The sequence below is a fragment of the Micromonospora narathiwatensis genome (genome assembly GCF_900089605.1).
Classification (GTDB): Bacteria; Actinomycetota; Actinomycetes; order Mycobacteriales; family Micromonosporaceae; genus Micromonospora; species Micromonospora narathiwatensis.
The window spans coordinates 2227233-2284903 of the sequence record NZ_LT594324.1; the positions used below are offsets into that span (position 1 = coordinate 2227233).

General features: G+C 72.1%; 43 protein-coding genes (2 of these 43 cut by a window edge). 21 read left to right on the forward strand and 22 right to left on the reverse strand.

The window, feature by feature from the left end:
- Positions 1-3836: the 3' portion of a discoidin domain-containing protein gene (locus GA0070621_RS09670; protein WP_091193616.1), read on the forward strand. Its footprint begins 448 nt before the window's first position; only the last 3836 of its 4284 coding nucleotides appear in the window; its start codon lies beyond the left edge, outside the window; its stop codon occupies positions 3834-3836.
- Between the two features lie 63 nt (positions 3837-3899).
- On the opposite strand, the gene GA0070621_RS09675 is transcribed toward GA0070621_RS09670, so the two are convergent.
- From GA0070621_RS09675 to GA0070621_RS09695, 5 genes are all read right to left on the reverse strand, one after another.
- Positions 3900-4994 (reverse strand): cellulose binding domain-containing protein, encoded by a 1095-nt coding sequence (locus GA0070621_RS09675; RefSeq protein ID WP_091193618.1) that lies wholly within the window; start codon positions 4992-4994, stop codon positions 3900-3902.
- A gap of 57 nt (positions 4995-5051) precedes the next feature.
- On the reverse strand, positions 5052-6383 hold the full coding sequence (locus tag GA0070621_RS09680) for a low temperature requirement protein A (RefSeq protein WP_091193623.1): 1332 nt from the start codon (positions 6381-6383) through the stop codon (positions 5052-5054).
- 68 nt (positions 6384-6451) lie between these two features.
- Positions 6452-7099 (reverse strand): GNAT family N-acetyltransferase, encoded by a 648-nt coding sequence (locus tag GA0070621_RS09685; protein WP_091193626.1) that lies wholly within the window; start codon positions 7097-7099, stop codon positions 6452-6454.
- Positions 7100-7152: 53 nt separating this feature from the next.
- Positions 7153-7494, reverse strand: a complete 342-nt coding sequence (locus GA0070621_RS09690; protein ID WP_091202237.1) for an MmcQ/YjbR family DNA-binding protein — start codon at positions 7492-7494, stop codon at positions 7153-7155.
- A 34-nt stretch (positions 7495-7528) separates the two neighbouring features.
- On the reverse strand, positions 7529-8146 hold the full coding sequence (locus GA0070621_RS09695; RefSeq protein WP_091193630.1) for a TetR/AcrR family transcriptional regulator: 618 nt from the start codon (positions 8144-8146) through the stop codon (positions 7529-7531).
- Positions 8147-8256: 110 nt separating this feature from the next.
- Between GA0070621_RS09695 and GA0070621_RS09700 the strand changes: the two genes are divergently transcribed.
- Positions 8257-8724: a MarR family winged helix-turn-helix transcriptional regulator gene (locus GA0070621_RS09700; RefSeq protein WP_167666752.1), complete on the forward strand. Its 468-nt coding sequence runs from the start codon at positions 8257-8259 to the stop codon at positions 8722-8724.
- Positions 8721-10361, forward strand: a complete 1641-nt coding sequence (locus GA0070621_RS09705) for an MDR family MFS transporter (RefSeq protein WP_091193632.1) — start codon at positions 8721-8723, stop codon at positions 10359-10361. Before GA0070621_RS09700 ends, GA0070621_RS09705 begins: the two co-directional genes overlap by 4 nt.
- Positions 10362-10440: 79 nt before the next feature.
- Here the strand turns inward: GA0070621_RS09705 and GA0070621_RS09710 are convergent, their stop codons facing one another.
- On the reverse strand, positions 10441-11616 hold the full coding sequence (locus GA0070621_RS09710) for a zinc-dependent alcohol dehydrogenase (protein WP_091193635.1): 1176 nt from the start codon (positions 11614-11616) through the stop codon (positions 10441-10443).
- A complete protein-coding gene (locus GA0070621_RS09715; RefSeq protein WP_231920995.1) occupies positions 11613-12611 on the reverse strand; it encodes an SRPBCC family protein in 999 nt (332 codons plus the stop codon). The genes GA0070621_RS09710 and GA0070621_RS09715 overlap by 4 nt, the downstream gene beginning before the upstream one ends.
- 312 nt (positions 12612-12923) lie before the next feature.
- Here GA0070621_RS09715 and GA0070621_RS09720 point away from each other — a divergent pair, with 312 nt between their 5' ends.
- From GA0070621_RS09720 to GA0070621_RS09745, 6 genes are all read left to right on the forward strand, one after another.
- Positions 12924-13505, forward strand: coding sequence for a type 1 glutamine amidotransferase domain-containing protein (locus GA0070621_RS09720; RefSeq protein WP_091193641.1), 582 nt, complete (start codon positions 12924-12926; stop codon positions 13503-13505).
- 130 nt (positions 13506-13635) lie between these two features.
- Positions 13636-14331 carry an SDR family NAD(P)-dependent oxidoreductase gene (locus GA0070621_RS09725; RefSeq protein ID WP_091193643.1) on the forward strand — a complete coding sequence of 232 codons (696 nt, stop codon included), beginning with the start codon at positions 13636-13638 and terminating at the stop codon, positions 14329-14331.
- Between the two features lie 127 nt (positions 14332-14458).
- Positions 14459-15199, forward strand: a complete 741-nt coding sequence (locus GA0070621_RS09730) for a lytic polysaccharide monooxygenase (RefSeq protein ID WP_091193645.1) — start codon at positions 14459-14461, stop codon at positions 15197-15199.
- Positions 15184-15852: a DUF305 domain-containing protein gene (locus tag GA0070621_RS09735; RefSeq protein WP_167666754.1), complete on the forward strand. Its 669-nt coding sequence runs from the start codon at positions 15184-15186 to the stop codon at positions 15850-15852. The genes GA0070621_RS09730 and GA0070621_RS09735 overlap by 16 nt, the downstream gene beginning before the upstream one ends.
- Before the next feature lie 153 nt (positions 15853-16005).
- Positions 16006-17328 carry a hypothetical protein gene (locus GA0070621_RS09740; RefSeq protein WP_157739917.1) on the forward strand — a complete coding sequence of 441 codons (1323 nt, stop codon included), beginning with the start codon at positions 16006-16008 and terminating at the stop codon, positions 17326-17328.
- A gap of 311 nt (positions 17329-17639) precedes the next feature.
- The gene (locus tag GA0070621_RS09745) at positions 17640-19217 is read left to right on the forward strand and encodes a DHA2 family efflux MFS transporter permease subunit (protein WP_091193651.1); all 1578 of its coding nucleotides are present in this window, start codon (positions 17640-17642) and stop codon (positions 19215-19217) included.
- A 109-nt stretch (positions 19218-19326) separates the two neighbouring features.
- Here GA0070621_RS09745 and GA0070621_RS09750 read toward each other — a convergent pair whose 3' ends face one another.
- Positions 19327-20499, reverse strand: coding sequence for an erythromycin esterase family protein (locus tag GA0070621_RS09750; RefSeq protein WP_231920996.1), 1173 nt, complete (start codon positions 20497-20499; stop codon positions 19327-19329).
- A 376-nt stretch (positions 20500-20875) separates the two neighbouring features.
- Here GA0070621_RS09750 and GA0070621_RS09755 point away from each other — a divergent pair, with 376 nt between their 5' ends.
- Entirely contained in the window at positions 20876-21907 is a 1032-nt protein-coding gene (locus GA0070621_RS09755) for a DUF6236 family protein (protein WP_091193656.1), read from the forward strand.
- Positions 21908-21969: 62 nt separating this feature from the next.
- Here the strand turns inward: GA0070621_RS09755 and GA0070621_RS09760 are convergent, their stop codons facing one another.
- On the reverse strand, positions 21970-23070 hold the full coding sequence (locus GA0070621_RS09760; protein ID WP_157739918.1) for an amidoligase family protein: 1101 nt from the start codon (positions 23068-23070) through the stop codon (positions 21970-21972).
- A gap of 186 nt (positions 23071-23256) precedes the next feature.
- Between GA0070621_RS09760 and GA0070621_RS09765 the strand changes: the two genes are divergently transcribed.
- The 3 genes from GA0070621_RS09765 (at position 23257) to GA0070621_RS09780 (ending at position 25202) form a co-directional block, all read left to right on the forward strand.
- A complete protein-coding gene (locus tag GA0070621_RS09765) occupies positions 23257-24468 on the forward strand; it encodes a helix-turn-helix domain-containing protein (protein WP_091202240.1) in 1212 nt (403 codons plus the stop codon).
- Positions 24469-24636: 168 nt separating this feature from the next.
- Complete coding sequence (locus GA0070621_RS31180; RefSeq protein WP_197674011.1) at positions 24637-24984, forward strand: hypothetical protein; 348 nt, start codon at positions 24637-24639, stop codon at positions 24982-24984.
- The gene (locus GA0070621_RS09780; RefSeq protein ID WP_091193667.1) at positions 24981-25202 is read left to right on the forward strand and encodes a hypothetical protein; all 222 of its coding nucleotides are present in this window, start codon (positions 24981-24983) and stop codon (positions 25200-25202) included. Before GA0070621_RS31180 ends, GA0070621_RS09780 begins: the two co-directional genes overlap by 4 nt.
- Before the next feature lie 62 nt (positions 25203-25264).
- Here GA0070621_RS09780 and GA0070621_RS09785 read toward each other — a convergent pair whose 3' ends face one another.
- Positions 25265-27691, reverse strand: coding sequence for a M14 family metallopeptidase (locus GA0070621_RS09785; protein WP_091193669.1), 2427 nt, complete (start codon positions 27689-27691; stop codon positions 25265-25267).
- Positions 27692-28167: 476 nt separating this feature from the next.
- Between GA0070621_RS09785 and GA0070621_RS09790 the strand changes: the two genes are divergently transcribed.
- Positions 28168-30084, forward strand: a complete 1917-nt coding sequence (locus GA0070621_RS09790; RefSeq protein WP_091193672.1) for a Xaa-Pro dipeptidyl-peptidase — start codon at positions 28168-28170, stop codon at positions 30082-30084.
- 62 nt (positions 30085-30146) lie between these two features.
- Here the strand turns inward: GA0070621_RS09790 and GA0070621_RS09795 are convergent, their stop codons facing one another.
- Positions 30147-31379, reverse strand: a complete 1233-nt coding sequence (locus tag GA0070621_RS09795) for a PucR family transcriptional regulator (RefSeq protein ID WP_157739919.1) — start codon at positions 31377-31379, stop codon at positions 30147-30149.
- Positions 31380-31668: 289 nt separating this feature from the next.
- On the opposite strand from GA0070621_RS09795, the gene GA0070621_RS09800 reads away from it, so the two are divergent.
- The 4 genes from GA0070621_RS09800 (at position 31669) to GA0070621_RS09815 (ending at position 35907) form a co-directional block, all read left to right on the forward strand.
- Positions 31669-32556 (forward strand): dihydrodipicolinate synthase family protein, encoded by an 888-nt coding sequence (locus GA0070621_RS09800; protein ID WP_091193679.1) that lies wholly within the window; start codon positions 31669-31671, stop codon positions 32554-32556.
- Between the two features lie 195 nt (positions 32557-32751).
- Positions 32752-34806: a M6 family metalloprotease domain-containing protein gene (locus GA0070621_RS09805; protein ID WP_091193681.1), complete on the forward strand. Its 2055-nt coding sequence runs from the start codon at positions 32752-32754 to the stop codon at positions 34804-34806.
- 79 nt (positions 34807-34885) lie between these two features.
- On the forward strand, positions 34886-35317 hold the full coding sequence (locus GA0070621_RS09810) for a hypothetical protein (RefSeq protein ID WP_091193684.1): 432 nt from the start codon (positions 34886-34888) through the stop codon (positions 35315-35317).
- Entirely contained in the window at positions 35314-35907 is a 594-nt protein-coding gene (locus tag GA0070621_RS09815) for a TlpA family protein disulfide reductase (protein WP_091193688.1), read from the forward strand. Before GA0070621_RS09810 ends, GA0070621_RS09815 begins: the two co-directional genes overlap by 4 nt.
- Before the next feature lie 21 nt (positions 35908-35928).
- On the opposite strand, the gene GA0070621_RS09820 is transcribed toward GA0070621_RS09815, so the two are convergent.
- The 5 genes from GA0070621_RS09820 to GA0070621_RS09840 form a co-directional block, all read right to left on the reverse strand.
- Positions 35929-36594 (reverse strand): HAD family hydrolase, encoded by a 666-nt coding sequence (locus GA0070621_RS09820; RefSeq protein ID WP_091193691.1) that lies wholly within the window; start codon positions 36592-36594, stop codon positions 35929-35931.
- A gap of 27 nt (positions 36595-36621) precedes the next feature.
- Entirely contained in the window at positions 36622-37251 is a 630-nt protein-coding gene (locus GA0070621_RS09825; protein ID WP_231920997.1) for a YdeI/OmpD-associated family protein, read from the reverse strand.
- Positions 37248-39584: a transglycosylase domain-containing protein gene (locus GA0070621_RS09830; protein WP_167666756.1), complete on the reverse strand. Its 2337-nt coding sequence runs from the start codon at positions 39582-39584 to the stop codon at positions 37248-37250. Before GA0070621_RS09830 ends, GA0070621_RS09825 begins: the two co-directional genes overlap by 4 nt.
- A gap of 278 nt (positions 39585-39862) precedes the next feature.
- The gene (locus GA0070621_RS09835; RefSeq protein ID WP_167666757.1) at positions 39863-40543 is read right to left on the reverse strand and encodes a hypothetical protein; all 681 of its coding nucleotides are present in this window, start codon (positions 40541-40543) and stop codon (positions 39863-39865) included.
- 150 nt (positions 40544-40693) lie between these two features.
- The gene (locus GA0070621_RS09840; RefSeq protein WP_157739920.1) at positions 40694-42016 is read right to left on the reverse strand and encodes a hypothetical protein; all 1323 of its coding nucleotides are present in this window, start codon (positions 42014-42016) and stop codon (positions 40694-40696) included.
- A gap of 159 nt (positions 42017-42175) precedes the next feature.
- Here GA0070621_RS09840 and GA0070621_RS09845 point away from each other — a divergent pair, with 159 nt between their 5' ends.
- The 3 genes from GA0070621_RS09845 to GA0070621_RS09855 are packed head-to-tail and all read left to right on the forward strand — an operon-like array spanning position 42176 to position 45089.
- Entirely contained in the window at positions 42176-43108 is a 933-nt protein-coding gene (locus GA0070621_RS09845; protein ID WP_231921036.1) for a diacylglycerol/lipid kinase family protein, read from the forward strand.
- Positions 43109-43156: 48 nt separating this feature from the next.
- Positions 43157-43930 (forward strand): nucleotidyltransferase, encoded by a 774-nt coding sequence (locus GA0070621_RS09850; RefSeq protein WP_091193699.1) that lies wholly within the window; start codon positions 43157-43159, stop codon positions 43928-43930.
- Positions 43931-43985: 55 nt separating this feature from the next.
- The gene (locus GA0070621_RS09855; RefSeq protein ID WP_167666758.1) at positions 43986-45089 is read left to right on the forward strand and encodes a glycoside hydrolase family 18 protein; all 1104 of its coding nucleotides are present in this window, start codon (positions 43986-43988) and stop codon (positions 45087-45089) included.
- A gap of 49 nt (positions 45090-45138) precedes the next feature.
- On the opposite strand, the gene GA0070621_RS09860 is transcribed toward GA0070621_RS09855, so the two are convergent.
- The 6 genes from GA0070621_RS09860 to GA0070621_RS09885 form a co-directional block, all read right to left on the reverse strand.
- Positions 45139-45996 (reverse strand): peptidoglycan-binding domain-containing protein, encoded by an 858-nt coding sequence (locus GA0070621_RS09860; protein ID WP_091193701.1) that lies wholly within the window; start codon positions 45994-45996, stop codon positions 45139-45141.
- Positions 45997-46476: 480 nt separating this feature from the next.
- Positions 46477-47658: a hypothetical protein gene (locus tag GA0070621_RS09865; RefSeq protein WP_157739921.1), complete on the reverse strand. Its 1182-nt coding sequence runs from the start codon at positions 47656-47658 to the stop codon at positions 46477-46479.
- A complete protein-coding gene (locus GA0070621_RS09870) occupies positions 47655-49454 on the reverse strand; it encodes a hypothetical protein (protein ID WP_091193707.1) in 1800 nt (599 codons plus the stop codon). Before GA0070621_RS09870 ends, GA0070621_RS09865 begins: the two co-directional genes overlap by 4 nt.
- A gap of 38 nt (positions 49455-49492) precedes the next feature.
- Positions 49493-51328 carry a hypothetical protein gene (locus GA0070621_RS09875; protein ID WP_091193709.1) on the reverse strand — a complete coding sequence of 612 codons (1836 nt, stop codon included), beginning with the start codon at positions 51326-51328 and terminating at the stop codon, positions 49493-49495.
- A gap of 56 nt (positions 51329-51384) precedes the next feature.
- Positions 51385-55896, reverse strand: a complete 4512-nt coding sequence (locus tag GA0070621_RS09880; protein ID WP_091193712.1) for a hypothetical protein — start codon at positions 55894-55896, stop codon at positions 51385-51387.
- On the reverse strand, positions 55893-57671 hold the end of the coding sequence (locus GA0070621_RS09885) for an FG-GAP-like repeat-containing protein (RefSeq protein WP_091193713.1). Its footprint extends 3030 nt past the window's final position; 1779 of the gene's 4809 nt are visible here — the last part of the coding sequence; the start codon falls outside the window, past its right edge; it ends in the stop codon at positions 55893-55895. Before GA0070621_RS09885 ends, GA0070621_RS09880 begins: the two co-directional genes overlap by 4 nt.

The window sequence follows — 57671 nt, forward strand, 5'->3', positions numbered from 1 at the left end:
CCGCCAACACCGGCTGGCCCGCCGCGCAGCTCGCCGAGCTGGAGGTGTACGGCGTCACCAGCTCCACCACCAACCTCGCTCTCGGCCGGCCGATGGCCGAGAGCAGCCACTCCGACGTGTACGGCGCGGGCAACGCCAACGACGGCAACCCGGCCACCTACTGGGAGAGCGCCAACAACGCCTTCCCGCAGTGGATCCGCGCCGACCTCGGCGGCACCGTGGGCGTCAACAAGCTGGTGCTCAAGCTCCCCACGAGCTGGCCGGCGCGCACCCAGACGCTCACCGTGCAGGGCAGCACCGACGGCACCAACTTCAGCACCCTCGTCGCCTCCGCCGGGTACGCGTTCAACCCGAGCGGCGGCAACACCGTCACCATCAACTTCGCCACCGCGAACACCCGCTACGTCCGGCTGCAGTTCACCGCGAACACCGGCTGGCCGGCCGGGCAGCTCGCCGAGCTGGAGATCTACGGCCCGGCCACCGGGGACACCCAGCCGCCGACCGCCCCCGGCAACCTCGCCTTCACCGAACCGGCCCCCGACCAGATCCGGTTGACCTGGACGGCGTCGACCGACAACGTCGGCGTCACCGGCTACGACGTCTACGCCAACGGGACGCTGCGCACCAGCGTCGGCGCGTCGACCCTGACCTGGACCGACACCCAGCCGGCCGGCGCCACCGTCTCCTACTACGTCCGGGCCCGGGACGCCGCCGGCAACCAGTCCGCCAACAGCAACACCGTCACCCGCACCGGCAACACCGGAGACACCCAGCCGCCCACCGCGCCCGGCAACCTGGCGTACACCCAGCCCGGGTCCGGGCAGATCCGGTTGACCTGGACGGCGTCGACCGACAACGTCGGCGTCACCGCCTACGACATCTACGCCAACAACGCGCTGCGCGCCACCGTCAACGGCACCACTCTGACGTACACCGACAGCCAGCCGGACAGCGCGACCGTCTCCTACTACGTCCGGGCCCGGGACGCCGCCGGGAACGTCTCGGCGACCTCCAACACCGTCACCCGGACCGGCAGCACGCCGACCGGTCGTAACCTGGCCGTCGGCAAGCCGATCACCGCCTCCTCGGTGGTGCACATCTTCAACGCCGTCAACGCCAACGACGACGACGTGACGACCTACTGGGAGGGTGCGCCCGGGGCGTACCCGAGCACGCTCACCGTCGCGCTCGGCGCCAACGCCAGCGTCACCGCCATCGTGGTCAAGCTGAACCCCGACCCGATCTGGGGTCCGCGTACGCAGACCTTCCAGGTGCTCGGGCGGGAGCAGTCCGCGTCGACGTTCAGCACCCTGGTCGGCTCGGCGACGTACTCGTTCAACCCGGCCAGCAGCAACACCGTCACCATCCCGGTGACCGCCACCGCCGCCGACGTGCGGCTGCAGTTCACCGCCAACTCCGGCTCGTCCAACGGCCAGGTGGCCGAGTTCCAGGTGATCGGCACGCCCGCGCCGAACCCGGACCTGACCGTCACCAGCCTGTCGTCCGCGCCGGCAGCGCCGGTGGAGACCGATCCGATCACCCTCTCCGCCACGGTCCGCAACATCGGCACCGCCGCGTCCACCGCCACCGCGGTCACCTTCTACCTGGGTACGACCAAGGTCGGCACCGCCGCCGTCGGCGCCCTGGCCGCCGGGGCCTCGGCGACCGTCTCGGCCGACATCGGCGTACGCAACGCCGGCAGCTACGAGGTCACCGCCACGGTCGACGAGGCGAACACGGTCATCGAGCAGGACGAGTCGAACAACAGCCGGACCGGCTCGCTGACCGTCAGCCCGGTGGCCAGCTCCGACCTGGTCGCCGGGGCGGTCACCTGGTCGCCGGGCACGCCGAGCGCCGGCATCGCGGTGAGCTTCGCGGTGTCGATCCGTAACCAGGGCACCATCGCCTCGGCCGGCGGGGCGCACGGCATCACCCTCACCCTGCTCTCCGACACCGGCGCGGTGGTCCGCACCTTCACCGGCTCCTACACCGGTGTCCTCGCGGCCGGGGCGACCAGCCCGCCGGTCGACCTGGGCAGTTGGACGGCGGCCAACGGCAAGTACACCGTACGGGTGGCGCTCGCCGTCGACGCCAACGAGCTGCCGGTCAAGCAGCAGAACAACACCAGCGACCGGCCGTTCTTCGTCGGTCGGGGCGCGAACCTGCCCTACGACATGTACGAGGCCGAGGACGGCCGGATCGGCGGCGGGGCGCAGGTGATCGGGCCGAACCGCGACATCGGCACCCTGGCCGGTGAGGCGTCCGGCCGGCGCGCGGTGACCCTGAACAGCACCGGCGCGTACGTGGAGTGGACCACCCGGGCGGCGACCAACACCCTGGTCACCCGCTTCTCCATCCCGGACTCCGCCGGCGGCGGCGGGATCGACTCGACGTTGAACATCTACGTCAACGGCGTCCTGCACAAGCCGATCAACCTGACCTCGAAGCACATCTGGCTCTACGGCGCCGAGGCGAGCCCGAGCGACTCGCCGAGCGCGGGCCCGCCACGGCACCTGTACGACGAGGCCAACGTGATGCTGAACTCGACCGTCCCGGCCGGCAGCACCATCCGCCTGCAGAAGGACCCGGCCAACAGCACCACGTACGCGATCGACTTCATCAACACCGAACTGGTGTCGGCCCGGCCCAACCCCGACCCGGCCCGCTACAAGGTGCCGAACGGCTTCAGCCACGCCGACGTGCAGAACGCCCTCGACGCCGTCCGGATGGACACCACCGGCACCCTGGTCGGGGTCTACCTGCCGGCCGGCACCTACGACACCGCCCAGAAGTTCCAGGTGTACGGCAAGGCGGTCAAGGTGGTCGGCGCGGGCATGTGGTACACCCGCTTCCAGACGCCGCCGTCGCAGCAGAACACCGACGCCGGCTTCCGGGTGGAGCCCTCGGCCAGCGGGTCAACCTTCTCCCACCTGTCCTTCTTCGGCAACTACACCAACCGCATCGACGGACCGGGCAAGGTGTGGGGCGAGCTGAAGGACGTCAACAACCTCACCCTGGACAACGTCTGGGTGGAGCACACCGTCTGCGCGTACTGGGGGGTCCACGTCAGTGGCCTGACCATCCGGGACAGCCGGTTCCGCGACACCTTCGCCGACGGGGTGAACATGACCAACGGCAGCACCGGCAACCTGGTCACCAACAGCGAGGGCCGGTCCAACGGGGACGACGCGTTCGCGTTGTTCTCGGCGACCGACCAGGGCGCGTCGACCGGTAATCACGGCAACGTGTTCGAGAACCTGACCGCCACGCTGACCTGGCGGGCAGCCGGGCTGGCCGTGTACGGCGGCTACGACAACATCTTCCGTAACCTCCACATCGCCGACATGCTGACGTACTCGGGCATCACCATCAGCTCGCTGGACTTCGGCTACCCGTTCATCGGGTTCGGGGCCAGCCCGCCGACCCAGTTCCAGAACATCTCGCTGGTCCGGGCGGGCGGCCACTTCTGGGGCGCGCAGACCTTCCCGGCGATCTGGGTGTTCTCCGCCTCGAAGGAGTTCCGCGGCATCCGGGTGTCCGACGTCGACATCGTCGATCCCACGTATTCGGGGATCATGTTCCAGACGAAGTACACCGGCAACCAGCCGGAGAATCCGGTGACCGACACGGTGTTCACCAACGTGTCGATCTCCGGGGCGAAGCGCAGCGGTGACGCCTTCGACGCCAAGTCCGGCTTCGGGATCTGGGTCAACGAGATGCCGGAGGCCGGGCAGGGCCCGGCCGTCGGCTCTGCCACCTTCGTCAACCTCCGGCTGTCCGACAACTACCAGGACATCCGGAACACGACCAGCACCTTCACCATCAACCGGAGCTGACCCGCTCCGGGTCGGCCGGCGCCGCCGGGGGGACGAGTTCCTCCCGGCGGCGTCCGTTTCCGATCACTGGACTTCGCAGGGGGAGCCGTCGACCGTGCACCCCTCGGGCGCCTTGGTGAACGTGTCCCGCACGTCGAACCGGAACGTCGTCGACCCCTGGGCCGGCACGGCCTTTCCGGTGAAGGTGACGACCTGCCCGTCCTGCCGCCACTCGGCCCCGTTCACGTTGTTGATCGTGGCCCCCGCGGCCAGCGTCACGGCCACCACCCAGTCCCGCTTCTCCGCGTCGCCCGCGTTGCTCATCTTCACCTCGCCCCGGTAGCCGAACAGCCGGTCGGAGACGGTCTGGTAACGGGCGGTCAGCAGGGCGACGGGTGTGGGGCTCGTGCTGGGCGACTGGGTCGGGGCTGTGGTGCTCAGGGTCGGCGACGGTGACGGCGACGGTGACGGTGAGGCGGTGGCACTGCTCCGGGCCGCGGTCGGCGCGGTCCGCGACGGGGCGCCCAGGGGGGCGGAGCTGGTGCTGCTCGGCTGCAGCAGCGGCGTCGACTGCGGCGTGGCCTCGGGGATCCGCGGTGCCGGTCGGGTGAGCCACACCGCCGCCCCGCCGGCCAGGACGAGGAACGCCAGCCCGCCACCGATCACCCCGGCCCGGCGGCGGCCGGCCCGGGTACGGACGTCGCCGATCAGGCGTACCACGGGCAGTTCGGCGGTCAACCCGCCCTCGGCGCGGCGCAGGTCGACGCGCTGGAACGCCAGCCAGTCGAGGATCGCCGGCAGCCGCACGGTCACCGCCTGCTGGTGATGCTCCGACCGGCGGGCGTGCCGTTCGGCGTCCCACTCGCCGTCGACCAGCACCTCCTGCACGGACAGTCGGCAGCCGTGGCCGGCGGGGACGATCTGGCAGGTCAGCCGGGTACGTTGGGCGCCCTCCCGGCAGTCCAGCACGTACCGCTGCGGCGCCTGCCGCTCGACCACCGTCGCCTCGACGTCCGCGTCGAACCCGGGCAGCCCCGCCGTACGCAGCAGCAGCCGTTCCGGCTGCTCCGGCGGGGTGCTCTCGGCGAACCACTTGGCCAGCAGGGCGGGCTCCGTCAACGCCCGCCACACCGTCTCGGACGGGTGGAACAGGTCGACTTCGATGCCGATCTCGATCACGCGCAGACTCTACGGGTCGGGGTGCGTCGCCGTTCCGGACGGGATCCCACCGTCGCGCTACCCTGCCGGCCGCTCCGGATCGCCGTCGTGCCACCGGGCGCGCCAGGCGGCCTCGCTCGACTCGTGCCTGGTCCTCTCCTCGTACACCGCCCGGCGCAGGGCGTCGCGGGAGTCCGCGAACAGCACCACCTCGACCACGGCGAGTGCGACGCAGATGGCGGTCAGCAGGCTGAGCGCCGCGAGCGCCGGCAGTTGCCGACCGCCGAGAAGCCCGGCCGCGAGTACGAGGAGCACGCCCACCCGGGTCCACGTCACGGTCCGTAACGTGCGCAGTTGGAACGCCAGGTCGGCGGCCAGGTAGGTCATCACCCCGCCGAACAGCAGCGGTACTCCGGCCTCGCCGGCCGGCTCAGCCACCCCGCCCTCGGGCTCGGTGATCTCCCGCACCAGTTCCTCCGCGCCGATCGCGAACAGGATCACGCCGGCGATCATCGGCAGGTAGAGGTAGGCGTACGCGTCGCGGGCCATCGCCAGCCGTGGCACGCCCTGGGTGGCGTGCAGCGCGATCCGGGCGGCCGGGCCGATCATGTCGAAGTGTGCCCACCACAGCGCCGCCGTGAAGAGGATGCCCAGCATCGCCGCCACGATGGCCGGCCACGTCACCGGCTTGCCGAGCAGGTTGCCGCCGACGCCGATGGAGATGACCGACTCGCCCAGCGCGATGATGAGGATCAGGTCGTAGCGTTCGGTCCAGTGCTCGGCGGAGGTGACCTCCCAGCCCCGGGTGCCGGCCAGGAACCCGCTGGCGTACTGGACGACGACGACGGCGATCCAGAGCCCGTCCCGGAGCCACATCGCGTGCTCCGGAGCGGCGATCCGCGTCGGCAGCACCTCCGCGATCAGCAGCAGGAGGGCCGTGATGACCACCTCGGGAAGCAGATGGAACAGCTGGCGGCGGGCGTGTGGCCGGTTCCGGGTGGCGTGCGAGTAGAGCACCAGATGGACGGCGCGGAACACCACGTAACTGGCCGTGACCAGGATCGGCAGGCCGGTGCCCCGCTGGCCGTCGCCGAAGGTCTGCGGCAGGGCCAGCGCGAAGGTGAACAGCGCGATCATGCCGATCACCATCAGCACCGGGACGAAGCCCTCGCCGAGCCGGAGCCGGGAGGCGACCATGCTGTGCACCACCCAGCACCACCAGAGCACGGCGAGCACCAGCAGGGCGTGCAGCAGTTGCCGACCGCCCACGTTGGCGGCGGTGGCCCGGGTGATGATGAAGAACGACACGACGAAGACGAGGTCGAAGAAGACCTCGAACTTGTCCACCCGGGCGGCCGGCGCGATCGGGATGGCCGGCCCCAGCCCCCCGCGTATCCGGTCGCCGCCCACCGGACGAGTCTCCCAGCGCCGGGGCGGTCGCGGGCCGGAATCGGCGCACGCCCACCGGGGGCCGGACCTCACCCCTCCCGGTGGTCGGTCGGCCGGCCCAGGTAGGTGACGGGGCCCGGGTCGGGCACCGGGATCATCTGGAAGCCGAGCCGGTCGTAGAAGCCGCGCGCCCGCACGTTGGCGGTGACCATGCCGACGTGCAGGGCGGGCGCGCCGGCCGCGTGGGCCGCGGTCAGGAACGTCTCCAACAGCCGCCGGCCGTGGCCTTGGCCCTGGTGGCTGGGCAGCAGGTCGATGTGCAGGTGGGCGGGGTACGCCGCCAGCTCCGGCAGGAGCATCCGCTCCGGGTGGTGGTGCAGCGCGATCATCTCGTCGTCCGGGGTCCGCGGCGGGCCGGACGGAGCCGGGTAGCGGTCAGCCAGCAGGGGGATCCACTCGCGACGGTAGGCGCGGACGAAGGCGAGCGTGTCCGCCGTTCCGAGCACGTATCCGACCACCCGGCCGGCGTCCGCCAACACGAACGCCAGCTCCGGCTCGAGGTGCAGGTAGGGGCCGGCGAACAGGTCGGGCATCAGGTCGTCGCCGGCGTACTTCCCGCGGGCGTCGCCGCCCGCGTCGGCGGTACGGACGCAGATGTCGTAGACCGCGTCGTGATCGGCCGGCCGGTAGCGTCGCACGACCGCCGTGGGCGGGCGCGGGTTCGTCGTGCTGGTCATTCCCGGACCGTACGGTGTGGAATCGTTCTCACCACAGCCCCGGCCACCGGGGATTACCCGCCCAGTCGCTGGCGGGCGAGGAACTTGGGCACGACCATCCGCCACGACTCGGACACCAGCTCGGTCATCCGGTCGTGGTCGAGCCGGTGCAGGTGGCAGCACACCCAGTTGAACCGCAGGTCGGACGGGCGGGGGAGGAAGAACAGGTCCGGCTCGGCGGCGATCAGCGCGTCCCGTTCCTCCTTCGGGTAGCCGAAGCCCATCGTCCGCTCGTCCTGGCTGAACGCGACGTAGACGATGGCGCCCACCCGGAACTTGACCCGGTCGCGGATCAGGTGCTCGCTGGTGCGGGGGAGGGTCCGGGCCAGGGCCCGGACGTCGTCGACGGTGACCACGGCCCGACCGTAGCGCCGCCGGGTGACATTCGGGTCACCGGGCCGCGCCGCCACCGCGCTCCGTGGCCGGCGTCGCGTGGGCGAGCGCGGTCCGGAGCGTGTCGACCATCGAGGCGTCGGGGTGCTCGATCCCGTGCTGGGTGGCGACCCGCAGGGTGGCCAGGAAGGTCGCCGCCATGATCCGGGCGCGCAGCGCCTGGTCGGGGCCGGTGAGCCGGTGGGCGAGTTCGCCGGCCAGTTCACGTTCGCTCGCGGCGTATGCGGCGGCCTGGTGCGCGAGCAGACCCGGGTGCCCGTGCAGCCGGCGGCGGCGGTTCAGCCAGGACATGCCGGTGCCGTCGTCGCTGTAGACCTCGGCAGCCAGGCGCACGGACGCCCGGCTCAGCGCGGCCCACGGCGGCTCGCCGGCGGGTTGCGCGCGCAGCAGGTCCAGCAGCCGGCGTAGCCACCTGGTGTCGCCGTGGAAGAGGGCCTCCTCCTTGCTGGAGAAGTAGTTGGAGAACGTCCGGCGGGAGACGTTGGCCGCGTCGGCGATCGCCTCGACGGTGACCCGGTCCGGCCCGTGTTCGGCGGCGAGGCGCAGTGCCGCCTCGTGCAGGGCCAGGCGGGTCGCCGCCTTCTTGCGTTCCCGCAGCCCAGCCGCCTCATCCATGGGCCCAGAGTACGCGAGAAGTGATCCATTTCTCAACGCGCAAACTTGCCTGATGTGCAAGTTTCCCTGATGCTTGCTTGAGGCAACCAACGTTGGTCCGGAGGACAAGAGTGGATACCGCCGCCCGTGAACTCGGTACGCGGCTGCACGACCTGTTGACCGGCGTGCGGCTGCTCAAGCAGCGTCGCGTCGACGAGCGGTCGGCGGTGCCGCCCGGGCTGCTGGGCCCGCTCATGCTCATCGAACGCAGCGCCGGCGGCTGCCACGCCCGGGAACTGGCCGAGCGCGGCCGACTCGACCCGTCGACCGTCAGCCGCGCCGTCGCGGCCCTCGTCGCGCACGGGCTGGTCGAACGACGGACCGATCCGACCGATCGACGGGCCAGCCAACTGACCATCACCCCGGCCGGCCGGGCCGCCCTGGCCGAGACGAGGAACTGGTACGGGCAGGTGCTCGCCCAGGCGCTCGCCGGCTGGACACCCGACGAGGTGGCGGCGCTGTCCACCGCGCTCGGCCGTTTCACCCGCGACCTCGGGGTCGCCTTCGCACACCACGACAACCAGGAGGACGCGCGATGAGCGCACCCACCGCAACGGCCGAAGCCGCACCGATGAGCAGACGACAGACGCTCGAAGCACTCAGCGGCCTGCTGCTGGTGCTCTTCGTCGCGATGCTCAGCAGCACGGTCGTCTCGATCGCGCTGCCGAAGATCATCGGCGCGTTGAACGGCTCCCAGACGCAGTACACCTGGGTCGTCACCGCGACCCTGCTCACCGCCACCGCAAGCACCCCGATCTGGGGCAAACTGGCCGATCTGTTCAACAAGAAGCTGCTGATCCAGATCGCCATCGTCGTGTTCCTGCTCGGCTCGGTCGTCGCCGGCTTCGCGCAGACCGCCGGCCAGCTCATCGCCGCCCGCGCCTTCCAGGGCATCGGCGTCGGCGGACTCCAGGCCCTGGTCCAGGTCGCCATCGCGGCGATGATCCCGCCCCGCGAGCGGGGCCGCTACAACGGCTACCTGGGCGGCGTGATGGCCCTCGCGACGGTGGGTGGCCCGCTGCTCGGCGGTCTCATCGTCGACACGTCCTGGCTCGGCTGGCGCTGGTGCTTCTTCGTGGGCGTGCCGGTCGCCGTCATCGCGCTGATGCTGCTCCAGGCCACCCTGCACCTGCCCACCACGCGCCGGGAGAACGTCAAGATCGACTACCTCGGCGCGAGCCTGATCGCCGCCGGCGTCAGCCTGCTGCTGATCTGGATCTCGTTCGTCGACGGCTCCTTCGCCTGGCTCTCCTGGCAGACCGCCGCGATGGTCGGTGGCGCGCTGCTCCTGCTCGCCCTGGCGACCTGGGTCGAGTCGCGGGCCGCCGAGCCGGTCGTCCCCCTGAAGATCGTCCGCGAACGCACCACCGCGCTGGCCATCCTCGGCAGTCTCGCGGTCGGCATGGCCATGTTCGGCGGCTCCGTCTTCCTCGGCCAGTACTTCCAGATCGGCCGCGGCTACAGCCCCACGGAGGCCGGCCTGCTCACCATCCCGATGATGGCCGGCGTGCTGCTGTCGTCGATCGTCGCCGGGCGGCTGATCACCGCCAGCGGGCGGGTCAAGCCCTACATCGTCGCCGGCTCGATCGTCCTCGTCGCCGGGTTCGCCCTGCTCGGCACCATCGACCACGAGACCCCGCTCCTCCTGCTCGGCGCCGCCATGTTCATCGTCGGCGTCGGCGTCGGCATGACCATGCAGAACCTCGTGCTCGCCGTGCAGAACACCGTCCCGCTCAAGGACATCGGCGCGGCCAGTTCCAGCGTCGCGTTCTTCCGCTCCCTCGGCGGCACCATCGGCGTCTCGGTGCTCGGCGCCATCCTCGCCCGCCGGGTCACCGAGCGGATCACCCACGACCTCGCCGCCGCCGGCATCCCGACCTCCGGCGGCGGCGGTGGCAGCACGCTCAACCTCGGGGCGCTGCCGGCCCCGGTGCAGCACATCGTCCGCGCCGCGTACGGCGACGCCACCGGGCACATCTTCTTCATCTCGGCGGCCATCGCCGTCGTCGGTATCATCGCCGCGCTGCTGCTCAGGCCGGTCACCCTGCGGTCCAGCCTCGACCTGCCCGACGCCGCGCGGTCGGCCGCCGTCGCGGCGGACGCGGTCGACGGCGCGCCCGCCTTCGACCAGGTGACCGTCGACGCGCCGGGCCGGGAGGAACGCTCCCGCCGCTGACGCCCGTACCCCTGGACGCGGGGCCGTCGCCGTCACCGGCGGCGGCCCCGCGTCGCGTCCACCGGGCAACGCCGCCCGGTCACGGCCTGAGCATCACCTTGACGCATTCGTCCTGCTTGTGCTTGAAGACGTCGTAGCCCTGGGGCGTGTCCTCGAGCCGCATCGTGTGTGTGATGACGAAGCTCGGGTCGATCTCGCCCTTGCGGATCCGCTCCAGCAGTGGCCGCATGTAGCGCTGCACGTGCGCCTGCCCCGAGCGCATGGTCAACGAGCGGTTCATGAACGAGCCCATCGGGAACTTGTCGATGAACCCGCCGTACGCCCCGATCGCCGAGATGGTGCCGCCGTTGCGACAACTGAGGATCGCCTCGCGCAGCGCGTGCGGCCGGTCCGTCTCCGCCTTGACCGCCTGCTTCGCCCGGTCGTACGCGTGCAGCGCCGCCGACGCGTGGTGGCCCTCCATGCCGACCGCGTCGATGCACGCGTCCGGACCCCGCCCGGCGGTCATCTCGCGCAGCGTGTCCAGGACGTCGGTTTCCTCGTAGTTGATCGTCTCCGCGCCGACCTTGTCCCGGGCCATCCGGAGCCGGTACGGGAACCGGTCGATGACGATCACGCTGCCGGCGCCGAGCAGGTACGCGCTGGCGGCCGCGAACTGCCCCACCGGCCCGGCGCCCCACACCGCGACGGTGTCGCCGGGCTTGATGTCGCACAGCTCCGCGGCCATGTAGCCGGTGGGCAGCACGTCGGAGAGGAACAGCACCTTCTCGTCGGGCAGATCGTCCTCGATCTTGAGGGCCCCGACGTCGGCGTACGGCACCCGCACGTACTCGGCCTGGCCACCGGCGTACCCGCCCATCATGTGCGAGTAGCCGAAGATGCCGGCGGGGGCGTGGCCCATGGCCAGCTCGGCCATCGCCGCGTTGGGGTTGGAGTTCTCGCAGACGGAGTAGAGGCCACGCTGGCAGGAGGCGCAGTCGCCGCACGCGATGGGGAAACCGACCACGACCCGGTCACCGACCCGCAGCCCGTCCCGCACGCCCTCGCCGAGCTCCACGATCTCGCCCATGAACTCGTGCCCGAGGACGTCACCCCGCTTCATCGTCGGAACGAAGCCGTCCAGCAGGTGCAGGTCGGATCCGCAGATCGCCGACGAGGTCACCCGGACGACGGCGTCGCGGGGGTTGAGGATCCGCGGATCCGGGACGTCCTCGACCGCGACCCGGTTCGGGGCGATCCAGCAGTTTGCCTTCATGGTGCCTCTCCCTCACGCGCCGCGCTCGTCGCCAGCGGCCGGGCCGGACGTTGCTTCATCTGGCTGTGGATGCTCGTGCCGTCGGGCGTGCCGTCCGAGCGAGCGATCTCGCCGGTCTCGATGACCTGCTTGAACCGCCGCAGGTCGTCGGCGATCTGTTGCCGCGGGTGCTCCCCGAACGCTCTGGCCACCAGCGCGCCCAGCACGCGCCCCGGCGGGGCGTACTCCAGCTCCACCCGTACCTCGGTGCCCGTGCCGCCGGCGATCGGCGCGAAGCGTACGGCCCCGGAGTTCGGCACCCGTGTGCCGTCGACGGAACGCCACCGGATCAACTGGTTCGGCCGCTCCTCGACGATCTCGGCCTCCCACCGCACGCTCCGGCCGGCGGGGGCCTTTGCGATCCACTGAGACCGGCGGCCGTCCGTCGTCCGCACCGACTGCACGTGGTACATGAACCGCGGCAGGTTCTCGAAGTCGCGCCAGAAGCGGTACGCCTCCTGCGGGGTGCGGTTGACCGTCACCGAGCCGTACGCCCGGCCGGAGCCCGTCATGCCCCGGCGCCCCCGCGTCGCGCGCGCCGAGACGTACAGGTCGACCGCGGTGATCCCGGCGAGGGCGGCCATGAGGTACGTCAGGCGGCGGCGGCGCGCGCCGTGACGGTGACGCAACGCCTGGCCGGTGGCGGCGAGGTCCATCACGTCGCCGGCCACTCGGGTCCACGCGCCGAGGCCGGGCCGGCGGGGAACCAGCAGCGTCGCGGCGTGGCCCAACTCGCGGGCGCCGGCGGCACGCAGCACCGCCCGGGCGGCGGGCGAGTCGTCGATGCCGGCCAGCCGGCCGATCTGGGCCCCGGCGGCGAGGGCGGTCACGCCCAGGCCGAGGCTGAACCAGCCGAGCAGGCGGGACAGCCCCTCCGAGACGCGGTCCTCGGTCGCCCGCTCGATCCCCAGGGCGTCGGTTGCCGAGCGGACCCCCATGGTCGTCCTTGCAGTCATGCCATCTCACCCCGTGTTCGAGTCGTTCCCGGCCGCGGCCCAGCGCGGCGCCGCGTCCCCACCGGTCGAGCGGCCGGCTTGCCCTTCCCGCTGATCGCCACTTCACACCTGGTGGTCGCACCGGAATCGGAGGCCGCCGCCGACCGCGGCCCGTGCCGGCCGCTACGCGGCGGGCCGGGGGCACCCACCCGGGCCGGCCGGATTGTCCCCTCGGCGGGGCCTCCCGGGGCCGGTTTGCCCGCGCCGGCCCCGGGAACGTGAAGGGGGACGAGTGCGCCGCCGACGGGTGGCGCCGCGAAGGGAGTCTGCGTCATGGCCAACGCCCAGCAGCCAATGCGCGGCCAGCGGGTCGCCTTCCTCGCCACGGACGGGGTGGAGGACATCGAGTACGCGCGGTCCCGGGCCGCCGCGGAGCAGGCGGGTGCCGAGGCACAGTTGATCTCCATCAGGTCCGGCGAGATCCAGTCGATGGACCACGACATCACCCCGGCCAACCGCTATCCGGTGGACCGTACGGTGGACCAGGCGAATCCCGCCGACTATGACGCCCTGGTGCTGCCCGGCGGGACGGTCAACCCCGACCGGCTCCGGATGAACCCGGCGGCGATGGACTTCGTCCGGGCGTTCTTTCGGCAGGCCAAGCCGGTGGCGGCGATCTGCCACGGCCCGTGGTCGCTGGTCGAGACCGGCCTCGTCGAGGGGCGGACGGTCACCTCGTACCCGAGCCTGCGCACCGACATCGTCAATGCCGGCGGGAACTGGGTGGACCAGCAGGTCCAGGTCGACAACGGACTGGTCACCAGCCGCAGACCCGGCGACCTGCCGGCCTTCTGCGAGCGGATGGTCGAGGAGTTCGCCGAGCGTGGGCGCGCGCGCCAGAAGGTAACCGCCTGATCCGGCGGCGACGCCGGACCGGGACCCGAGCCCGGTCCGGCGTCCGCCTCGCGCGTGGCCGGTGTGGGATCGGCGCCAGCGGGAACCCGGCCTTACCGCACCGCTCGCGCGCCACGACGTCGGGAGAGGCATGGGCGCGAGAACTTTCATGGTGGTCGGCGGGACCAGCGGCCTCGGCCTGGCGGTCGCCCGCCTGCTCGTCGAGGAGCACCGGGTGGCCGTGCTCGGCGACGTGCCCGACGAGGTCGCCGCGGTGAGCGACGACCTGGAATGCGCCGGGATCGTCTGCGACGTCGCCTCCTACGACCAGGTGCGGGCGGCGTTCGCCGAGGTGGTCGACCGGTACGGCACCGTCGACGGCGTCGCCGCGTGCGCGTCGATGTGGGCGGGCGGTGACCTGGCGGACCTTTCCCCGCAACACATCCGCCGAGCCGTCGAGATCAACGCGCTCGGCACCACCTACGTGTTCAAGGAGGCGTTGCACCACCTGCGCCGGCAGGGCTTCGGCAACGTGGTGTACGTCGGCGCGATGGCGGTGACGAAGGCCCGCCCGGGCATCCCGGTCTACCGGGCCACCAAGAGCTATGGCACCAGCCTGGTGGAGTCGCTGGCGGAGGCGCAGCACAGCAACCGGATCAAGGTCATGCAGTTGCACCCGGGACCGATGCCCACCCGCCTGCAGGAGCGGGTGGGCGACGAGTTCCTTGACGAGATATCCGCCGGGCCCGAGCAGGTCGCCGTCGAGGTCGTACGGCTGCTCCAGCTTGCCCCCGACGACCTGTACGTCTCCGGGGAACGGGTGTTGCGGGCGGACGGGCGGTGGTGACGGAGGCGGGCGTTCCCGCCCTCGCGGCCCGGTCGGACCAGGATTTATAGACAGGAGTCTTTACTGTTAACAAGGTTTAATTTATGTTCATGGCAGCTCCACGCGTCGTCCCAAGGGAGTTGCCGTCATGCGTCGAAGAATCATCACCGTCCCGCTCCTCACCACCGGCGTCGTCGCCGCCACCCTGGCCGTCGCCACGCCGGCCCAGGCCCACGGTTACGTCTCCTCGCCCCCCAGCCGTCAGGCGCTCTGCGCGCAGAACAAGGTCCCGGACTGCGGGCAGATCAAGTACGAGCCACAGAGCGTCGAGGGCCCGAAGGGCCTGCGCAGCTGCCACGCCGGGCTCGCCCAGTTCGCCGTCCTGAACGACGACGGTCGCAACTGGCCCGCCACCTCGGTCGGCAGCACGGTCACCTTCACCTGGATCAACACCGCCCGCCACGCCACCAGCAACTGGGAGTACTGGATCGGGAACACCCGGGTAGCCGTGGTCGACGGCGGTGGCCGCCAGCCCGACGCCACCGTGTCGCACACCGTCAACCTCGGCGGCTTCTCCGGCCGGCAGAAGCTGCTCGCGGTGTGGAACATCGCCGACACCGCGAACGCCTTCTACTCCTGTGTCGACCTGCAGATCGGCGGGGGCGGAGGCAACCCGACGCCCAGCCCGACCCCGACCACCCCGGCACCGAGCCCGACCGTGAGCCCGACCAGCTCACCCGCACCGGGCGGCACCTGGACCGCCGGGCGGGCCTACCAGGTCGGGGACCAGGTCACGTACAACGGCCTGACCTACCGCTGCCGCCAGGCGCACACCGCGCTCCCCGGTTGGGAACCGCCGAACGTGCCGGCGCTGTGGCTGCAGATCTGACCGTACGGGTGCGGCCACGCCCCGCGTGCGCCGCACCCGTCCCCACGCCCGGCGGCCGGGGTGGCCGTACCGGTCACCGGCTGGCCGCCGCCCTGCTGGTGGTCCTGCTGACCGCCACCGGTTGCGCGGGCCCGCCGGAGTCCCCCACAGCCCCGACGCCCCCGTCCGGGGCGGCCGCCGAGACCTCGGCCAGCGGGATCGACGTGCTGTTCCTCTCGATGATGGTGGCGCACACCGAGCAGACCCTGCAGATCGTCCGGCTCGGGCTCGACCGCACCGCCGACCCGGAGATCCGGACGCTGATCGCGGCCATCGAGGTCACCGAGGCCGACGAACTGTCCACCATGCGTGGCTGGTTGCGCGACGCCGGACCCTCGGCCATGGCCGCCGCCGCCCGGCACGACCACTCCGGGCACAGCGACGCCCTCGCCGGGCTGGCCCGGCTGCGCGCGGCCCCGGCCGGCGAGGTGAACCGGGTGCTGCTCGACGTGCTCAGCGCACACCAGCGGACGGCGGCGAAACTCGCCGACGCGCAGCTGAGCGCCGGCACCAGCGCCCGGGTACGGGAACTGGCCCGGCGCGTCGAACAGTCGCGGACCGCGGAGGTCGCGCTGATGGCGAAGCTCGCCACCGCGCCGCCGTCCGGGCCGTGACCGCACCGCCCACGGTGGGCGCCCCGCCGCAGGTCGAGGCTTCCCGGCCCTGCGGGGATCGGTACGTGCCCCCTTTCCGCGTGTCCCGTCCGGGGCGTCGGCGGTTGGTCCCGAAAAGGGAGACACCGCGAAACCGCAGGGGGCAGCATGGTCGTGACCACACCAGCCACAGCGACCGGCAAGCCGCCGTCATATCCGCCGGCCCATCGGGTGTGGGCGTGGCGGGGCAGGCCACGGACGGTCGCCTTGGTCTACCTGGCCGGCACGTTCGTGGCGTTCCTGCTCATCGGCAGGGTCAGCGAGGTGCCGAACCCGCCTCTGCTCGTGGGGTTCGTCGTCGCCACCCTGGTCGCGTTCGCGGCCGGCTACACACTGCGACTCCGGGCGGCACAGCCGCCGCTGGTGCCGTTGGACCGCGTCCGGCCGCCGACGTTCCTGATCGTGGCAAGCGCCCTGTATCTCCTCGCCCTCGGCGTCGCCTACATGCGCAACGCCGGGGTCACGGGGCCGGGTGACGTCCTCAACGCGGCCACGAACCCGGGCGCCGCGTACTTCAACCGCCTCCACAGCGAGTCGACGGCGGTGTCCGTGACGGTGCAGGTGCTCACCCTCACCGCCGCGCTGTACCCGCTGCTGATCCCGCTGGCCGTGTTCCACTGGCGGCGGCTCGGCACCGCCGCCCGTGTCCTGACCATCGCCGGGGTTGTCGCCTACGTCGCTCACTACGTGGCGATCGGCACCATGAAGGGCATCGGCGACATGGTGATCTTCTTCGCGGTGAGCCTGGCGGCGAAACGCGCCATTGACCGGCTCGAACACGGACAGCGCCCGGCCACGCGGCCACGGCGGCTGCGGATGGTCGCGGTCGCCGTGATCGGGATGTTCCTCGGCTACATGACCGTGGCGCAGAGCGACCGGCTGGCCGTCGCCGACTCGGAGCTGTTCCCACCCAACCCGGCCGTCGCCGCTGTGGTCGGTGAGGACGCGGCGCGCGGCCTGGCCGCCACCGTCACCTATCCCGTCCACGGCTACCTCGGGCTGGCGTACAACCTGGAGACCCCGTTCGTGTGGACACACGGCCTCGGCGGCTCACCGGCGGCCGGCAGCTATTGGGCTCAGTACACCGGCAGGGACAGCCGGGTGTCGGACCGGTACACGGCCCGCACCGAAGCGCGGACCGGCTGGCCGGACGGCATGTACTGGTCGACGATCTATCCCTGGCTGGCGTCAGATCTGACCTACCCGGGGGCGTTGCTGTTCATGGCCGTGGTCGGCTGGTTCCTCGCCAAGTTCTGGCAGGAGGCCGTCCGGCAGAAACGGCTGCTGTCACTGTCGCTGCTGTGCCAGCTCGCCGTGCTCATCGCGTACGTGCCGGCGAACAACCAGATCGGGCAGATGCGGCCGTCGTTGATCGCGTTCGTGACGACCGCCGTCCTGTCCGTGCTGGATCGGCTCCGCCGCTCGCGGCCGACCTGACCCGCGGCACCGAGCTGACCGTCACAACCGCGGCCCGTCGGGTCGGCTGCGGCAGTCCGTTCGCGTTCGGCGCGGCGTCCAAGCGGGTCCACGGGGTCGGCCCGCGCGCGCGTCGCCACCGGGGCCGGGGCGCCGGCCGCGACGGAGATCACACCGACCGGTGCGGCTGGTCGGCGGTAATCCGGGGGCAGGGTGTCGGCGGCGGTCGGTAGGCTGCCCTGCGGAGTCGCCCCCTGCCGCACGCGACATCCCACGCGGACCCGCGTGGTGCCCCCGCCGCCCCGCAGCCAACCGGATTCAGGAGACTTTTTGTGACCCAGCAACCTGTCGCGACTTCGAACAAACTCGACGCCGCGGTGCTCAAGGTGGCGGGAGTCGTGGTGCTCGGCGCGATCATGTCGATCCTCGACGTGACGGTCGTCAGCGTCGCGATACCGACGTTCATGCGGGAGTTCGACGCGTCCTACGCCCGCGTCGCATGGACCATGACCGCATACACGCTGGCGCTGGCCACGGTGATCCCGCTCAGCGGGTGGGCCGCGGACCGGTTCGGCACCAAGCGCCTCTACATGACCGCCCTGGCGCTGTTCACCATCGGCTCCGGGCTGTGCGCCACCGCCGACACGATCGGCGAGCTGATCGCCTACCGCGTCCTGCAGGGGCTCGGCGGCGGCATGCTCATGCCGCTGGGCATGACGATCATGACCCGGGCGGCCGGCCCGCACCGGATCGGCCGGCTGATGGCCGTCCTCGGCATCCCGATGCTGCTCGGACCGATCGGCGGCCCGATCCTCGGCGGCTGGCTGATCGACGCCGCGAGCTGGCACTGGATCTTCCTGATCAACCTGCCGATCGGCGCCGTCGCGCTCGTCTACGCGCAGCTGGCGCTGCCGAAGGACAACCCCGAGCCGTCGGAGTCGTTCGACTTCCTCGGCATGCTGATGCTCTCGCCCGGGCTGGCCCTGTTCCTCTACGGCGTCTCGTCGCTGCCCGAGGCCGGCACGATCTCCGAGACCAAGGTGTGGCTGCCGATGCTGGTCGGCGCCGTGCTCGTGGTGAGCTTCGTCCTCTACTCGTTCCGGCCCCGGCACCCGCTGGTCGACCTGCGGCTGTTCGCCAACCGCAACCTGACCATCGCGACGGTCACCCTGGTCGTGTTCATCATCGCCTTCATGGGCGCCGGCCTGCTGTTCCCGAGCTACTTCCTGCAGATCCGAGGCGAGTCGACGCTGACCGCGGGCCTGCTGATGGCCCCGCAGGGCATCGGCGCGATGCTCACCATGCCGATCGCCGGGATGCTCGCCGACCGGGTCCCGGTCGGCCGCACGGTGCCGTTCGCGCTGCTGCTCATCGCCGCCGGCTTCTTCACCTTCACCCAGCTCGACGCGGACACCTCGTACTGGCTGCTCTGCGGCTCGCTGTTCGTGATGGGCCTGGGCATGGGCGCGACGATGATGCCGATCATGACCTCGGCGCTGAAGACCCTGCACGCCCAGGAGGTGGCCCGCGGCTCCACGCTGGTCAACATCCTCCAGCAGATCGGCGGTTCGGTCGGCGCCGCGGTGATGTCGGTGCTCCTGACCAGCGAGCTGAACGGCTCCCGGCCGATCCCCGGCATGACGGACCCGAGCGGCAAGCCGGTCACCGAGGCGGGGCTGGCCATCGCCGCGCAGCAGCAACCGGAGCTCCTCCAGCAGTTCCCGGTGCCGCCGGGGCTCATCGAGCGTGGCCTCGACTTCGCGGCCAGCTCCTTCTCCTCGGTGTTCTGGGTGGCGTTCCTGCTCGTACTGCTCACCTTCATCCCGGCCGCGTTCCTGCCCCGCCGGCGCCGGCCGGTGCTCGACGGCCAGCAGCCGGAGCAGCCGCCGACCCCCGTCGGCATCCACTGAGTCACCGGCCGGGCCGTCGGGCATTGCCCCGGCGGCCCGGCCCGGGCATCGTCGACGAGCAGCCGACGGTGCCCGGTCGCCATCCAAATCGTTGATGGTCTGTCGATGATCACGCCACCGGCCACCACGCTTGCCCCGCCGGGGCGTCCTTGACGAACACGATCGCGTCATTGCTCGCCAGGTGGGCCGGGTCCAGCGGGGAGTAGCCGAACCAGGGGGACACGCGGGGAACGGGCGTCACGTCGCCGACGATGGCGGCCAGCCGGCGGGCGTCGACGACGTATCGGTCCTCCGGGAGCGCGTACAGGAGCCCCTCGACGGTGTCCGGGGGCGGGGTCCGCACACCGTGGTGGCGGATCGTGCCGAGGGCTGTGGCCATGACGGCGTACCCCTCGCCGAGTTGGGCGCTGACGATCGCCCCCGCGCTCCACCATTCCACCGGCCGGCCGCCCATCCGCATCGTGCTCTTGTCCCGCTGGAGATGCCCGTTGTGGGCGTGCACCAGCGCCGGGCCCCGCTCGGCGATGGCGAGCAGGTTGGCGGCCATCATCGAATCCCGCAACGCGCACAGCCGTGTGATGCGGCTCGGTGACGTGTCGGCCATCCAGAAGTGGTATCGCAGCAGCCCGGTGGCGGTACGGCCGTACATGCGTGCCCGGTCCCAAGCGTCCGGCGAGGACGCCGCGATCAGGTGTGGCGTCTGCGTGTCAAGCAGGGCCACCAGGTCGTCGGCGAGCAGCCGCAGTTGTTTGGCCTGGGGCGTCTGCCCCACGGACTGGGACGGGTCCATCATCGCGGCGGAGTTGGTCCAGCGGTCGCCGACGCCGAGCAGGCGGTCGAGCGTTTCCGTCGTGCAGGGAAGCAGGTCGGCGTCGACCCAGGCGGTGAGGTAGGCGTGTAGTGCGGTGAGGGCCTGCCGGGGACTCGCGGCGCCGGTGATCTCCAGCGGGCCGTCGAAACCGGCGAAGCGCAGCCGCTCCGACACGGGCCGGCCGTCGTTGTACGCGCGCATCCAGCGCACGAGTTCGCGGTTGGCCGCGGACGCGCCGAACCCGTGGCTGAGGCCGCGCTCCATGACCTCGTCGAGGGTGCCCGCGCCCGAGGTGACGTAGTCGTCCACGAGCAGGCCCATCAGGCAGTCGCTCTCGAGCGCGATCGTCCGGTAGCCCTCCCGCTCGACGAGTTGCCGGAAGAGATCGTTGCGTACGTCGAGCAGAACGTCCTCGCCGTGGGTGGGCTCACCCAGGGCGAGCAGCCGCGGCCGGGTCGGGAGCAACCCCATGACGCTAGCAGCGTCGACGACATGGGCGGCGTCTGTGATAGCAGCAGTCATACCCCTGAACGCTATCGTTGAACCGCCGGTTGAAACCTCTCCGCGATTTTGGCAGGAGAGTGAGGGAAAACCCTAAAAGCGGTGGACAGCTCAGGTCGGTTGACCTGGCGCGAGCGCAGGGCCTGCCTTCGTAGACGATCAGGAACTACGAGGCGGCCGGCATCCTTCCGGGCGCCGAACGCACTGCGCATGGCTCCCGCGCCTACACGCCGCTGCGTGCGTTCCTCGCCCTTCGGTCTTGTCGATGGTTGGTACCCTCGGGAGTCACGTTTACGATTCATGACGCATTTCGCCCTTCTGTAATGGAGGTATTACTGTGGCAGGGATGCTGTATTATCCGTTCTCCAACGCGCCATTGCCTGTTCTCTATCAAGCGGTCCTGTATTGGGACGACCTCGCTACGGTCGTTGCGTCTGGCTGGCAGAACCGGGTCAACGATCGGATGCGTGAGGTCCACGATGCCGGGCTATATCGGCCGATCGAGCCATACGAAGATTTCGAGCCTATCGAAATCGGGGCAATCGAGGCTGAGCTAAACCATGCACTGGACAGCATGCCACTCGATGATCTTATGCCGCCGAGTAGCAACATTGACGAGCGCACGAACATCCTTCATTTAGAGAAGATTCATGGATCGGTCGCGGATGAGTTGCGGCGACACCGGTTGGTCCGTGAGGTCCCTGGTGCGCCGTGGCGCCTCATCGGTTCGCCTGCATTGGTCCACGTTGTCGTTAGTGTCGTCGCGGAGCAGATCGCCAGGCAGGCAAATGAACGGGTCGGGTTCACCTCGGAGATCGGTCTACGTCCGCACACGGATATGAGCATCGCGCACCGGCTCGGCCTAGAGCCGATATCCGGCCAGATGGCAACTCCAGGTTGGCGCGTTGATATTGGCCAGCTGTTGCCGGTACCAGCAGGCGATGTCATGCTGAGCGACCTCTTGCGCTTCCGCAAGGACTACGACCACGAGCGACGGCGGATGATGCGAGCCATCGACGACCTGCTGATGCAGCTATCCCATGGGCAACATCCCGCGGATGTTTTTCGGTCCGTCAAGCAGGAGCTTGCTGAGGCAACAGAGGAGCTGCATGCCGCAGCCGGGGCAAGATGGAAAGTTTGGAGTAGGCGCGCGATCGGGGTAACGGTGGCGACGGGAGGCGCGTATGTGGGAGGTGCGGCGTCAGGTACTAGCGGTGCGATTACGGCCGGCTTGGCTGTCCTTAGTGGAGTGATGATCAACGTCGCAACGGACACTATTCGTGGCACCCAGGCTGGCGACAGTGGGTGGCAGCGGTACCGGTACCTGCACCGCGTACAGCGAAAATTGGGGGCAATCGCAGGCGGCAGGTTACGGTGAGCCGACCACTCGTTGCGGCAAGCTGCGTTGGCGGCCCCTGTGTGCGGGTCTGGTGCCGCTTGCTATGCGCCTCGCGTTGTTAGAAGGCCCAAGCCTTCACGTTCCATCATCGACAAGATGGCGCGCGCGTACCCATCATGATCAGAAACCGTCAGTACCTCATGTGCGAGCCACGGCTTCAGCAAAAGTGACTTGCTCCGTTTGCGAAGCTTGGTCAGGAACGCCTGCACGTTAGGGTCGTCGAGAAACCTCCCATCAACCACCTGATCCAACAGTTCGCGGTGTGAGTCGCCTTCGAAAAACATTCCCTGTCCCTCGAAGCAGTAAACGACGCTCGAGCCATCATCCTTAGGCCTGTAATGCTTCTCTATGCCAGCCAAAAGGTGGTCGCGAACTCGCCGGAACTCGGGCCCGCCGATCGAGAGCAGGCTAAAGAGCGCTACAGCTCGTTCAGCCGCCGTCGACTTGTCGGCGATCGGTTCGATATGCAGCGGATATACGCCGTCATATCTCCTAGCAAAAGATGTCAGCGCTAGCACCAACACCAGTATCGTTCGAAGCTTGCCGGCATGGTTCGTCGAGTTGAAGGCCCGAAACTCGATTGTCTGCCGGTAAAACAGGCTGTTCAGGTTGATCTCGGTATACCGGGACGAGTTGTAGCGATCCGGATGTTCGTCCGAGGCCTCGGCTACGACATACCAGAGTGAGCGCAACTCCTCCCATGTGGCGGGGGAATTCAATGCATTTAATCGGCGAGCGAACGGCTCTACGGGCTGTGCATACAGCAACCTGCGGCCCGAGTCAACATTCAGCATCTGCAGAATGAGGTCAACGTTGCCGGAATACACGTTCACCAGTGACTGGACTTGACGCGGCAATAAATTGCGAGCCTCGACATGTATGTGGATCCCGGCGAGTGGTGAGCGCCTTGCGCCAGCAGTGCGTAGCCGACGGAACAGATCCTGGAGGATGGGAATGTCATCATAGTGTATGGGTGGCGTGACAAGCTCGAAGCCGCTTGGAACGGAACTGTCCCGCACGATTAGCCACTTACGTCCAAGATGATCGTAGTCGCTATTGAATCGTGCACGTACAACTTCCTCTGCACGTCGTACCGAGATGCCATCCATCTCCACCTCGACGCCAAACCGTTCGGTCAGCATGACGCAATGGTAGGCCCCGACGGCCCTCTCCGTCGCGGCAGGGCTGTGCGTTGCCGCCGGTGTCGCCGGGGAGCCCACCTAGGACAACTCGTGTGAGGGTTATGGGGCGGCGGGCTGGTCGGTAGCGTTGGGCGTGGCGGCGGCCGACGGGTCGGTGGTGCATCCCGCGTTATGAGGAGGTTCGGGGTGGATTCCTTGCCGGAGTTGACGTTCGGGCAACGGTTGAAGGTTCACCGGGAGCGGGCCGGGAAGACCCGTGCGGTGCTCGGTGGGTTGGTGGGTCGCAGCGCCGAGTGGGTCAAGGCGGTGGAGACCGATCGGATTCTGCCGCCGCGTGTGCACATGTTGGATCGGATCGCCCGTGCGCTGAAGGTTGACGTGTCCGCCCTGGTCGGGGAGTTGAGTGGTCGGTCTGCCGTGGTTAACGGGCCGGAGCATCCGGCGTTGGCCTCGGTCCGGGACGCGGTGAACCGCTTCACGCTTTCCGGCGACGTCCCCGCTGAGTCGTTGCGCAGTCTCAGGGAGCGGCTTGCGGCGGCGTGGCGGGCGCGGCATCAGGCGTCGGATCACCGTACGGTGCTGGGCGGGCTGTTGCCGGAGCTGCTGCGGGACGTGCAGCGTGCCGCGTTGGGGTACGAGGGTGAGGAGCGCCGGCAGGCGCAGTCCCTGTTGGCGGAGACCCTTGGGCTGGCGCAGATGTTTCTTGCCTATCAGCCCGCGGCCGAGTTGTTGTGGCGGGTCGCGGACCGGGCCATGGTGGCGGCGCAGGAGTCCGGTGATCCGGAGGCGTTGGCGTGTGCGGGGTGGTTCCTGTGCCAGGTGCATCGGGACGCCGGGGACTGGGATACCGCGATGGCGGTGACGCTGGATGTGCTGTCGGCGCTGGAGCCGCGGACGGCGGACGGGGGCACGAATTTGTTGGCGCTGTGGGGGGCGCTGAACTTCGAGGCCGCCTACACCGCCGCTCGTGCTGGAGAGGAGGGCCGGGCTTGGCGGTACTGGGATCGAGCGGATCAGGTGGCGCAGCGCCTTCCGCAGGGCTTTTATCAGCCGCAGACGTCATTCTCCCGGGTCATCATGGGCGCTCATGCGGTGACGGTGGCAGTGGAGTTGCAGAAGTCCGGTGAGGCGGAGCGGCAGGCGCGTCGCCATGACGTGGCGGCGATCCCGTCGAGGCCGCGCCGGGCACGGCATCTCATCGAGGTCGCGCGGGCGCACGATGGCAAAAACGACAAGGAGGCGACCGTGGCGACCCTTCGGCGGGCGTACGAGTCGGCTCCGGAAACGATCCGCTTCAACGGGTACGCCCGACAGATCACCTTGGACCTGCTCGACGGCCCACGTCCAATCCGCGATGACGCCCGTGACCTCGCGGTGAAGGTTGGCCTCGTGGCGTGATCTAGGGGTAGGAACCCTACCCATTCCACCCGGCGACCGTACGTAGCTTCTCCCTCACGGGATGCGGCGGGCGGCGCGGGTAGCGCCTGGTCGCCGCGTCCCTCTCAGCTTCCGGGGGCGAAGAGCCGCCCTCGCGATCGACGAGGGAGGGCATGTGCGGCGCGTTTCATACGACGAATATCTCTCGGCTACCGCGCTGACCCTCGCGCGGCGACACCGTCCGGTCTGGTCTTGGCGGAAGTGGCGGCGTGTGTGCCGCTGTGGTGCGGATCTGCCATGTCGTGCCCGGCATCGGGTGCCGATCGGTCGTGGTCACTGGCCGCAGGAGGGTCATCGGTGAACGGCGAGCAGGAACAGGCCATTCTCGCGGTGCACGTCCGAGGACTTGACGGCATGTGCGTCGGCTGCCATGCCTGGTGGTCGCGGCTGACTCCGTACCCGTGCTGGCAGGTGGATTGGGCGACCAGCCGGAAGGCCCGGACGATCACCGCCCGGTTCTTGGGCGGTGTCCGGTGACCACCCACGGCCCGGTCATGCCGATCTGGAGCTGCGGAGGCTGCGGCCTGCCCTGGCCCTGCACGACCCGGAAGCGAGAGCTGCGGGCCGAGTACGCGGACGCTCCGGTGTCGCTGGCCCTCTACCTCGGCGGCTATCTCGTCCAGGCCACCGAGGACATGCCCTGGACGCCGGCCGGCGTGCTGCACCGCCGCTTCCTCGGATGGGCCCGGCGTTGACGGCCGGGTGCCGGGTACGGGGACGTGAGCCCGTCGTACCCGGCACCCGGGTTTGGTATCCGTCAGCTGGTGGGCAGCGTGGCGGTGCCCTTCAGGTAGTTCTTGCCGGTGCCGTCAGCGCGGTAGTTGTTCTCCACGTTGCCGGCCGCGTCCACCGAGAACCAGTGGATCTTCGTCCCGGCGGGCAGGGTCAGCGTCTCGCCGCCCTCCCGGATGCCGGCCGAGGCGTACATCGTCGACGAGTACGTCGGTGCGCCGCCGTCGAGGGTGTAGAACACCGCCGCCGGCTCGCTCACCGTGAAGGTGACGTCCACCATGCCGGGCGTGCTGCTGGCGGTCACCGACAGACCGCTCTTCGGCCGCTGGTGGTCCTTGTCGAAGTCCTTGGCCACCCGCATCAGCTCGACCAGGCCGTTGGCGAACTCCATCGTCTCCTGGTGCGCCTCGGCCCACGCCGGCTGGAACGAGGTGCCGACCTCGAAGTTCCAGGCGTAGATGCCGTACTTGTACCAGAGCATGTCGCCGGAGTTGCCGGCCGCCGAGTACAGCACGTCGGAGATCGGGCCGGTCCGGGCCGGCGTGACCGCCATGTTGCGGTGCCGCTTGATCGCGGTGAGGATCCGCGACGAGGCACCCCAGAAGAACGACTCCTCGGCCAGGGTCGGCCGCGGCGCCGAGATCCGGCCCGGGGTGGCGTACGCACCCGGCGACCACATGAAGTAGTTGCCGGAGGAGTGCAGGTTCATCGAGAACTTGATGTTCTTGTGCTGGGCCAGCCAGTCGAGGTTCTTGTTCTCCGGCTCGGACAGCTCGCTGGGCCCGGCGTAGGTGTCGCTGGTGCAGCTGCTGGACGCGCCCGAGTAGCCGTCGAACAGGCTGTACTCGGTGTAGTTGCGGTTGTTGTCGACACCCCAGGAGTTACGGCCGAGGGCGTCCGCCGCACCGGTCAGCGGGCAGTGGTTGGTCATGTTCCGGCGCTGCGAGGCGTAGTCGTAGAACGAGTAGTGGCCGCCGTCCGGGTTGATCGACGGGGCGATCCAGATGTCCAGGTTGTTGAGCAGCTGCTTGGTGTGGCCGTCCTGGCCGTAGTTGCGCAGCAGCCGCTCGGCGGTCTCGATGGCGACCAGCGGCGGAACCCACTCGCGAGCGTGCTCCTGGGCGTACGCGAGGACGCCCATCTTGGACCCGTCGCGGTGCTTGCCGATCCGGATGGCGTACATCGGGTGGGGGTCGCGGGAGACGCTGGCCGGCGCCTTCAGGCCGTCGGTGAGCAGCGTCCGGGCGGCGGTCGCGACCACGCCGGCGCCGGCGTCACCGCGATAGGTGTACGCCCGCACGAGCGACCCGGCGTTGGCGTTCAACGCCGCGACGACCTGGGCGGCGGTGCTGGTCAGCGCGCCGCTGGCGTTGGTCGCGAGGCTGACCCGGATGTCCTTGCCGGTCACGGTCACCGACAGGGGCCGGCTGGCGGCGCCCGGGTTGACCAGCTCGACGGAGATGCCGTTGCCGCCCTCGTGCCCCCAGGCCAGCGAGTCGACCGCCACCCGGTTGGCGTTCGCGCTGCCGAGCACCGCCTGCGCCTTGCGACGGTAGCCGTTCGTCTTGTTCGGCAGCTCGACGATCTCGGCCAGGTCGGGGAACTCGGCGGCGAGCTGGTGGATCCGCGCGTACAGCTCGGTCGGCGTGAGGTAGCTGGTGATGAAGTCCTTCTGGTAGCCGGGACCCTCCGGGTCGTCGGCCGGGATCGGCAGCCACTCCTTCACCTGCACGACGGCCACTCCGCCGGTCGGGCTGGTGATCTGGATCCGGTCCGGGCGGGTCGTCACCGTCGAGGCGCCCCGGTGGTACAGGTAGACGCCGGCGTCCACGAAGCGCGAGATGGTCTGGGTGCCGCCCGAGCCGAGCGCCGTGCCGGGGCCGCTGTCCCGGACCACCGTGAGCGTGTTCGTCGCGGTCTGGCCCTGGGCCCACTTCGCCTCGACCGACAGGATCTGGTTGGTGCCGGAGGTGTAGTAGTCGGCACGGATGATCTTGACGTCGGAGGTGTCCGAGGCCGCCAGGGTCGCGGTGAATGCCTGGTTCTCCGCCTTGTGCTCGGCGATGGTCGCCTCGCGCTCGGCGACGCGGTCCTCCGAGTCCGTGGGCTGGAAGAGGACGTCGCCGAGCTGGTAGCCCTGGGCGCGCAGGGCCGCCACCTCGCTCGGGGTGACCACCGCGTGGACGACGATGCCGTCCTCGATACGCGACACGTGGTGGTCGAGGTCGACGCCGGTGGCGACGAGTTCGTCCAGCTCGTTGCTGTCGGCGAGCAGGACCTCCACCACGCTCGCCTCCTCGTCGGGAAGCCGGTTCAGCTCGACGCTCTGGCCGGCCCCGTCGGCGGGTGGGGTGACGGCGGAGGCCGGACTGACCAGGAGCACGGCCGAGAAGGCCGCGACCGCGACGACGGGCGCCCGCCAACGGCGGTCCCCGTAGTTCGGCATTCGCATGTTATCCCTTTCTGGTGGATGGATGCGGAATTACGATCCGCGACGATCGGCGGAATCGAGACCCGCGTGGCGCGATCCCCGGTGCGACCAACGGACGAGGGCTGACGGAATCGGTTACCGCCACCGGTGCGGCGAACGACGGACCGCAGGCGTGAATTCACATCGGTGAGCGTCCGGTGGGGCGGTCGGAGTGGCGTTGGCCAATCCTGAACGCATCTTCAGGCGGCTGTCAATGATAGATCCGTCCAGAATCGACGATCGGGTGGTCGAGCCGCGCGGGCATCGACCCGGTGGTGCCGGCGACCGTGCGACAGGCGTAGGAGCCAGCGGCGGCCATCTTCCACAGGTGTCCGATGACCTGCCCGCGCGTCGGTCCGTAGGTTCGGTGCGACCGTCACGGTGGTGGCTTAGGTCTATGCCGGGCGGGACAGCAGACCTGCAGGTCGACGGGCGCTGCGGGGAAAAGGAGCACGCGGATGCGAAAAGGAAGACTTGCCTGGCGCGCCTCGGTGGTGGCCCTGGCGGTGGTGGCCGCCGGCCTGCCGGCCGGCGGCGCGCTGGCCCAGCCGGGCGCCGACGAACGCCCCGGACTGGTGATCGATAATGGCGTCACCCAGCCGGTGTTCGGGTATGCCGACGCCGTTCGGGAACGGATTTTCGTCACCTCCGACGTCGACACGGACGGCGACGGTGCGCGCGACGTGGTGGCTATGGACATCATCCGACCGAAAGCCAGCGAGAACGGGCTCAAGGTTCCCGTGGTGATGGACGCCAGCCCGTACTACTCGACGGTTTGTCGGGGTAATGAGAGCGAATGCAAGGGCGATGTCGACGGGGACGGGCTGAATGACAAATGGCCCCTCTTCTATGACAACTACTTTGTGCCGCGTGGCTACGCGGTGATTTTGCTCGACATGATCGGCACCAACAACTCGACCGGCTGCCCGGTCACCGGCGGCCAGGCCGACAACATCAGCGCGCCGACGGCGATCGACTGGCTCAACGGACGTCGGCGCGGGTACGACAAGGCCGGCCACGAGGTCGTCGCCGACTGGCACAACGGCCGGACCGGCATGATCGGCAAGTCGTACGACGGCACCCTGGCCAACGCCGCGGCGGCCAACGGGGTGGACGGGCTCAGCACGATCGTGCCGATCTCGGCCATCTCGAGCTGGTACGACTACTCCCGCAGCAACGGCCTGGTCACCCGGGCGAACAACTACTCGGGCAGCCTGGCCAACACGGTCACCGACCCCGGCCGCCGGGCGTACTGCGCGCCGGTGCGGACGGCCCTCGGGCAGGGGGGCGACGACGTCACCGGCGACTACAACGACTTCTGGGCGGAGCGCGACTACGTGCCGCACGCCAACCGGGTCAAGGCCAGCGTCTTCGTGGTGCACGGCATCAACGACGACAACGTCCGCCCGGACCACTTCAGCAAGTGGTGGGAGGCGCTGGGCGAGCAGGGCGTGCCGCGCAAGCTCTGGATGACCGGTACCGGCCACGTCGACCCGTTCGACTTCCGCCGGGCCAAGTGGGTCGACACCCTGCACCGCTGGTTCGACTTCTGGCTGCAGGGCATCGACAACGGCATCATGCGGGAGCCGGCCGTGGACATCGAGCGCGCGCCGGACGTCTGGGAGACGGCTCGCACCTGGCCGCTGCCGAACACCCAGCCGACCCAGCTGTTCCTCACGGCGCCGGCCACCGGGAACGCGGGTGGCCTGTCCCTGAAGTCCGGTCCCGGCAACGCCAAGGCCAGCTTCCAGGACACGCCCACGATGACCCAGGCCAACGCCATCCGGCACCCCTCGGACCCGGCGGCGAACAAGGACAACCGGCTGGTGTTCCTGTCCGGGCCGCTGAAGGCGCCCCTGCACATCTCGGGCACCCCGATCGTCCGGATCAACGCCACCGTCGACGGCGAGGACACCAGCTTTGCCGGGCTGCTCGTCGACTACAGCACCCGTGAGCGTTTCAGCACCGCCGGTGACGGCGTCCGTACGCTGACGGACGAGGACTGCTGGGGGGAGACGGCCAACTGGGGTGGCTTCGCCGAGGACGCCTGCTACAAGAAGGTGGCGAAGAACGTCGCCACCAACCCGCAGGAGCTGGTGACCAAGGGCATCATCGACGGCCTCAACCTCGACTCGCTGTCCGTGCAGACGCCGCTGGTGCCCGGGCAGAAGACCGAGGTCGACCTGAACCTGCTGCCCGAGGACTACGTCTTCGAGACCGGCGCCCAGATCGGCGTGGTCCTGCTCGGCTCGTACTCCGGCTACAGCAGCCGGGCCAAGCAGAACCGGGCCCACATCACCGTCCACTTCGACCGTAGCCGGATCACCCTGCCGGTGGTCGGCGGCCGGCAGGCGGCCGCGGCGGCCGGCCTGTAGGGCGTACGGGGGTGGGGCATCGGAGCATCCGGCGTCCCACCCCCGGTTCGTCCGCCTTGGCTCTACTGGCTCGGCTGGTACTGGCCGGTCAGGCGGCCGAGCTTCAGCGCCAGGTGCAGGCAGAGCCGTTCGTTGCCGTCCTTCAGGTCGGTGTCGGCGAGCAACTCCACCCGCTGCAACCGGTAGTACAACGTCGTCCGGTGCAGCCGCAGCCGTTCCGCGGTGGCATGGGCGTTGCCGGCCAGGTCGAGGTAGGTCTCCAGGGTTTCGAGCAGCACCTGCTGGGTCTCGTCGCCGAGCAGACGGCCCAGCCCCGGATGCACCCGCGCGACGTCCAGGTGCCGGGCGTCGACCCCGGAGAGCAGCCGGTAGATGCCCAGCTCGGACCAGGGCACGATCGGCCCCAGCGCGGGCAGTTGGACGCCCACCCGGGCCGCCTGGAACGCCTCCTGGTACGACAGCACGCTGTCGTACAGGCGAGGGCGGGTGTCGCCGACGCCGAGGACGATGCGGGCCACCGACGTCAGTCCCCGAGTCGCCCCGCGCAGGGCCTGGTCGAGCTGCGTGGCGGCGTCCACCGCGGCGACCCGGCCGGCGCCACGACCCCCGCAGAGCAGCAGGACCCCGTGGTCGTGCCGGACCAGGTGCAGCGTCTCGCGCGACCCGATCCACTGCCGGGTCGCGACGAGGCCGTGCTCCAGGGCGAGCCGGGCCGCGTCGTCGAGCACGTCTTCCGGGGCCACGACGAGCTGGGCGACCAGGGCGGTGACCTGACCCTCGCTGCCGACCAGGCCGTCGGTCAGCAGCGACCGGACGGCCTCGCGTCGGGCCTCCGGGGAGTCGACGAGGAGCGTACGGGTCGCCTCCGCCTCCCGCTGGGAGGTCAGCTCGCCGAGCAGGTTCTCCCGGTAGAGGGCGAGCGACAGGTCCGACATCGCCTCGGTGACCACCGAGATGTCGTCGTCGGTCATCCCCTCGGCCTCGTCGATGAACCACACGAAGCCCAGCAGCAGGTCCTGGTGCCGGATCGGCACGCACACCCGAGGGAGGAGGTCCAGCTCGGGGGAGGCCGGGGTGCGTACGGGCTGCCGGGCCTCCATGATTCCGATCTCCCGCGCCCAGGCGATCACCTCCGGGGTGGTGTGCCGGCGCAGGATCGAGCTGCGGCGTACCCCGTCGATCACCCCGCTGTGCTCGCTGTAGACGACGACCCGCTGGCGCCGGTCCTCGATCAGGGCCGGCCGTTTGACCCGTGCCGCGACCCGGTCGACGATGCGTTGCAGCTCCATGCGCATGCGATTCTCCCGGACGCCAACCCGCTCCGGCGATGTCGCCGCTCGGCTCGGACTGGATATGTGCTGGTAGGACGGTTGGCCTACCTTCGATGATGTTGGCCCGGTGGCGCAATCCCCGTAACCGCACCGCAACATCCGTACCCGGTTTAGCCTCGGCGGTTTCGGCATCTGTCGGAAGACCACGAAGGGTCACCCCCCTAACGTGTGCGGTTGCCGGCCCAACGGGCCAGGGTGGGTCGTCCTGTCGCTGGGTACGCCCACACGAATGGAGAATCCGGGGAGGGACGTCGTGGCCGCATCCAGGCCCTGGCAGGGTGTCATCGCCGCCATCCCCACGCCGTTCCGGGCGGATCTCTCGGTCGACTACGACCAGCTCCAGGAGCATGTGCGGTGGCTCGCCGACGAGGGCTGCCAGGGGGTGGCGCCGTGCGGCTCGCTGGGGGAGTACCGGTCCCTGTCCGACGGCGAGCGCGCCGACGTGGTCCGCGCCGCCGTCGAGGCCGTGCCGCGCGGTTGCGCGGTGGTGCCGGGCGTCGGCGGGTACGGCAGCCGGCAGGCCCGGCGCTGGACCGAGCAGGCCCAGGCCGCGGGGGCCCAGGCGGTGCTCGCGCCGCCGCCGGTCGGGTACCCGGGCGGCGCCACCGAGGTCGTCGCCCACTACCGCGAGGTGGCCGCGGTCGGGCTGCCGGTGGTGGTCTACGCCGACCCGGCCGAGACCACGGTGGACCTGACACCGGAGCTGCTCGCTCGGGTCGCCGAGACCGACGGCGTCGTGGCGGTGCGGGAGCGCGACGTACGCCGGCTGCACCACGTCCGTGACCTGTGTCCCCACCTCGACGTGCTGGTCGGGGCCGACGACGTGCTGCTGGAGTTGACCGCCTGCGGCGCGACCGGGTGGATCGGCAGCTGCCCCAACGCCCTGCCCCGGCTCTGCCGCCGCCTGTACCGGCTGTGTGCCGCCCGTGACCTGGCCGCGGCGCTGCCGTTGTACGCGCAACTGCACCCCCTGCTCCGCTGGGACTCGGAGCCCGAGGTGGTCCAGGCCGTCAAGCTGGCGATGGGGCTCGTCGGCCGGTACGGCGGGCCGTGCCGGCCGCCGCGCGGCCCGCTGTCGACGGAGACCGAGGCGCGGCTGGACCGGGACCTGCGGCGGGCGTTGCGGGCCGCCCACGCCTAGCCGCGACGGTCCGTGCCGGCGGCGGACGTCCTGCACGTGTCGGAAGTGGCCGGTCCACCTGCCGACATCTGCACGGTGACCACCGCGCCGGCCGGCTCCTAGATTCGGTTCGGGGTGTGATCATGTCGGTCGGCGAGTCCGCCCGGCACCCGATCGTTCCCGCCCTCCCGAGCCCTCGACCTGAAAGGTGACTCGATGCACCTTCTGCCCCCCAGGCGTGCGGTGTGGCGTTCGGTGCTGGCTGCCGCGGTCGCGACTGTTGTGGTCGCGTCCGGCTCCGCCGGCCCGGCATCCGCCGCACCGGGTGTTCCATCGGACGGGGTCGCCCCGTTCCAGGCGATCGACCCGCAGAACTGGCAGAACCCCGACACGATGACCTGGGACGACTTCGTCCCGGTGCCCAACAAGAACTGGGCCGACCCCGCCGTGCGTGGGTCGGTCCGCAACTTCAAGATCGCGCTGGTCACGCTCGACTACGCGGACCAGCCGTTCGTCATCACCCAGGCCCCGCAGTCGTCGGTCTTCGGCAACCCGCAGTCGAACGCGGCGAACGTGGCGCGGGACCAGGTCCCGCAGTTCTACGCCGACTTCCTGAACAAGCCCAACGAGCTGAACCGGGGACACACCCTGCATGAGTACTGGATGCAGGACTCCAACGGCCGCTACGGCGTGGACCTCACCGGCTTTGGCCCCTACAAGATGCCGTCGAAGTCGTACCAGTACGGCATCGACAACAGCTTCAACCCCGGCGCCTGCCCGTCGGGGGAGACGTGCAACCGGAACATCCGTACCGACGGGCTGGGCGCCTGGCGCGCGGCGGTCGGCGACGCGGTGGCCAACAGCTTCGAGCTGATCTTCATCCTCTCCGCCGGTCAGGACGAGTCCTCGACCTGGCAGGAGTTCGGCCAGATGATGTTCCAGAACAAGGAGGACGTGCCGGACGCGTGGGGCCCGCCGGACCCCAACCTGCCCAACTACGCGAAGACCCGGTACGTCGACTGGACGTCCTGGAAGGCGGCGGCCACCATCTGGCCGAACGCCAGCGGCAACTCCTCGACCCAGGCGGAGAGCTCCGGCATGGGCGTCTACGCCCACGAGCTGACCCACCTGCTGAACATCGGCGACAACTACAACAACCCCTACGGGGTTCCGTTGCGCCGCGCGTACACCGGCATCTGGAGCATGATGTCGCGCGGCTCGTTCAACGGTCCGGGCGGCCCGCACACCCGTTGGCAGATCCCACCGGTCAACGGCGGCTCCATGGGCTCGCTGCACATGCTGCGGGACAAGCTGAAGATCAAGCTGCTCGGTGAGGAGCACGTGCTGCGGCTGTCCCGGGAGGGGCTCGCCACCTCCGGCCTGGTGGTCGCCGACATCACCGCCCGCGCGGTGGACGCCGGGGACGGCCTGACCGGCATCAACATCGCCATGAACCGGGACCTCTCGCCGGCGTGCAGCGTCAACACCAACCCGCTGTGCGACGGCGGCAACTACAACAACTACACCATCGAGGTCGTCGACCGGATGGGCGCCGACTCGTTCACCCCGGACAGCGGCGTGCTGCTCAGCAAGACCAAGAACGCTGACAGCGCGCCGTTCGTGTGGGTGGTCGACGCGAACCCGCAGGACATCGACATGGTGGACTTCTACAAGCCGGACGGCACCCCCCAGAAGATCACCATGGGTGACTACCGGCAGCTGTCCGACGCGCTGTTCCACGCCGGCGCCAACTCCGGCAGCGAGTACGAGTACGTGGACGAGGCCAACCGGCTGCACTTCTACGTGCTCAACCTCCGCCGGGACGCCGACGGGGTGCTGTCGTACACGGTGGCGGTGCGGTCGCTGGACGGCGCCGGCCCGAGCCAGCACGGCGTGGCCCTGTCCAAGGGCTCCCTGGTCACCCGGGGCAAGCCGACCAACACGGGCGCGTTCTGCACGTTCGACCTGACCAACACCGGCACGTACGTGGCCGGCGAGCAGCAGCACCCGGAGGACGCCAGCGAGTTCCTGACGTCCGACGTGTACAAGCTCTCGGCGACCGTGCCCGGCAAGGGCTGGAAGGTGGAACTGCCGAACGAACTGGCCGTGGCCAAGTTCGGTGCCACCACCGGGGTCAACGTCGCCGTCGGCGCCACCGCCGACGCGGTCGCGACCACCCTGGTCGAGCTCACCGCCACCTCGGTGAGCGACCCGAGCAAGACCGTGACCAGCCAGTGCCGGGTCGAGCGGCCCCGCGCGCTGATCAGCTGATCCACGAGATGGCCCGGGGCGGTGCGGACCGTTCGCCGCACCGCCCCGGGCTCCGCCCCGCGACGATCTGGGAGGACAGATGCGCCGCCTGCTGGCAGTGCTGTGGCTGCCGTTGTTGCTCGCTGGCGCGCTGACCGCCTGCGGCGGCGCCGAGGAGACCCGGTCGGCGATGACCGTGCGGGTGCTCGTCCGCGACATCAACATCCGGTCGGAGGGCGTGCCGTGCGCCGGCACCGGCCCCTACACCCACTTCCACAACCGCGCGCCGTTCCAGGTGATCGACGCCGCCGGCCGCACGCTCGCCGAGGGCTCGCTGTCGTCGGGTACGTCGGTGGCGACCTTCGCGGAGGACCTGGAGGTGGCGCGCGTCCCGACGTACTGCGAGTTCGCCGTGCCGGTCGACCTGGCCGCCCGGGACGCCTACCGGCTGGTCGTCGACGGCCACCCGCCGATCGACCTCACCCCGAACACCAGTGAGGGCCCCGCGCTGGTCGCGGTGGTGCCGTCATGAGCCGCGGGTACGCCGCCCGCCTGGCCGCCGCCGCGCTGGCCCTGGTCGCGGCGCTGTCCGTGGCGGCCTGTTCCGACGGCGCCCCGGCGCGGCCGGAGCCGGTACCGGGTGGCGCCAAGGCACTGCCCGGTCCGGTGCCGCAGGGTCTCGCCCTGCGACCGACCCCGTCCGGCGTGCCGGGCGCGCCGGCCGTGACCGGCCCGCTGACCGACGGCAGCCGGGTCGCCTTCGCCGACCTGTGGGCCGATCGACCGGTCGTGCTCGTCTTCTTCACTTCCTGGTGCGACCAGTGCGCGCAGCGGCAGGACGCCCTGAGCGAGTTGGCCCGCACCTACCGGGACAAGGTCGTCTTCGTCGGGGTGGCCGGCGAGGACAAGGCGGACGACCTGCACCGGTACCTGCGCGAGCATCGGGTGGAGTACCCGGTCGTGGTCGACGACGACGGCGCCATCTGGCGGTCGTACGCGGTCCGCGAACCCCCGGCCGTGGTGATGGTCGCCAAGGGCGGCGCGCTGCTGCGGGGCTGGCCGGGCGGGGTCGACGCGCCGACCCTCGACGGCAAGCTGCGGGAGCTGGTGCTGGCCTCCTGACCCGGCGGGCCGCGCCGCCGGTCAGGGGCGCTGTTCCAGCCGCGCCACGGCGCTCACCACTTCGGGGAACGCGTCGACGAAGAGGTCGACGTGGCGCGCCTCGAAATCCTCGCGCCGTCGTACGCCGCTCTGGAGGCAGGCGACGAAGCGCAGCCCGGCCTCCCCGGCGGCCACCGCGTCACCGGGCGAGTCGCCCACGTACACGCACTGGTGCGGGGCGAGCCCGGTGGCGGCGAGCAGTTCGTCGAACGCGCGGGGGTCGGGTTTGCGGTGCCGGGTGTTGCCGGCGTGGAAGACGGCGCTGACCCGCTCGGCCAGGACGTGATCCGGCGCGAGCAGGTGGGCCATCTCCGACTCGGTGCGCGACGTCAGCAGCATCACGGTCCGCCCCGCCGCCACCAGCCGGTCCAGCGCGCGCAGGTTCTCTGGCGGGATCACGTCGAGCCGGCCCGCCGCGACGTAGCGGCCCAGGACAACCCGGTACGCCGCCGCGAACCGCGCCAGGTCTACCCCGGGCGAACGGCGCGGCATCGCGTCGAGCAGCGGTTGGCCCCAGGTGGCCAGGTGCACGGTACGCGGCATCGGTGGCCGGCCGATCCGTCGCAGCACCTCGTTCTCAAGGTCGAAGCACGCCGACTCAGTGAGGCACAGCGTGTCATCGACGTCGACCACGACCGCCCGGATCATGCGACCAGGGTCGCACAGCGGGCGCGGTCAGCCGGGGTCGCCGAGCCTCCGGCGTTGTGGGTGGACGGTCTCGCCGCGGGCCAGCATGGCGACGAACTCCGCGAGCCGGCGCCGGCGGGTGTCGGCGCGCTTGGCGGCGGCGAGCCGGTACAGGACGGCGTACCGGTTCTGGGCGGTGAGGATGTCGAACATCGCCCGGGCCCGGGGCTCGGCCGCCAGTGCGGCGGCGAGGTCCGCCGGGACCTCCGCCGTGGCCTGCCCGGCGTACGCGGCGTCCCAGCGGCCGTCGCGCCTGGCGCGTTCCACCTCGGCGATGCCGGCCGGATGCATCCGACCCTCGGCGAGCAGCCTCTCGACGATCCCGACGTTTCGCGCCGACCAGAGGCTGCGCGCCCGGCGCGGGGTGAACCGCTGGCGGTAGGTGCCCTCGTCGCGGCCGCGCACCTGGCCGTCGATCCAGCCGTGGCAGAGGGCCTCGTCGAGCGCCTGGTCGTAGCTGACGGTGGTGGGGCCGGTGCTGCCGCGCTTCGCCAGCACCAGCCACACGCCGTCCGGGTCGGCGTGGTGTTCGTCGAGCCACCGCCCCCAGGCGGCGGCGTTTGGAACAATCAGCTCCGGCAGCTCGGCGGCCACCGTGTGGCGCCTCCCGGTCGTCACCTCGGCCCCCTGGTCCGCGACGGCGAGGCGCTCGGCGGCGGGCTCAGCGAGGGCGACCGGGTCGGCGTCGGGGTCGGCGGGTCGCTGGGACTGGGACTGGGGCTGGCGCTGGAGTCCGACGGCGTCGCGCTCGGCGTCGGCCGGGGGGAGGGTGTCGGGGACGTGGTGGTCGGTGCCGGCCGGTTCGTGACCGGCGGCGGGGTGTCGGCCGGGAACGCCGGGTTGCCGAACCGGTACTTGTCCGGGTCGAGTTTCAGGGCCGCGGTCGCCTGCTCCATGAACTGTCGCCAGATCGGTCCGGGGGCGTTGGACCCGTACACCTCGTAGCTGCCGTTCTTCGTCTTCAGCGGCTTGCCGTCGGTGGTGCCGAGCCAGACCGCCGCCGCGAGGGCACCGGTCCAGCCGACCATCCAGGTGTGCACGTTCTGCGTGGTGCTCTGCCCCGCCTGCCAGGTGCCGGTCTTGCCGGCGGAGTCCCAGCCGTTGTCCAGCTTGGCGGCCTTCACCCGGCGCAGCGTCCAGTCGAGTTGGTTGATCGCCTCCTCGTCCAGCCCGACGTCGGTCTGCACCAGGTGCTCGGCGTACACCTCGTCGCCGTCCTTGGTCACCGAGCGGACGAAGTGCGCCTCGGCGCGCTTGCCACCGGCCGCGAAGGTCGCCATCCCGTTCGCGTGGTCCTGGACGGTGATGCCGTACTGGCCGATGCCGACCTCGGTGGAGAACCGCTTGGCCGACTCGGCCGCCGGCTTGTCGCGCAGGTCCACCCGCTGCGGCTGCGGGTTGCCCTGCACCGTCTCCCACATCGAGTCGACGCCGGCCCGCTTGGCCATGTCGATGACCTTCGCGACGCCCAGCTTCTCGGTCAGCTCGAAGTAGGTGACGTTCAGCGAGGCGACCGTCGCCTCCCAGAGCGCGCAGTCCGGCTGGCAGGAGGCGTGCTCGGCGTTGCGGATCGGGCCGGCCGGGCTGTCCTTGGTCCGCCCCGACTCGGGGAACTCCTTGGTCTCCGGCGAGTCGAAGTGCCGCTTCACGGAGATGTCGTTCTGGACCGCGGCGGCCAGGTCGTACACCTTGAACGACGAGCCCGGTGGGTGCTGGCCGAACCCGCGCGCCTGCCCCTTCTCGTCGTAGTACCAGCCGGCGTAGTCGGCGCCGGTGCCGCTGCCGCCGCCGTAGTAGCCGAGCACCCGGCCGGTGCCCGGTTCGACCGCCACCAGTGCGGCCTGCCAGTTCTGCGGCTGACCCCGGACCGCCTCCGGGGCGGTGTCGCGGCGGATGTCGGCGGCGGCCTCGGCAGCGTCCTGGACCCGCTTGTCGACGGTGGTGACGATCTTGTAGCCGCCGTCGCGGATGGCCTCGTCCGTCTTGCCCTGAAACCCTTCGGTCCGGCGCAGCTCGGCGAGCACGTGGTTGACCACCAGGCCGGTGGGCCGGTCCAACCCGGTCTGGCCGGCGTTCGGGTCGATCGGCTTGGCCGTGTCCGGGTACGCCAGGTCCGCCGCCTGCTCGGGGGTCAGGTAGCCCAGCTTCACCATGCCGTCCCGGATGTAGTTCCAGCGGTCGATCGAGTTCTGTCTGGCCTTGGCGTTGCGCCGCGGGTCGTAGCCGGGCGAGCCCTCCGGGTCGGCCGGGTCGGCCTCGGGCTGCTTCACCATCGCGCAGAGCACCATCGCCTCCGCCGGGGTGAGCTGCTTCGCCGGCGGCGCGTCCCGGCGCACCGTCTTACCGAAGTACGTCTGCGCCGCCGCCTCGATCCCGTACGCGCCCCGCCCGAACGGCACGGTGTTCAGATAGAAGCCGAGGATCTCCTCCTTGCTGTACTTGTCGCCCAGCTTCCAGGCGATGACCGCCTCGCGCAGCTTGCGCGAGTAGGTGACCCCGCGCAGGTCGGCGGCGACCCGCGCGTACTGCTGGGTGATGGTGGAGGCGCCCTGCCGTTGCCCGCCCGTGACGTTGGACCAGGCGGCGCGGAGCACGCCGCTGAAGTCGATGCCCTTGTTGGTCCAGAACGTGCGGTCCTCGGCCGCCACGATGGCCTGCTTGGCGGAGTCGTTCATCTGGTCGTACGGGACGATCGTGCGGTTCTCCTCGCCCAGCGTCGCCATCGGGGTGCGGCCGTCGGCGTAGTAGACGGTCGTCGACTCGGGAAGTTCGAGATCGGAGGGCGTGGGCACGCTGTCGAAGTAGTAACCGCCGGCGAGCAGGCCGGAGCCGGCCAGCAGCGCGAAGACCGCCAGGAAGATCAGGATGCGGTGGCGTCGACGCTTCCGGCCCCTGGTCGGGGCGGTGGAACCGCCGGCATGGTCGTTGTGATCGGTAGGAAACACCCGCACCCGATACCCTCCGACTGCTCGGCCGAATCGTGTCCCTGCTCGACCTGCACGCTAGCGGAGCTGCGGGTATGCCGTCTGCCGCCGCCGTCGGCGGATGTGTTCTTCGTCGCGGTCGAGACACCGGCAGCCGTTTCGGACGGGCCTCGCCGCGCCAGCCAGGGGGAGGGATCCCTGTCGATCATTTTTCTTTCTGACCAGGGGCGATGGCGATGGCATCACCTCAGTGACGAGCCGTGACCGGGGCGGCCCCACCGTGCGGGGCCGCCCCGGTCGTCTTCTCAGCGCAGGGCCCAGCCGTTCACCCGGCCGTTGCGGGTCAGGGTGGATGGCCGGCACGCCGGCCAGCGGGTGTTGCCGCCGGAGCGGCCGGTCCAGAACGGCGACAGCCGCCACATCGGGTGGGTGGTCGTGCCGTCCGGCACCGGGAAGGCGTCCCGGTCGGCGTAGCCGTGCCGGCGGAACAGGTCCCGGTCGGCCTCGGTGAAGGCCTCCGCGTACGTCGGCAGGCCCAGCGTGTCCATCCAGCGCTGCGCCCCGGCGAGGAGGGCGGCGGCCCGCCGCGCCGAGGCCCGCCCAGGCACGGCCAGCAGCGCGAGATGGTTGTGCGCCTCGGCGGGACGCCGCGCCGCGAGGGCCCGGTCGAGGAGGTTGAACCGGTTCTGGTGCTCGCCGGTGGCCTCGGCGAGCCGGTCGGCGTACCGGGCGGGCGGCGGGATCGGACGGTAGCGGTGGTACCAGACGGTCGCGGCCGAGCCGTCCTGGAGCAGGAACGCGTCGCCGAAGAGCAGCGCGTGTTCGGTCCAGATCCGGGCCACGGCGGCGAGCACGGATGGTCGGCGCCGCTCGTCGGGGACGAGCCAGGCGGCGAGGGCGGTGGGGTGGAGGGCGTCGGTGACGAGATCGGCGATCCAGCCGATGTCGCGCCACCGGGCCCGGACGACGGGCATGCTCACGCTCATGGGTAACTCCTGGTCACCATCGTGATCGGTTAAGTCGGGAAGATCGCCGACGCGGATCGCGCGGCGGCGCGGGCCACAGGGGCCGCCAGGTCGGAAGAAGGTACGTGGGCCGCGGGTGCCGCCCCGGGGACGGCATGAGCGGCGCGCCGGTCAGGCGGGCCGGGTGCCCGGGCGGGGCGAGCGGGACCGGAGCGCGTCGCCGTCGGGCGGGCGGCACCGGTGCCCGGAGAGGAGGGGTGACGTCCAGGCGTCGGCGGAGGCGTCGGCGGGGTCGCCGTGCCCGCCGGCTGAGTGGCCGAGTTTGCCGCTGCCGGGGATATGCCTGGCCGGCGCGGAGTCGGCATCCGACCGGAGCGGGCGCGGCCCCTCCGGCGCGGCGAGGTTCGACGCGGACCAGCCCGACGTGGCGTGCCGGGCGATGACCGGCGTGCCCGTGGCGAACTCGTCGCCTCCCCGGGCGCCCGTGACCGGGCCGATGGTGGTCGGCGGGACGACGGTGGTGGCCGACGGGGTGGTGATGACGGCCGGCGGGGCGGTGCCGGGGGCCGGCGCGCCGGGCGGCGGCGGTGGGGTCTGGTCGGTCGGGTCGGTCGGGCCGGCCTCCGGACCGGTTGCCGGACCGGTTGCCGGAGGTGGTGGCGCGGCCGGTGGGTCGGTGGCCGGGTCCAGCAGGTCGGTCACCGGGTCGAGCGGCTTCAGCACCGGGTCGAGCGGCTCGAGCACCGGCGTCAGCCCTCGCGACACCGGCGACAGGACCGGAGCGAGCGGCTCGGTGACCGGGCGGAGAATGTCGGCGACCGGGGTGAGTATCCCGGTGCGGACCGGCTCGGTGACGGGGCTCAGGGTGTCGGCGACCGGGGTGAGTACTCCGGTGCGGACCGGTTCGGTGACGGGCTTCAGGGTGTCGGCGACCGGGGTGAGTATCCCGGTGCGGACCGGCTCGGTGACCGGGCTCAGCAGACCGGCCGCCGGGGTGGGTGACCCGGCGGACGCCGCCCGGAACTCGCCACCGGGCCGGCTGCCCCGTGGCGGCGCGGTGACCGGGTCGGCCGCTCTGGTCTCCCGGCCCCGGGTGGGCTCGATTCCGGCCTTGGTCGGCGGCGGTCGGAGCCGCCGGTGGGTGGGTTCGGCGGGGCAGGCGGCCTGCCGGAGCCCCGCCCGCTCCGGCGGTGCGACGGTCCCGGTCGGCGGTGGCGTGCTTGGGGCGCGCTCGGCGGTCTCGTCGGTGGCCGGGTCGGGCGCGGCGGCGGGCGGGGCCGGGTCGGGCGCGGCGGCAGGCAGGGTCGGGCCGAGGATCGGGCGGAGAACGCCGGTGACCACGTCGAGGGTGGCCCCGATGGCGGGTGGCCGGTCGGCGGCGTACGCGGCGTCGGTGTCGGTGACCTCATGGCCGGCCCACGCCGCGAGCACCCCGCCGAGCAGGAGGCCGAGGCGCAGCAAGCCCCGCGTCAGCCGCCCGCCCCGTCGAGTCATCCCGATATCCCTCCGACCGGCGGCCAATGCCGTCGGTCAACGCCCGCACTCTACCCAAAGCAGTCGCTCGATCACAGCCTGCGGCTGATCGAAATCGGGCGCGTCGCGTCCGGCCAGGCGTGGCCGCGATGCCCGGTGGGTACCACCGCGGCCATGAGCATGAGCACGATCGACCATTCCGCCGCCACCGCGAGACCCGCCCCGCCGGTCGGCACCGTGGCGGTCGTCGCCCACCGGCGGAAGACCCTCGGCGGCGGCCTCGACGAACTGCGGACCAACCTGCTCGCCGCCGGGGTCGAACGGCTCCTCTGGTACGAGGTGCGGAAGAGCCGAAAGGCGCCGGCGAAGGTCCGCAGGGCGCTCGACGCGGGCGCCGGCCTGATCCTGGTCTGGGGCGGTGACGGCACGGTGCAGCGCTGCGCGGACACCCTGGCCGGATCGGACGTGCCGATGGGCGTCCTGCCCGCCGGCACCGCCAACCTCTTCGCCACCAACCTCGGCATCCCGGCCGAGCTGCCCGAGGCGCTGCGGATCGCCCTGCACGGCCGGCGGCGCCGCCTGGACCTGGGCCGGCTGAACGGGGAGCACTTCGCCGTGATGGCCGGCGCCGGATTCGACGGGGACCTGATCCGGGAGGCCGACCGCAGGCTCAAGGGCCGGCTGGGCCGGGTCGCGTACGTCTGGACCGGGCTGCGCCACGTCCGCGGCGAACTGGTCCGCACCCGGATCAGGGTGGACGGCGCCGACTGGTTCGACGGCGAGGCGAGCTGCGTGCTGTTCGGCAATGTCGGCACGATCACGGGTGGCATTCCCGCGTTCGACGACGCCCGCCCCGACGACGGGGCCCTGGAGATCGGCGTCTCCACCGCCAGCGGCGCCCTGGACTGGGCGCGCACGCTGGGCCGGATGGCCGCCGGGCGGTCGGCGGACTCACCGTTCGTACGCGTCACCCGTGGGCGCAAGGTCACGGTGCGGTTCGCCGCGCCGAAGACGTACGAGCTGGACGGCGGGGCACGGTCGACGACGAGGCGGCTGAAGGTGCGGGCGGTCCCCGGCGCGCTGACCGTCTGCTGTCCCGACCCGCCGGAGTGACCCGGGCCGGCGGGGGCGCCGTCGGCGGGACCGGGCAGGATGCCGGACATGGACCACGACGTACGCGGGTATCTGGCCGAGCTGGTCGACCGGGCCCGGGCGATCCTCGGCGAGGACCTGGTCGGGGCGTACGCGGCCGGGTCGGTCGGGCTCGGCGCGTACCAGCCGGGACGCAGCGACGTGGACGTGGCGCTGGTGGCGGCCCGGCCGTTGGGCGGGGCGGCGAAGCGGGCGCTGGTGGACCGGCTGCGGCACGAGGCGCTGCCCTGCCCGGCACGTGGCCTGGAACTGGTCGTCTACCGGCGGGACGTGGCCGCCTCCGGCACCCCGGAGCCGGGCTTCGAGGTGGAACTCAACACCGGCGCGACCATGCCGTTCCGCGCCACGTACGACCCGGCCGATCGGCCGGAGGCCGACGGCCGGTTCTGGTACGCCCTCGACCGCAGCATCCTGCGCCAGTCCGGGCTGGCCCTGCTCGGCCCGCCCGCCGCCGAGGTCTTCGCCGACCCGGCCCCGGACGACCTGCTCCGGCTGCTGGTCGCGGCACTGTCCTGGTGGCTGGCGCTGCCGACGCCCGACGGCGACGGCCCGGCGCCCGGCGCCGAGGACGCCGTGCTCGGCGCGTGCCGTTCCCTGGTCCGCTTCCGGGACGGGGTGTGGCTGGCCAAGGTGGATGCCGGACGCCGAATCGCCGCGTGCGGCGAGGGGGCCGAGCTGATCGGGCGGGCGATCGCGGCCCGCCGGGGTGGCCCGCCCCTGGGCGGCGTCGAGGCGCGGGACTTCCAGCGCCGGGTGCTCGACGAGATCGCCGGAGTGCATTGACGAGGCTCGACACTCTACTGTAAACAAGGTGTACTGATGAGTCGGGGAGGTCCCCATGCGACGCTCGGTACTCCTGGCCGCGCTCCTGCTCACCCTTGCCACCGCCACCCCGGCGGCTGCCGCGCCACCGCCCCGGCCGGCCCCTGCGCCCCTCGCGGCCACCCCGATCCAGGTCTACGGCGCATGGCACTGCGGCAACGACTACTGCACCTGGGGCACGGCCCGCGCGGTGGCCGACTTCGACAGCCAGAACCACTGGCTGATCGACCGGGGAGACGGCCGCCCCGCCGTCAACCTCGTGGTGCTCAGCTTCGTCAACCCGCTCGACCTGCTGCGCCAGACCACCAACACCACCACCCTCGACGGCGTGCCTCGCGGCATGACCCCCGAGATCGTCGGCTGGTTCACCTCCCGCGGCGTTCGGGTCATGCTCTCCATCGGCGGCATCACCTACACCGGCGCCTGGGACACCGCCCTCACCGAGAACCCCACCCTGCTCGGCCAGCGGGCCGCCGCGGTCGCCACCCGGCTCGGCGTCGGCATCGAGATCGACTACGAGCAGAACACCAACCCGAACCTCGCCGGCCTGCAGTCCTTCATCGACGCCTACCGGGCCGTCCACCCGTACGACGTTACCGGCGCCCGGCCCCAGGCCCGGCTGACCATCGACGTCGCCGCCGGCGACCGCTATCTGATCGCCCTCAACCGCAAGGCCACCGCCGACTGGCTGCGTACCGACACCCCGGTCCTCGACTACGCCAACGCGATGGTGCCCGCCCGGCCCGCCTCCGCCAGCACCTCCCAGGCGAGCTGGCAGGAACACGTCGACGGCAAGCCGCAGTACGGCCCGCCGGTGCCGCCACTCGCCCCGGCCAAGTTCACCGGCGGCGTCTACCTCGCCTACGGCGGCAAGCCGCTGCCGGAGTGCGTCGACTACGCCACCTCGGTGCAGAAAGCCGCCGCCCCGTACGCGCAGAGCGTCGCCCCCAACGGCGCGGGCACCACCGCCGGCATGCTCGGTTTCATGTTCTGGGCGGCCGAGCGCCCCGCCACCAAGGGCGTCGGCACCGTGCCGCCGAACACCTGCGAGCGCGGAGCCGGCGCCGGGGCGACCGCGCTGGCCGTCCCGGTGCCGATGCCGGCCCTGCGGCAGAGCTGACCGTCCCGAACGGGACGGGAGGACACCCGCATGAGCACTCCCGGGCTGTTCAGTAGGTGACCCGGACGCCCATCTGCGCCCAGGTGAGCCGGCCGACGACGCCGTCGGCGATGAGGCCACGCATCCCCTGGTACCAACGGACCCCCGCCACGGTGAGTTCGTCGAAGTCGGTGCCAGGCGGGCCACACCGGCGGGTGCCGATGAAACGCTTGACGAAAGCGACGTCGTCGCCGGTGCTGCCGCGCCGGACGGTGCGGGACCCGGGCGCGCGCCCGGGCTGCGGCGGAGGCGGCGCGGTGGCCTTCCGTAGGGCGGCGAGGGTGGCCGAGCCGACGAGGCCGTCCACGGTCAGCTTCTGGGCCTTCTGGAACACACGCACCCAGGCGGTGGTCCGTGGGCCGAACGCGCCGTCGACCGCCAGCCCGGCGCCGAGCCGGTTGGCCAGGGTCTGCAGTTCTCGTACGTCGCTGCCCCGGCATCCGTTGCGCAGTACCCGGTCGCCAAGTCGGTTCTCCCGCGCGGTGGTGATGCCCCAGGACCGCTGGCTGTCCTCCAGCGTCCGCTGGTGGCTGACACTGACGTGCAGGTGCTTGTCATGCGGGTTGGCGCCGGTGTAGCGGGCGGCGGAGAAACCGCGGGTGCGGCTCCAGATCACCCGGTTGTAGATCACGTACTGGCAGGACGGGTGGGCAATGCACTGGCGGACCACGAGCAGCGGGTCGATGCCGTCGACGTCCACGTCGATGGCGTTGACCGAGCCGTCGTCGCCGTCCGGGTTGTGGTCCGAGCGGCGGGTCTGGTGGGCGGCGTCGCCGATCCAGCCGTCCGAGGTGTGGTCCCGGTGCGGCCACCGGGTGTTGATCTCTTTCCGAAGCACTTGCAGCGTGGGTGCCAGGTGCACGCTCACGTCACTGTTCCTCTCCCGTGGGCAGGTGGTAGTCGATCTCGTCCCCGATGAGGGATTCCGGGTCGTCGTCCTCCTCGAAGCCGGCGACCTGGTAGTCGGGGTCGACGGTGGCGGCGTCCATCAGCGGTGCCTCCGCTCTCTGCTCGGGCCGGCGCGACGCGGTAGCGACCACGCCGGCGGGCCACCCGCACCGCGTCGGCGGTCCGGGCGGCGGGCCTGCGTTCACTGTCGAAATACCTGGTCACGGCGGCAAGGGATGAGTCGGCTATCGGCGGCGCGGAGACCCGAGCGGTGGTCGCATCCCGCCGATCGAGAAGCCGTGCCGCCGTCCGCCGGGACCCGCCGGCCGGACGGGTGGCGGGCGGTCGCCCGCGGGGCGGTGCCAGGTCGGCACGTTCGGTGGAGCGGACCGCCGGACGCTTCTGGCACGAGACCGGGCGCCGCCCAGGTGTCGCCGGTGGTCCGGTCGTTCTCGGGAGGTCAGCGGGCCAGGTCCGCCAGCGCGGCGCGCAGAGCGGTGGCCAGGTCCGCTCTGGACAGGCCGGCGGCGTCGGCGGGCAGCGCGGCGAGCACCCGCGCGGCCAGCGCGTCGGCGAGCACCTCGACGTCGCCCGGCACGGCGGGCGCCGGAGAGCTGTCGGCCGGCGTACCGGATCCCGGGTCGCCGTCGGTGCGCGGTTCGGGCAGCCGGGCCAGCGCCGCCCGTACCGGTGTCGGGTCCGCGGCCTGCCGGGCGACGGCCTCGCCGATGACGCGGACCGTCTGCAGGATCTCGTCGAGCACCGCGAGGGTGGACCTGCCCTTCGGGATGCCCCCGCCGACGTACTGCCACGGCAGGGCGCGCAGTTGGGTGGCCACCGTCGGGTCCTTCAGCAGGGCGAGGAGCCGTGCCGCGTCGGTAGCGCCCGCGTTGTCGACCAGGCCCCAGGCGCGCTGGTCCCGTTCGGCTGCGTCCGTGGCCCGGATGCCCAGGTGCAGCCGGCCCGATCCGGGATCGGTGCCGGCGTACGGCCGGCGGGTCCAGCCGTCGTCGGCCCGGGCCGTGGTGCCGGCGGGTGACCCTGGCCAGCCCGACCATGATCGCGAGGGCCGTCGCGGGGTCCTCGTAGCCGGCCGGGCGGAACGGGTTGCGGGCCTTCGGGTCGTACGGGTACCAGTCGGCGAGGACCAGGTCGACCGCGTCGGCCTCGTGTTCGGGCCACCAGGTGCGCCAGTCGTTGGCCCGGCGTCCGCCGGCGTCGACCCGGCGTACCCATTGCAGGGTCCAGCAGACCGCGAGCCGCAACCGGCCGTCGTGCCGGGCCGGGTGGTCGCCCACCTGGGCGCGGGTGCGGTCCACGATCGGCGGAACGCCTCCGGTGTCGGGTCGCCGCCGGTCTGCTGTTCCGGTTCGTGGTGCGGCACCAGGATCAGCCGGCCGGTCCGGCCGGTGGCCTGCCAGGCGGCGACGAACGCGGCGGCGTCCACGTCCGGGTCCTTGTGCGAGACGATCACGTCGGCGGCGGCGGGCGCCTGAGCCAGCCGTTGCCGCTGGTCGGTCCAGGCGGACGCGGGCAGCCCGTCGCCGGGCCCGAAGAAGATCCGTACGCAGCTCGTGCCCGGGTAGGTGGCGAGCATGCCGGTCACCGTGCGGGTACCCGGGCACCAGCCGGTCGGCATCATGCGGGCACCTCGACGGCCAGCGGTTCCAGGTCGGCGCGGACGGCCTTGACCTCCCAGTTGAAGGCGTGCGAGGCGGGGGAGCCGTCGACCGTGCGGACCCGGAAGACGCCGTCGCGGACCCGGCCGGCGGCCAGCGGGGAGACCGGCTCGTCGTCCTCGAAGACCGGGGTGAGCTGGACGGTGCGGCCCTCCGGGCGGGTCAGCGCCTCGAAGTACGCGGGCAGTTCCACCGTGGCGACGCCGCCTTCGAGTCGACCCTCGCCCCGGTAGTAGACGCCGTTCTCCGGTCCCTCCAGCGCGGCGTGGATCAGTTGCCGGCGTTCGGTGGCGTCGGGCCCGTCCAGCGGGTGGTCGATGGCGAACTGCTTGGACTTGCCCTTGATGACGCCGCTGCCGGCGTTGAGGCTGATGGTGTAGCCGCTGCCCTCGTTGAGGCCGAGGTAGATGGCGCCGGAGGAGAACAGGTCGAAGGTGCTGATGCCGCCGCCGCTCCACGAGGCCAGCGGCGGCGTGTCCGGGCCGACCTTGAGCTTGCCCTTGATGGTCACGTCGCCGCCGAACTCGCCGCGTTTCTCCACCCAGAGGCAGCCCGCGTCGGGTGCGCCGTCTCCCGAGTAGCCGACCCAGACCCCGCTGCGGTTGAGCAGGTGCAGCCGCTCGGGGCCCTTGGTGTGCATGCGGCCGGCGCCGATGATGAAGTTGTCCGCCGGCACGTTTATGTTGCCGCCCAGGTTGAGGGCGCCCTGGACGCTCAGGTCGCCGGTGCCGTTGGCGTCCTTGACGACGGTGACCCCGCCGGTGGCCCGGATGCCGAGGTTGCCCTCGGCGGTCACCGACAGCCCGCCGCGCCCGCGCAGGGTCGCCGCGCGCAGCTCCCGTACCCCCAGGTCGGCGTAGGGCTTGCTGCCCTCGGTGTACGCCAGGTTGGGGCCGTCGGCGCTGCGGTCGACCAGCTCGAAGCCCTTGCCGGCGCGGAACGACAGTTGGGCGTGCTGCACCCCCGGTCCCCAGAAGCCGAGCGCGGAGACCACCTGCCCGGTGCTGACCGTCGCGCCCTCCAGGCTGCCCAGGTGCAGCATGCCGCCGCCGATGCGCAGCCGGTCCGCGCCGTACTGGTGGAACGCGATGAGGTCGTCGGGGTCGTTGTTGTTGGCGATCCGCAGGATCGTGTTCTCCCCGCCGTACGGCCAGTAGCGGATGTACGCCTCGTCGCCGGAGCCGCCGCCCGGGTCCGGGGGGAAGGTGATGCCGGCCTGCGACCCGGCGCCGACGGCGGGGACGATCGCGCCGACGGGCACCCGCAGCCCGGCGACCTGCCGGCCGGTGCTCTGCACGGTCACCGTGCCACCGGCCCGGGTCACCTTGCCCAGCAGCACCGCGTGCGCCGGGTCGGTGGGGGCGGTGGCGCTGACCTTGACCAGCCCCTCCTCGGTCCACCGGGTTTCCGCCGCGACCCCGCCCTCGTCCCGCCGGTCGGTCAGGAACTCGCGGTACTCCACCCAGACGAAGAAGGTGCCGTCGCCGGGCAGCGTCGTGCGCCGGTTCTCCGGCACCACGATGACGATGCCGTCACCGTCGACCGCGACGCCCTGGCCGACGGTCACGTCGCTGCCGGTGGCGGTGAGTTCCAGGCCGCTGACCACGCCCATCGGCCGCAGCAGCCGGGCGGCCAGGTTCTGCCGGGCCAGCAGGTAGTCCAACGCCTGGGTGAGGTCGTCGGCGCGCAGGTACTCGTAGTCGTAGTACCGGGGCCGTGCCATCGGCAGCGGCAGGTCCTTCTTCCAGATGATCGTCATGCGTTTCTCCGCTGTCTGTGTCGGTCGCGGGCGGGTGGTCAGCGCGGTTGGACGGTGTCGTAGCGCAGGCCGCTGGAGATTTCGCCCGCCCCGGCGTGCCGGGCGCGGCCGAGCCAGAGATGCACCGAGCCGTCGGTCCACCGGGCCAGCTGCCACTGCCGCAGCATCCGGCTTCCGGCGCGCGGCACCTCCTCCTCCGGGAAGGCCAGCTCCACCAGCCGCCCGTCCCGTTCGCGCCAGTCGAGCAGCCGGCTGTAGCCGGTCACCGCGACCGGGTCCCCGTCCCGGGCGGGCTGTTGCAGCGGAACCCGGCGCAGCCGGACCACGTCCGGGCGGTCCTGCGTGGGGCCGGGCAGCAGCGGCACCCAGTTCTCCGGCACGGTGGTGGCGAAGGCGTACGACAGCGCCGGCACGTCCGCGTCGGCCGGCGGGCGGGGCGGCACGGCCGCCCGGGCGACCTGGGCGGTGCGGTCGATCGGTCGGCCGGTGGCACCGGTGACGATCCGTTCGATCGCCCAGGCGAGGTTGGCGGTCTCGTCGCGCCCGAGGCGGACCTCCTCCACCGGGGCGGAGTCGAGGGTGGCGGCGGCGGTGGCCGGCAGCACCAGCACGTCGGCCGTTCCGCCGCCGGCGGTGCTGGCGGGCCGGAACAGCGCGGTGGACTCCGGGGCGGCCGGCACCAGCGTCTGCCCGCCGAAGGTGTCGGTCACCAGCAGCGAGCGGATCCGGGTGGCCGAGCCGACCGGCAGCTCCAGCGGCAGCAGGAAGTGGTCGTTGGCGTAGACCAGGCCGTACTCGACCACGAACATCCGGGCCAGGTCGCCCGCGCCGGCGCCGACACCGGCCAGGTTGATCCGGGCGTCCTCCAGCTCCCAGAACCGGGTCGACGGCATGCCGGCGTACGCCACCGGGGTGGGCAGCAACACCTTCACCACGTCGTCGACGTCCGCCCGGGCCTCCAGCGTGGTGCCCGGCTGGCGGTCGAAGTGGTACCAGTCGAGCCGGTTCCCGACGTACTCGCGCGCGGTGAGCACCAGTTCGGCCCGGCCGTCGTGCGCGGCGACGGCGGCCTCGTACTCCATCCGCTCGCGCCGCCACGCCGACCCCTCCGGGCCGGGGGTGCTGAACAGCGGGGTGAAGTCGGCCGGCGGCCACGGCGGCGCGGCCGGCCGGGAGCCGCCGGGAGACAGTACGCCCGGCAGTTGCAGCAGGTAACCGGGGGGCGGTCCGGCCGGTCGGGGCGGTACGCCCAGCCAGCTCAGCCAGTCGGCGACCGCCTGTCGGGCGGCGGCGAGCAGCGCGGCGGGCACCCCCACCTCGCGGATGAACCGGTCGTCGGCGCAGGCGCGCAGCGCCAGCTCCCCGTGCGGCACCCGCCCGGCGGCGACGCGCAGGTAGCCGACGGTCTCCGGGTCGGCCGCCGAGGCACCGTCGGGTGGGCTGGCCGGCACCGGGTAGGTGGCGCACACCGCCGGCGCCAGTTCGCCGGCGCCGGCGGCGGCGAGCAGCCGCAGTAACTGCTGGCCGCTCTCCACGGCGAAGCGCAGGTCCCCGGCGGTCGCGGCGGCCTCCCGTTCCACCAGCGTCTCCCAGGGCACCCCGGCGGGCAGCCCCACCGCCCCGGCGTACGGGCCGGGCCGGTAGCGGGTGAAGCGGGCCACCTCGGCGTGCACCCGGGCGGCGACCGGCGAGCCGCCGTCCTCGCCGGTGAACTCGCCGAGCTGCCACTGTCGGGCGAGCAGCCACAGCGGGTCGGCGATCCGGGCGTCCACGGCCGGCGCGAGGTCGGCCCGTCGGGTACGCGGCTCCAACCGGGTCCAGGTGGTGACCGACGGTGGATCGGTGCCGGCCAGCGGCTGTTCGGCGGTGGTCACTGAGCCCTCCTCTGTTTGCGACCGCGGGGCTCGCAAATCCGGCTCGCTCCTCGCGCTCACGGGGTCTCCGTTCCGCCCTGCGGGGTCAGCGTCGCGTCCGGCACGAAGTCGGTGGTGGTCGTGGTCTCGGCCACGTTGGTCGGGAAGTAGAGGGCGGGCAGGAACTGCCCGGCCGCGCCGAGGGAGTCCACGTCCACGGCCCGGGCCAGGGCCAGGTCCAACGCCTCCTCCAGCACCTGGGCGAGGTTGCCCGGCTGCCAGCTCGTCGCACCCCGCGGCGCCAGGCCCAGCAGCACCGCCTGCGGGGCGGCGGCGCCGGGCGCGTCGTACTCGAAGGTGAGCCCGGTCTGCACCCGCCCGGCCGGCACCACCTCGGTCCACTCGTCGACCACCAGGCCGTGCACCGGGCGGGTCGGGTCGATCCCGCCGGGGGCGACCACCACCAGGGACAGTGGTTCGGTGCCGGCCCTCGGCGGCGCCTCGCCGACCCAGCGGTCGCCCGGGGCGTACGGCAGTTGCGCCACCCGGACGGTGGCGGGTAGTCGTACCACGCCCCCGGCCCCGAGGGCGTCGACCGTGGTGAGCACCTCCTGAAGCCGGCCGACCGCCGGGCGGACCCGGCCGTAGCGGGACAGCCAGCGGCGTACCGGATGGGGTGAGCCGCCCTGGAGCGCGTCGCTGGCCGCCAGGGCGGTGGCGAGCTGCGCCGGCTGTGGCGCGCTGGCCCGCGGGAACACCGGCAGGTCCGGGCCGAGTAGGGCCCGCAGGCGGGCGATCTGCGCCTCCCGGCGGCGGGCCGGCGGCGCGTCCGGCCGGTCGAAGTCGGTGGCGGGGACGCATCGGCACGCTCCGGGCGGGCACGGGGTGCGGTCGTGCAGCTCGGCGATCACCCGGCAGTGCGCGGCGAGCCGGCGGTCCAGCTCGAACCGGGCGGTGGCCGCGGTGTCGGCGACCGCCCCGGCGCTGTCCGGGCGCGGGGGCGGCGGCACCGCGCCGAGCACGCCGAGGCCGGCGGCGACGGTGAGCAGGCCCCGCGCGGTCGCCTCGGGCCAGCCCGGCTCCGGCGCTGCGGGCAGCGCGGCCAGCCCGGCCGCGGTCTTCCGGACCGCCTGCCAGGTCTCGTCGGCCTGGGCCCTGGTGTTCTCGTCGACCTGCGGCGGGACCGACGGGTCGGCGCCGAGGTCGGCGGCGACCACCGGGCGGGACCGGCCGTACAGGTCGCGCAGCACGTTGACCGCGTGCAGGAACTCGGCGAGGCTGACCCGGTCCAGCGGCCAGCCGGGATCCCGGCCGTAGTCCAGCTCCAGTGTCCAGTCGTCGCCGACCTCGGCCGGCCGCAGCGGCCCCCAGGCGTCCAGCGCGATCCGCCGGTCCAGCTCGGCGTCGTCCTGGTGGCCGGGGTGCGGCGGTGCGGCGAGCAGGTCCACCGCCGGCGTCTGGATCCGGTCCAGGCTCGCCGGCCGCCAGACGGTGGCGGTGACGCCGTCCGGGGCGTGCCAGCGGTAGCGCCAGAACACCCGGAACGAGGGCGGCAGCAGCACGGAGGTGAGGGCGTCCACGGCGGGGCCGGCGATGCGCGGGTGGTCGCCGCGCCCGGCCGGCCAGTCCTGCCGGAGCCGGGTGAAGCGGTCGTCGACGTTGACCAGCAGCAGCACCCGGTGGGTGAGCGCCGTCCCGGTGACCGGGGTACGGGTGACGTGCAGCTCCGGCGGGTTGGTGGCCGCCCCGGAGGCGGCGTCGACCGCCGCCGCGGCCCGGTTCAGGTCGCCCAGCGCGAGCTGGTGCACGCTCTCGGCGAGCAGCGTGTCGGCCACCGCGTCGACCGCGTCGGCCAGGTCGGCGAGGACCGTGGTGACGGCGGCGCGTTCGACCGCCGGCCGGTTGCGCAGCCACTGGTCGAGCTGGCCGGCCTGGTGCAGCCGGTGCAGCTCCAGGCCGTCCACGGTGGCCGTCGACTCGACGGTGACGGCGATCGTGGCGCCGCCGTCGTCGGTCGGGTCGACGCGGTGCGCGCGTACCGGGGCGAGGGCGCGGAACGTCGGCAGGAGCTGGTCCCACGGGCCGGCCGGGTGGTCGTGCAGGCCGCGTTCGAAGCGGTAGCCGAGCAGCGCGCCGAGGCTCTGGCCGGCGCGTACCCCGTCGAGGAGCTGCTCGGCGAGGCGGACCCGGCGGGAGGAGAGCTCCACCGCGAGCGCCGGGTCGCCGCCGTGGCTGCGGGACGCGCTGCGCAGCACCGCCGCGGTGACCGCCTGGGCCGGAGAGGGGGCGTGCACGTGCCCGGCGCCGGCCGCGGCCAGCGGCAGCTTCGCCGGGGCCACCGATTCCGGGATGTCCGTCGGGCGGTCCACCATGGTGGGTTTCGGCGCCGGTGCGAGGTCGACCACCCAGCCGTAGCCGCCGACGTGCACGCCGGGCGTGGGGCCGGCGGTGAGCTGGGCCAGCCGCCGGGTGGCCAGCGAGGTGATCCAGGCGTCCAGCCGGTGGCTGGCCAGCCCGAGCGTCCCGGCCACGTGCCGTTCCAGGTCGGCGGTGGGCAGCCCGGCGTCGAGGGCGTCGCGCAGCCCGGTCAGCGCGGTACGGAAGGCCCGCAGGTCGGCGGTGGCGCGGACCTGCCGGGGATCGCTCTGGACGCCGGCCAGGTACCTGCCGACGGGCTCGGAGGTGTCCGGCACCGGCGTGTCCAGCCGCCTCCGCAGCACGCGGGTACGGTCGTGCGGGCGGATGTCCACCAGCTCCGGCTCCGGGATCTCCGCCGCCGCGGGCAGTCCCGCCTCGGTGGCGAAGGCGTGCGCGGCGGCCGAGTGCTCGGCGATCAGGGCGGCCCGCAGCAGCCGGTGGAACAGCGGCACCGGGCCGTCGCCGGGGCTGACCGGGATCTCGTCGCCGCGCAGCCCGACGGCGGACAGCGCCGCCAGGTACGCCTGGACCCGGTCGGCGCGGGGTCGCCCGGGTCCGTCGAGCAGCGGGGTGCCCAGCGCGTACGCCTGCCTGGCGAAGACGGCCAGGGAGAGCCGGGGATCGGTGGGGCCGCCCAGCCCGACCGCGGCCAGCAGGTCCCGGGCCGGTTCCACCACCTGCTCGCGCCAGTCCGGCCCGAGGTCGAGCCGGGCGAAGCGCCACAGCCAGCTCACGTACTCGTTGCCGAGCATGCTGCGGGCCCGGACCTCCAGCACCCGGGCGTCGGTGGCGAGAATCTCCAGCAGGGTGCCCTCCGGGTCGGCGAGCCCGGGCACGATCCGTGGCACGGGGGAGGGCAGCCAGACCCGCCGCCACAGGTTGTTCAGCAGCGCCACCGCTCTCGCCTCGCCCGGTCCGGTCGGCTGCCAGTCGCGCAGGCTGGCCACCGGCAGCAGCCCGTACGGCTGCCGGCCCACCCGCAGCGTGGGCAGTGGACCCTCGGCGTGCACGTGGTCGACGAAGTGTTCGCGTACCGCGGCCTGTTCGGCCGGGGTGGCCACCGGCAGCAGGTGTCGTAGCAGGCCGCCGAGGCTGGCCGGCCAGAGCAGCCGGCGGACCAGCCGCCCGGCCGGCCGGTCGACGGCGGTGGCGCCGGTGGCCCGGGCCAGCGGGGTCGGCGCGCCGGTGCGGGCCGGCTGCCGGCGGGCGGCGGTGAGCGCGTCGCCCGGGGTCGCGGTCAGCCTGACGCCGAGCGCGCCGGCGACCAGGGCGGCGGCGGACTCCGGCGCGGCGGCCCCGGCCGCGCTGTCTCCGGTGGTCACCGGCGTGGCGGTCGGGGTGGCCGCCGGGGTGTCGGTGTCGGTGTTGTTGGTGGGGGTGTCGGGGGCGAGAAAGGCCAGCCCGTCGGTGGCGGCGTGCGCCTCGAGCAGCCGGGCCAGCGCCTCGGCGGACCCGGTCGGGCCGGTGGTGCTGTCCAGCCCGAAGACCAGCAGCCGTTCCACCGGCTCCGGCTGGCCCTTGGCGTCGACGGGGACGGTGACGGTGAACGCCATGCCGGCGGCGACGGCGGTGGGGAAGTCGACCGTCCACCGCATCCCGTCGTCGACGGGCGGTGCCTCGTCGGCGAGCCGGTCGATGCTGCCGTCGCCGGTGAGCACCGGGCTCGGGCCGACCGGCAGGTCCCGGGTGACCGGGCCGGACGTGCCGGTGAAGAGTTTGCCGCCGGCGGTGCGGCCGACCGCGTACCACTGGGTGGGCAGCAGCCGGGCCCGGGCCGGCTCGCACCACGGGCCTGGGCGGGGCAGCGGGTCGGGAAAGGCCCCGCCGACCGGTTCCAGCACCCGGGCGATCCAGGCGGCGCGGGGTGTGCCGAAGCGGCGGACCAGGTCGTTCCAGGCCGCCTCGTCGGGGGCGTCGGTCGGCCCGCCCGGCTGCCCGTCCCCCCAGTACGCCCGCCCGGCGGCGACCTCCTCGGCGGTCAGTCCGGGCTCGTGGTCGTCGACGTGGATCTGGTCGGGGTAGACGCGGATCTTCAGGGTGGCGCCGGCGAACCGGGTCTCCAGGCGTACCGGCAGCATGACGGCCGGGGCGGTGGCGGCCAGCGTCCACGGGGTCCCGGTGAGCGCCCCGGACAGCGGCGGCCGGTCGGCGGCGTACGAGGTGGTGCTCATGGCTGGCTCTCCGGCGTCGGTAGCAGGTCGCTGGCGTGGCGGGCCAGGAGGACGGGGCGTTGCAGCAGCGCGAGCGCGGCGTCGGCGGCGTTGCGGCCGGGCCGGGCGGCGAAGACCACCGCGTCCGGCGGCGGCGGGTCGCCGGTGCGGTCCACCCCGAAGCGGGGTGCGGCCGGCTGCTCGCGGAGCACGAAGAAGTGCCCGGCCGGCCCGTCGGCCTGACGGCCGGCGCCGCGTGCCACCTCGGCGGTGTACGGGAAGCCGAACAGCAGCAGGTCGGGGGAGAGCCAGGCGTTGAAGATGGGCAGCACGTCCGGCCCGGTCGGGGTGCGCTCCTGCGGGCCGGTCCAGGTCGCGGCCCGCATGGTGACGACGGTGGACGGATAGCGGCGCAGCAGCTCGCCGCGGATGACCAGCACCAGCGACTGTTCCCCGGGCGCGCCGACGGCGGTGAGGTGCCCGCCCAGCGGCCCGTTGCGCCAGGCCGGGTCGGTCAGCGGCGGGATGTCGGTCAGTGGCGCGCCCGCCGACATGGCGCCGCGTACCTCCCAGAACTGCCGGAACCAGGTCTGCTTCGGGTCGGCGGGGAACTCCCGCCACAGCATCTCCCGGCTCATCTCGTGGTTGAGGCCGACGAGGAACGCCTCGATGAACCGGGGGTTGGCGGCCAGCGCGGTCATCGTCTCCGGGGCCACCGCCGGCAGGTTGGGCACCACGTGTTCCTGGGAGAGCCCGCGCAGCAGCTCGTACGCGGGCACGTCGAAGGTGACCCCGGCGAGCAGCCGGCGCAGCGGGTCGCCGCTGTCGGGCAGGGCGTCGACCAGATCGCCGTCGCCGAGGGCGAGCCCGGCCAGCACCTCGCCGGCCACCGCGGTCTCCGGGCGTACCGTCTCGCGGACCGCGGCGGCGGCGGTGGCCACGTCGACCGGGGCGGGGCGGTGGTCGCGGGCCAGCGCCTGGGCGGGGGCGAGCCGGCCCTGGTGGCGGGCGGCGGCGGCCATGAAGTCGTCACCCATCTTCGCCCGGTCGGCGACCAGGTCGGCGCGCAGGTCGGCCACGGCGACGGTGCAGCCCCGGGCGCCGGGGTCGGCGGCCCCGGTGACCGTGACCGGCGGGCTCCAGTCCACCGGTACGCCGTCCGGGTCGAGGTCGAAGGCGACCCGGTAGCCGACGGTGGCGCCGGTGCGTCGGGCGACCACGAGGTCCGGGCGGCGGGTGCCGCTGATGTCGGCCACCGCGATCCCGGCGCCGTCCGCGCGGGCGGTCGCCGTCTCGTCGGGCACCGCCCGGGGTGCGGTCCACCCGCCGACCACCCGGCCACGTCGGTTCACGCCGCGCCCGGTGAGGTAGCGGGCCACCGGCGTGGCGCCGACCGTGCCGGTGGCGAAGACCAGCAGGTCGGGCACATGGTCACCGGTCATGTCGACGACGTCGATGCCGACCCCGGTGAACCGGTCGAGCTGCATCGGGGTGGGCAGCGAGTCCGTCCAGCCGTTGGTGGCCCGGCCGTCGTCGTCGAGTCGCCAGCCGATCCGGTAGAACACCCGGTTGTCAGCGCGGCCGGGGCGGTCCGCCGCGTACGCGACGATCAGCTCGGGTCGGCCGTCGCCGTCCAGGTCGGCGAGGGCCACGTCGATCCCGGCGACGTCCGCGCCGACCGGGTCCGGCAGCTCGTACGGGCCGGTCCAGCCGCCGGTCGCGGTCCCGTTCGCGTCGGCGTTGCGGCCGAGCCAGTACGCGATCCGGCAGGTGCCGGCCGCCGTGCCGGGCAGCAG

Excerpts from the sequence above, each read along its gene's own strand:
- GA0070621_RS09685 (WP_091193626.1), bottom strand. The coding sequence starts at position 7,099 with ATGACCAGCACGACGAACCCGCGCCCGCCCACGGCGGTCGTGCGACGC.
- GA0070621_RS09695 (WP_091193630.1), bottom strand. The coding sequence starts at position 8,146 with ATGGATGAGGCGGCTGGGCTGCGGGAACGCAAGAAGGCGGCGACCCGC.
- GA0070621_RS09705 (WP_091193632.1), top strand. The coding sequence starts at position 8,721 with ATGAGCGCACCCACCGCAACGGCCGAAGCCGCACCGATGAGCAGACGA.
- GA0070621_RS09710 (WP_091193635.1), bottom strand. The coding sequence starts at position 11,616 with ATGAAGGCAAACTGCTGGATCGCCCCGAACCGGGTCGCGGTCGAGGAC.
- GA0070621_RS09715 (WP_231920995.1), bottom strand. The coding sequence starts at position 12,611 with ATGACTGCAAGGACGACCATGGGGGTCCGCTCGGCAACCGACGCCCTG.
- GA0070621_RS09720 (WP_091193641.1), top strand. The coding sequence starts at position 12,924 with ATGGCCAACGCCCAGCAGCCAATGCGCGGCCAGCGGGTCGCCTTCCTC.
- GA0070621_RS09725 (WP_091193643.1), top strand. The coding sequence starts at position 13,636 with ATGGGCGCGAGAACTTTCATGGTGGTCGGCGGGACCAGCGGCCTCGGC.
- GA0070621_RS09730 (WP_091193645.1), top strand. The coding sequence starts at position 14,459 with ATGCGTCGAAGAATCATCACCGTCCCGCTCCTCACCACCGGCGTCGTC.
- GA0070621_RS09750 (WP_231920996.1), bottom strand. The coding sequence starts at position 20,499 with ATGGGGTTGCTCCCGACCCGGCCGCGGCTGCTCGCCCTGGGTGAGCCC.
- GA0070621_RS09755 (WP_091193656.1), top strand. The coding sequence starts at position 20,876 with ATGCTGTATTATCCGTTCTCCAACGCGCCATTGCCTGTTCTCTATCAA.
- GA0070621_RS09760 (WP_157739918.1), bottom strand. The coding sequence starts at position 23,070 with ATGCTGACCGAACGGTTTGGCGTCGAGGTGGAGATGGATGGCATCTCG.
- GA0070621_RS09785 (WP_091193669.1), bottom strand. The coding sequence starts at position 27,691 with ATGCGAATGCCGAACTACGGGGACCGCCGTTGGCGGGCGCCCGTCGTC.
- GA0070621_RS09790 (WP_091193672.1), top strand. The coding sequence starts at position 28,168 with ATGCGAAAAGGAAGACTTGCCTGGCGCGCCTCGGTGGTGGCCCTGGCG.
- GA0070621_RS09795 (WP_157739919.1), bottom strand. The coding sequence starts at position 31,379 with ATGCGCATGGAGCTGCAACGCATCGTCGACCGGGTCGCGGCACGGGTC.
- GA0070621_RS09805 (WP_091193681.1), top strand. The coding sequence starts at position 32,752 with ATGCACCTTCTGCCCCCCAGGCGTGCGGTGTGGCGTTCGGTGCTGGCT.
- GA0070621_RS09810 (WP_091193684.1), top strand. The coding sequence starts at position 34,886 with ATGCGCCGCCTGCTGGCAGTGCTGTGGCTGCCGTTGTTGCTCGCTGGC.
- GA0070621_RS09815 (WP_091193688.1), top strand. The coding sequence starts at position 35,314 with ATGAGCCGCGGGTACGCCGCCCGCCTGGCCGCCGCCGCGCTGGCCCTG.
- GA0070621_RS09820 (WP_091193691.1), bottom strand. The coding sequence starts at position 36,594 with ATGATCCGGGCGGTCGTGGTCGACGTCGATGACACGCTGTGCCTCACT.
- GA0070621_RS09835 (WP_167666757.1), bottom strand. The coding sequence starts at position 40,543 with ATGAGCGTGAGCATGCCCGTCGTCCGGGCCCGGTGGCGCGACATCGGC.
- GA0070621_RS09840 (WP_157739920.1), bottom strand. The coding sequence starts at position 42,016 with ATGACTCGACGGGGCGGGCGGCTGACGCGGGGCTTGCTGCGCCTCGGC.
- GA0070621_RS09845 (WP_231921036.1), top strand. The coding sequence starts at position 42,176 with ATGAGCACGATCGACCATTCCGCCGCCACCGCGAGACCCGCCCCGCCG.
- GA0070621_RS09850 (WP_091193699.1), top strand. The coding sequence starts at position 43,157 with ATGGACCACGACGTACGCGGGTATCTGGCCGAGCTGGTCGACCGGGCC.
- GA0070621_RS09855 (WP_167666758.1), top strand. The coding sequence starts at position 43,986 with ATGCGACGCTCGGTACTCCTGGCCGCGCTCCTGCTCACCCTTGCCACC.
- GA0070621_RS09865 (WP_157739921.1), bottom strand. The coding sequence starts at position 47,658 with ATGATGCCGACCGGCTGGTGCCCGGGTACCCGCACGGTGACCGGCATG.
- GA0070621_RS09870 (WP_091193707.1), bottom strand. The coding sequence starts at position 49,454 with ATGACGATCATCTGGAAGAAGGACCTGCCGCTGCCGATGGCACGGCCC.
- GA0070621_RS09880 (WP_091193712.1), bottom strand. The coding sequence starts at position 55,896 with ATGAGCACCACCTCGTACGCCGCCGACCGGCCGCCGCTGTCCGGGGCG.